We start from the raw sequence: 57,034 nt of genomic DNA, 5'->3' as shown, positions 1-57,034 counted from the left end.
ATCCCGGGCAGCGCGGCCAGGGCGGTGAACACGACGGCGGACGGGGCGTGTGGGCCCGAGGCGGGTGTGTCCGGTCGGCTCGGCGCTGACGTTTGCCGGGCGAGGCTTTTCGATCTTGGTGCTGGTTGCTACGGTTCTTGACAACTCATCAGATTGAAGGAGTCCCTGTGGCAAGTCCCAAGGTCCCGATCGCCGCTGTCGTGGCCGTCACCGCCGTGCTCGCGCTGGGCGGCGGCACGCAGGCCGTCGCCCAGCCCCAGGCCCCGGCGGCTGCCGAGGCCTGCGCGGGGTGGACGAAGGTGGAGGCGGTCTCCTACCTGAGCTACGCCGACGGCAGCTTCCGCCGGGCCCAGGGTACGGTCCGGAGCGTCGCGAAGGACACCTGTTTCATCGAGCTGGACGAGAACAAGTACGCCCCCGGCTGGTACACCGGCTGGGACGGTTACTGGAGCATCGCCAAGGAGAGCGACAAGGGCGCGGTGTACAAGCAGTTCGCCAAGGGGGTGGTCAAGAGGGGCGAGGGCGGCTACGTGGAGTCCTACCTCGTGGACGTGGACCAGCTGCGCGATGTCGCGGAGAACGTGAACTGCGACGCCAGGGTCACCAAGGACCTCGCGGACGCCTGGCGGGCGGACATCCGGGTCTACGGTGAGCCCAACCGCCAGCTGACCGACTGGATCCGGACCTGGAACGAGGTCGGCGGCTTCACCAACCTGGGCACCCGCTGGCGCATGGACCAGTGCGTCAAGTTCACCGGCAGCGCGACCAAGTGGGACGGCCACACCTTCTACGAGACGCCGCAGGGCCAGGGCGGCCACTTCGACTGGGTCCGCGACGACGCCGTCAAGCTCCAGCGCAAGTAGCCCACGTCACCTACCGGTTCCCGGACGCCCCGACCTGCCCCGGAGCGCCCGGAGGGCCCGAGGCGGATGGCGCCACGGTCGTCGGGGCCCGGCCCGCCTTCGGCTACTCCGGGACGAGCACCGCGACTCCGGTCACGCGGCCCGCGGCGAGGTCGCCGAGGGCCGCGTCGGCGTGCCGCAGCCCGTAGCGGCGCACGTGGACCACCGGGCGGGTCCGGGTGGCCTCGGCCAGGTAGGCCCGTCCGTCGGCCCGGGTGTTGGCGGTGACGCTGCGCAGCGTGCGCTCCTGGAACAGGTGCCGCTGGTAGTTCAGTGGCGGGATGTCGCTGAGGTGGATGCCGGCCACCGCGAGCGTGCCGCCCCGGTCCAGCGCCGCGAGGGCGACCGGCACCAGTTCGCCGACCGGGGCGAACAGGACGGCGGCGTCCAGCGGCTCGGGGGGCGGGTCGTACGAGTCGCCGGCGAACTCGGCGCCGAGCTCCAGCGCCAGCCGTCGGGCCTCCGCACCCCGGGTGAACGCGGCCACCCGGGCACCGCGGGCGAGGGCGAGCTGGGCGGTCAGGTGCGCGGACGCGCCGAAGCCGTAGATGCCCAGGAGCCCGCCCGACGGCAGCTCGGCCCGCTCCAGCGCCCGGTAGCCGATGATCCCGGCGCACAGCAGCGGGGCGAGCTCCTCGGCGGGCGGCCCTTCGGGCAGGCGGTAGGCGAAACGGGCGTCCGCGACCACGTGGCGGGCGTAGCCGCCGTGCCGGTCCCAGCCGGTGTAGCGGGAATCCGGGCAGAGGTTCTCCCGCCCGGTCCGGCAGTACCCGCAGCTGCCGCAGGTCCGGGCCAGCCAGGCCACCCCGGCGCGGTCCCCGACGGCGAACTCCTCGACCGCGGGACCGGCCGCCCGCACGAGCCCGACCACCTCGTGCCCCGGCGAGCACCGCGCCATCCGGGGAGCGAGATCCCCCTCCGCCAGGTGCAGGTCCGTACGGCACACCCCGCACGCCTCCACCTCCACCAGGATCTCCTGCGGTCCGGGCGCGGACAGCGGCCGCCGCTCCCACACCAACGGCCCCGGGCGCGCCGGACCCACCGGCCCGGGCTGCGCCACGACCCAGGCCTCGGTCTCTCCCGGTGCTGCGGGTGTGGTGTCCATCGCCGCCTCGTGTGTCGCTGCCCCTGCTCTTCAGGATCATCCCGGCGGGGCCGCCGTGCACACGGGCCCTGCGCCGCCCCGCTTCTGCGCCGCCGCGCCGGACAGTCGTGGAGGACCGCCGTCCGCGCCGTCAGGTGCGTTCGTTCGGCTGTCTCCTGCTCGGTGTGCTGCTCGTCCCCGGATCCGGTGGGGCCGGGGACGTCGAGGCGTCTGCGGATGCGCCGGATGCGCAGGGTGTTGCGGACCGCGTCGACGTCCTCATCGGGGTGGCCAGGAGGATCGTGGCCAGGGTGAGGGCGGCAGCCAGCCAGGTGGTGGTGTGGAAGGCGTCGGTGAAGGCCTGGGCGGTTTCCGGGGAGGCGCCCGCGTCCAGCGGGGACGATGACGTGCCCGGGGGGAGGAGCAGCCGGTAGGCCACCGTGGTGACCGTGCCGAAGACGGCGATGCCCAGGCCGGCGCCGGCCTCGTAGGCGACGGACTCGATGCCCGCCGCCGCGCCCGCCTGGGAGGACGGCGCGGTGGTCATGATCAGGTTCGAGGCGACCATCTGGACCAGGCCGTGGCCGAACCCGATCAGGGCCAGCCCGAGCGGGACCACCGTCCCGGAGGCGGCCAGGACGTATCCGGTCGCCGCGAGCAGCAGGCCGGCGGGCACGCCGGCGCGCGGTTGTCCCAGGCGGGAGAGGAGCAGTCCGCCCACCGGCCCCGCCACCGTCGCGGCCAACGGCATCGGGATCAGGTACAGCGCGGCGGCCTCCGCCGACAGCCCCTTGGCGATCTGCAGGTACTGCACCAGTTGGAGTTCGAAGCCGACCATCACCAGCACCGGCAGCACCGAGGCCACCACTCCGGCGCGCAGTCCGGGCAGCCGGAACAGGGACAGGTCCAGCATCGGGTGCGGCATCCGCTGCTGCCGTCGCACGAACAGCACCAGCGCGGTCAGGCCCGCCGCCGCCGGCAGCACCACCTCCGGGATGCCGACGCCGTCGTGGGTGAAGGCGATGATGGCGTAGGCGCAGCCCAGGAACCCCACCATCGAGAGCAGGGGCGAGGTGGCCTCCCACGGTTGCCGTTCGGACTCGACCTCGTTGCGCAGCAGCAGTGCCACGGCGGGCACGGCCAGTGCCACGATCGGCAGGTTGACCAGGAAGATCGAGCCCCACCAGAAGTGTTGGAGCAGGAAGCCGCCGGCCACCGGCCCCAGCGCCGAGGCGCCGGCGGCGACCGCGCTCCATGCCCCGATGGCCACCGCGTGGTCGCGGCCGTCGCCGAAGGTCTGCCGGATCAGCGCCAGCGTGGCCGGGATGATCATCGACGCGCCGATCGCCAGCAGGGCCCGGGCGCCGATCAGGGCCGGCGGGCCGGGTGCCACCGCGCACAGTGCCGAGGCCGCGCTGAAGACGCCCAGTCCGGCCAGCAGCAGCCGCTTGTGCCCGATCCGGTCGCCCAACGGCCCGCTGACCAGCACCAGTCCGACCATCAGGAGCGAGTAGACGTCGACCGCCCACAGCAGTTCGGTCGGGGAGGCCTGCAGTTCGTGGGCGAGGGTCGGGACGGTGATGGTGAGGATGGTGACGTCCACGGCGGCGGGCAGGAAGCACAGCAGCACCACGGTCAGCACCAGCCAGCGCCGGGCCGTCCCGACCACGGGCAGCGTACTGCTCACCGGCCGAGGTCCAGAGCCGTCCTGGCCCGGTCGATCAGGTCGTGCAGTTCGGCGAGGCTGGGTGCGTAGAACATGCAGCTCAGTCTGCCAGTTTGAAGGTCCGTCAGCTCGGTCGGGACCACACCTCGGTCGGCGTGTCGGGGCGAGGCCACGAGCGGTCCGAGCAGGCGCAGCACCTCCGGCAGGTACAGCCCGGTCGGCAGGCCGTAGAAGTCGTAGTTGCCGACCGCGTGGGTGTCGAGGTAGCCGGGGCCGATGAGGTGCTCGCCGAACTCGTGCACGTGACTCGACCCGGTACGGCGGGCGTTGAGGTCGTGCAGGTAGACGACGCCGTCGCGGGCGATCGCGTCGATGCCGAAGCGCCCGCGGTAGCCGCGCCGTTGCATCTCCTCGGCCAGCCGGAGTCCGCCCTCGGTGAGCGGGCGGTACCACCATGCGCGGCGCAGTTCGCGCGCGGTGACGTTGCCGCGCAGGTGCGTGGCGCCCTCGAACAGCATGTCGGTCGTGTAGCAGAGGTGGGGCGGGGCGTCCGCGGGCACCATGTACTCCACGGACGGGAAGGTGATGTCGCCGTGGAGGAACTCCTCGACGACCACGGCGTCTTCGTCGTAGAACGTGCTTCCGGCCAGGCGTTCGGCGATGTCGTCGTCGCCGGGCCGGAAGATCAGCAGGCCGAGGCTCGCCTCGCCGCGGTCCGCCTTGACGATGCACGGTGTGCCGGTCGCGAGCATGTCCCGGACGGCGGCCGGTACGTCCTGCTTCCCGGCGCAGTGCGTGCCGGGCGGGATGCGGCAGGGGCCGTCGGTCATGCCGAGGTCGGTGGCCAGGTCGCGCAGGCCGGTCTTGGTGTCCAGCAGGTCGCGCAGGGTCTGCTGCGGCGGGCTCTCCGGCAGTTCGGTCACCACGTCGTACCGGCTGCGCAGGGCTTCGGTGAACCGCCACAGGTCGGCGGTGGTGGTGTGCGGGATCAGCCGGAGTCTGCGGCCCGGCCCGGCGTGGGCGGCCACGGCGGCCATCAGTTCGGGATCGGCGAGCATGTCGGCGAACAGCGAGCCGGTGCGGCCCGCCGGGCTGAGGTTCACCACACCGTCGATCTCCAGGAACTTCCGCTGCCAGTCCAGTTCTCCGATCGGCTCGTAGGTGATGAGCATCTTGTCCAGCGGCCCCCAGAACAGCGCCTGGTCCTGCTGGGCGTAGCACTCCGACAGCAGCTCGTCGACGTCGTCGGCGCGGACGGCGAAGTCGCGCAGGGTGTCGACGGCGTTGCTCACGCAGAGGGTGGGTACGGTCATCTCTTCTCCTCGTGCAGCAGTCCGTTGTTCTTCGACACCAGGTCGACCGCGGCCGAGACCACGTGCCAGAAGAGCTCCTTGCCCAGGGCGGCGGTGGAGCCCGAAGTGCTGGACAGGACGCCCTGGTTGGTCGTTCGGCTCACGTCGGCGGGGTGCAGGTAGATCCCCGGTCGGGGTGGGTCGGCGTGGTCGGGCCGTGCGGGCGAGACCAGCTCCGGGCGGAGGTAGAGCATCAGGCTGGTCTCGGTGATCCCCGCGTGCTCGGCGTGCCACCCCGGGAAGAGCGGCACCCTCCCGGCGAGCCAGTCGGTGTCGACCAGGCTCCACCAGCTCAGCGCGACGAACTCCTTGCCCGCGGCCGCCGGCCGTCGGGCGACCTCGTCGAGGGCCTCGAAGAGGAACGGCTCGTTCTCGAAGTGGCCGTTGACGACCAGCAGTCGGCGCCACGGCAGGGCGCACAGCGACTCCAGCGCGTCCTCCAGGAAGGCCAGCAGGGACCGGCCGCGCACGTAGACGGTGCCGGGGAAGGCCAGGCCGCCGCCGCTCTGCGGCAGCGACCGCGCCGCGATGGACTGCGTCGGCAGGGTCAGGGCGTTCAGCTCGTAGGCGATCTGTCGGGCGAACGCTTCGGCGAGCACGGTGTCCACGGACAGCGGCAGGTGCGGACCGTGCTGTTCGGTGGCTCCCACCGGCCACACCACGGTCCGCCCGGCGGTGGCCGCCAGGACGTCGGCGCTGCTCAGGTCGCACAGCTGCGGTCCGGCGCTGCGGGGGGTCATGGCCGCACCTGCCCGGATCGGTTCGCGCCGGTGGCGGGTTCGAGGGCCAGGCCGGTGTTCCCGGCGTCGGTGGTCCCCGCGTCGGTGTTCCCCGTTCCGGTGGTCTCGGCCACGATCCGGGCGAGCGTGGGGTACATGTCGGTGTGCAGCGCGGTGTAGACCTGGGCCACCACCGCGCCGACCGCCAGGTAGTCGTGCACGTCCCGGCCCGACTGCACGCCGCCGGAGGCCAGCACGGGGAGGGTGAACCCGGCTCGGCGCAGTTTCCACAGGGAGGCCAGCACGAGCGGCTTGATGCCCGGTCCGGAGTAGCCGAACACGCCGCCGAGTTGGAGGTCGCCGGTCTCCGGGTGCACGGCGGCGGCGGGCAGGGTGTCGCTGATGGTCACCGCGTCGGCGCCGGCCCGGGCGGCGGCGAAGGCCCGGGCGTGCAGGCCCTCCCCACTGGCCAGCTTGACCGAGAACGGCACCCGCGTCGCGGCGCGGGTGGCCGCGGTGTAGGCGTGCACCCGCTCGGGGGTGTCGTCGAGGCCGTCCTCCTCGTTGAGGCAGGAGATGCCCAGTTCCAGGGCCTGGCAGCCCGTCGCCTCCACGCGGGCCGCCAACTCGGCGAGTTCCGCCGGGCTGTCGGCGTGCAGCGACGCGATGACCGGCAGCCCGTCCCGGGTCAGGTCGCGCAGGATGCGCACCCAGTGCTCGACGGACCGTTTGGAGTAGGTGGTGCTGTTGATCATGCCGGTGGGCAGCCTGACGAGGCGCTCGTCCAGGCCGATCGGCGGGTTGGGGTGGATGGTCTTGGTGACCACCGCGCCCGCGCCGGCGTCCAGCAGCCTGCGGATGTTGCGCTCCTGGTCGGTGAGCAGGCCGGAGCCGACCACGACCGGATTGGCCAGGTGCATTCCCAGCAGGTGGGTCAGGGCCGCCATGTCAGGCCGCCGCCCTGGTCCGGCCCAGGGCCGCGAGCACGCCGTCGACCAGCAGTGCCGGGTCCTTGGCGATCTCCTTGGCGGACAGGAACGTTGCGGCAGCGACCTGGGCGAGTCCCTTGAGCAGGTGGCTGGCCGACTCGGAGAAGGGCTGGTCGGTGATGCCCACGATGGGGCGGCCCAGCGCGCTGGCCCAGCCCAGTTCGATGTGCGTGCCGTCCGTGCGCAGCAGGGTGCCGTCGAGCACCGGCAGGACCGGCACGAACACATCGCATTCGAGCATCCATGCGTAGTCGCGCACGGACACCTCTTCGGGGGTGAACGAAGCGGTGTCGGCGCCGAATCGTTCGGCCACGTGTGCGGACAGCACGGTGGCGCCGGCCTGCCGCGACTGGTCGATGGTCAGTCTCAGGAAGTCGTGGATCGGCGCCGCCATCCCGCCGGGCACCAAGGCGTGCTGGATCGGGCCGCCGACGAACACGGTGACGCCGCGCAGGGCGTCGGGGGTGACTTTCATGGCGTTTCGAAGCTCCTTCGAAGGAGTCTGCCGACGGCCGCGCGAGGAGGCGGACTTCGGTCGGCAGGAAGCAGAAATGGTCAGCGCCATCGGATGGTGCGCTTGCAGTGAACGGGGAGCGAGCCGGGGGTGTGAGGCCTGACGCTGCCGCCGGGGAGCCCGATGGGGTGCGCCGTTCCCACGCTCTGCGTCCATCCAGACAAATGGACGAGCTCAGGCTAGTTCGGGATGATTCACCAGGACAAGAAGCATATGCGCCAGTCGGAGATGCGTCTCAAATCGCACAAAAGGTGCATAGCTGCCGCCTGGTTGTCGATCCCGGCCCGCTCGGGAAGCGCGTTGCGGGCCGATTTTCGCGGGTGTACGGACCACGTGCCCGGAAATGGCCGAATCGCCGTCGAACTAACGTGCAAAAGAATTGTCGAATCCGGTGTTCGAAGGTGCGCGGCGGGTAAATCGTTGACCATTGACAGGCGATAAGGCCTCGGCTAGCTTCGATAAAGCGTGAATGGCCGGCGCCGCCTTGTATTTCGATCGGCGTCGGCCCGCTTTCGGCCCGACCGTTTCCGCGATCTCACTCGCCTTTCCGCACGCCGGACGCCCGGTCGCCGCCTGTTCGAATGAACCCACCCAGAGGGGAAGTTCTGGTGAATCCTTTGCAGACCATCAAGCGAATTCTGCACTCCGAGGTGCTGGTGGAGGTGCCGATCGACCGGATGCGACTCGACGACAGGCTGCGCGAGAATTACGGCATGGACTCGCTCGGTTTCGTGGAACTGCGCGTGCAGTGTGAAGAGGCGTTCGACATCAGCATCCCCGACGAGGCCATCGCGGCGGGGGAGTTGTCCACCCTCGGCGATGTGCTGGCACTGGTCGAGCGGCTGTCGGGGGCCGACCGCCCCCCGGCCACCGCGTGAGCACGGCCCCGGTCACCGCTGACGACCACGCCGGGGACCCGACCGGTGTGCTGTTGCGCGGCACGGACCTGCACCTCAACCACTACGGGGCCACCCGGCTCCCGTTCGCCTGTGTGGGCGGCAGCGGCCTGCACCTCGACGTGGTCGACCTGAGCCCGGAACACCGGGGCAGGCGGCTGCGGTTGCTGGACGCCAGCGGCGGCTACGCCAGCGCCACCCTGGGCGGCGACCACCCCGTCGTACGGGCGGCGCTCGCGCGCAGCACCGGAGTCGGCAACGTCACCGACGAACTGGGCTCGCTGGAACGGGCGGAGCTCCTCGACCGGCTCTTCGGCCCCGGCGGGCTGTGGACCGACCACTTCCCCGCGGGGCGGTACCACGTCAGCGGACGCAACTCCGGCTCGGAGGGCAACGAGTTGGCCCTGCGGCTGGTGCTGGAGTCCCGCTTCGACGGCCGGCGGCTGTCCCACCGCCCGGGCAAGGAGCAGCGCGACACTGTCCTGGCCTTCCACGGCGCCTGGCACGGCTGGACCAGCGGGCTGGTGCAGCTGCTCAACCGCAGGTACTACCGGGCCGGGCTGCCCGGCGCGGACACCACCGGCCCGTACGGCGTCCGGGTCCACCACATCCCGTTCGGCGACCTCGACGCCCTGACGGAGTACTTCGCCGAGTCCGCCGACCGGCTGCTGGCCGTCGTGGTCGAACCGATCCAGGGCGACGCGGGCATCCTCGCGCCTCCGCCCGGATACCTGCGCGAACTCGCGCGACGGTGCACGGCCGACGGCGTGCTGCTGGTGGCCGACGAGGTGCTGACGTTCGCCAAGACCGGCGGCTGGTTCGCCATGCGCGACGCGGACGGACCGGTGCCCACCGACATCACCGTCATCGGCAAGTTTCTGGGCATGGGCACGGTGTCCACCTCGATGGTGATCGCCCGCAAGGAGCTGGCCGTCCGCTCCTCCGGGGCCGTGACCACCTCCGACCTGCGGCCGCCGAACTGCGCGGTGATCCGCGACGGCATCGAGTACATCGAGACCGAAGGGCTGCTGCGACGCTCGGCCGACGTCGGCGTGGACCTGGCCAAGCGTCTCGACGACGCCCTGGTGGGCCGCCACCCGGACGTGTTCACCGAGGTCCGCGGGAGCGGGGTCATGCTCGGCGTGGAGCTGACCGCCGCGGCGGCGGACCGGATCGGCGCGCTGCGCCGGGAGTTGATCGAAGCGGGCGTGTACGCGGAGTTCATGGCGGGCGCGGGCAGACGCTCCGGCGGCCGGCGCTACGTCCACCCCACCCTGCGGATCGTGCTGCCGCTGATCACCACCGGGACGCAGGCCGACGAGATCGTGGACCGGGTGGCGGCAGGCGCCCGGGCCCTGTGGTGAGCGCGGAGTTCCGCACCCGGGTCGAGCACGTCGACACCGACGCGACCGGGATCGTGCACTTCTCCCGCTACACCTCGCTGATGGAGACCGCGGGCACCGAACACCTCGAAGCGCACGGCGCGGGCCTGACCGCTTTCAGCGCGGCCGACGTCGACCTGGTGGTCGCCGACCTGCGGGTGACCTACCTCAACAGCGCCGTGTACCGCGACGTGATCATCGGGGACACCCGGGTCGACCACGTCGGCGCGGCCTGGTTCGCCCTCGCGGTACGTCTGCTGCGGGAGGAGCAGGACGGCACCCGCACCCCGCTGGTGGCCGGCGACCTCGTCTTCGCCGCCGTCGCCCCCGACACCCGGCGCGTGGTGCCCCTACCGGCACCGCTGCGACAGGCCTTGAGAGGAATCGTCCCGGATGCGACACCCGAACGAAACGGCACCCCCGCCCGTCATGGTCCGCGAGGCGCGTCCGCTGGGCACCTCGGCCATCGCGGCCCTGGTGCGCGGACGCCACCCCCGCCTGTTCATCGACCGGGTGCTGGACCATGAGCCCGGCGTGTTCCTGCGCAGCATGTTCGCCGTCTCGGCGGAGATGGGCGCGCTGTCCGGGCACCTGCCCGAGCGCGGCCTGACCCCGGGACTGATCCTGCCCGGCAGCCACACCATGCAGGCCTTCGCCCAGTCCGGCGTCCTGCTCTACCAGTTGAGCAGCGATCCGCTCGCCGACGACGAGGTCACCCTGGTCGGCACGGTCAAGTCCCGGTTCCTGGCTCCGGTCGTGCCCGGTGACCAGGTCGTGCTCGACGTTCGCGCGGACCGGTTGTCCGGCCCCACCTTCGCCTTCTCCGCCGTGGTGACGGTGGAGGGCCGCTCGGTCGCCGGGTTCCGCGGTGCGATGAGCCGGACGAAGGTCGATCCCGCGGCGGCCCGGCCGTGGTGACCCCGGTGATCACCGGGCTCGCCTGGGACACCCCGCTGGGCCGGGACCAGGAGACGGTGTGGGAACGGCTGTGCGCGGGCGACTCGGCGCTGGCGCCCGTCCACTCGCCGCACTCCTTGCGCAACACCGCCGCCGCCGTCGTGGCGTCGCCGCCGTACGCGACCCGGGCGGGCGAGCGCCAGCGCGCGCTCGCCGGGCGGACGCTGTCCGCCGCGTTCGCGGACGCCGGCCTGTCCACCACCGACCCCGAGGTCGGCCTCGTCCTGGGCACCAGCTTCGGCGCCTGCCTGGACGAGGCGGAGCCGACGCTGCACGCCTGGGCCGACGACGCGGCGGCGGGCATCGGACACCCGGGCACCCCGGTCTGCGTCATGACCGCCTGTTCCGCGGGGTCGGACGCGATCGCCGTCGCGCACGCCCTGGTGCGCTCCGGCGAGCGGCGGGTCTGCGTGGCGGGCGGGGTGGACGTGGTCACCGAGGCCAAGCGGCTCGGGCACTCCGCGCTGGGCACGATGAGCCCCACCGGACTGCGGGCCTTCGACCGGGAGCGCGACGGGATGCTGCTCGGCGAGGGCGCGGCCTTCGTGGTGGTCGAACACCCCGACTCCGCCCGGGAGCGCGGCGCCCGGGTGCACGCCCGGCTGCGCGGGGCCGGCGCGGCCAACGACGCCGCCGGGCTCACCGCACCGGACCCGTCCGGGCGCGCCGTGCTGCGCGCCGTCGAACGCTGCCTGGCCTCCGCGGGCCTGGCACCCGCGGACGTCGCGGTGGTCAACGCCCACGGGACCGGCACACCGCTCAACGACGAGGTCGAGGCGCGCAGCCTGCTCGAACTGTTCGGAGCCGACGGCCCGGTGGTGTTCGCCACCAAAGGGGCGTTCGGCCACAGCCTGGGCGCGACCGGGGCCGTCGAGGCCGTGGCGACGGTTCTGGCCCTGCGCCACCGTCAGGCCCCACCGGTCCTCGGGCTGCGCGATCCGGTGGCCCCGCTGCGGCTGGCCGCGGGATCGGCGCGAGCCGTCGGCCCCGGTGCCGGACTGAGCCTGACGCTGGGGTTCGGCGGGTTCAACACGTGCCTGCTGTTCGAAGGGGTGAGGACGTGACACACGTGCCGAGGGGCACCCGGGTGCTGGGTTCGGCGACGGTGGTCGCCGACGACCCGGAGGAGTACGCGGTGAACAAACCGTCCTTCTACGCCGACCCGGCGGCCTGGCTGGTCGCCGAGACCGTGGACCGGGCACTCGCGGACTGCGCCGAACCCGTGCTCGACGACGCCGCCGACACCGGGATCCTGGTCATGAGCGCGACCGGGAGCGAACGGACGATGCGCCGCATCGCCGACTCGGTGCCGAGGTCCCGGGTGTCGCCGCTGCGCTTCGCCGGAGCGAACCCGGGCGTGCTGGCCGGGCTGCCCGCCCTGCGCCACGGGCTGCGCGGGCCGTCCCTGCTGCTGGCGGCGCACCCCGACCGGGCCACCCCCGTCGCGTTCACGGTGCTCGGCGGCTGGCTCGCGGACGGCCACGCCCGGCACGTGCTCCTGGCCGGCCTGCAACCCGCCGCAGGAGGAGGGCAGTTGTGCCGCTGCCTGGTCCTGACCAGCGCCCGGGACGAGCGGTGAACGGCCTCACCCGGTCCGAGGTGGCCGACTTCCTGACCCGGGTCGAGACGATCCCGGCCAGTACGGGCGGCGGCGCCCCGGCCGGGGTGGACGACGTGCTGGCGGACCTGGCCGGGCTGGGCCTGGCACCGGGCGACGCGGTCGTGCTCTGCCTCGCCAACGGAGTCGAACTGCTGCGCGTGCTGCTCTCGTCGCTGCTGCTGGGCCTGGTGCCGCTGGCCGTGCCGCCGAGCACGCCGTGGCAGCGGGTGCGCGCGCTCGCCGGGCACGTCGGGGCCGGCGTCGTGGTGACCACCCGGCTGGCCGGCGCGGGGCCGCAGCTGCCGGTGGGCGGCGCGCTCGCCGTGCCGACCGGGCACCCCGCCACCCCGTACCGGCCGGGCGAGATCCTGCTGTCCACCTCCGGCACCTCCGGGATGTTCAGCGCGTGCGTGCACCGGGTGGCCTCGCTCCTGCACAACGCCCGCCTGCACGCCGGGGCCACCGGCATCACCTCGGCCGACACCCTGCTGGTGAACCTGCCGCTGTACTACTCCTACGCCCTCGTGGCGCAGGCGCTCGCCGCGTACGTGACCAAGGCGCGACTGGTGCTCGACGGGCCGCCGTTCTCGCCGGCCCGGTACCGCGAGGCGGTCGCCGCGCGGGGGGTCACCCACTCGGCGGTGACCCCGACGATCGCCCGCCAACTGCTGGCCGACCCCGCGCTCGTGCCACGCGGCCTGCGGGCCCTGGCGGTCGGCGGGGACCGGCTCGCACCGGCGGAGGTGGCCCGCCTGCTGGCCGCGCGGCCCTCCGCGGAGCTGTACCTGACCTACGGGCTCACCGAGGCCGGACCACGCGTGTCGACCCTGGCCGCGCACGCCGAGCCCGCGCACCGGTACGGTTCGGTCGGCCGCCCGCTGCCGGGAGTGCGCGCGTCGCTGCGCGGGGTGCAGGGCGACGTGGGCGAACTGCTGGTCGAATCCGGCACCGTCCTGCTGCGACGGGTGGGGCAGCACAGCAGCCGAGTCCTGCTCGGGCCGCGGACCATCGCCACCGGGGACGCCTTCTCGATCGACGACGGCTATCTGACCTTCCACGGACGCCTGTCGGACTTCGTGGTCCTGCGCGGCGAGAAGGTCTCGCTGAACACCGTCCGGCAGGCCGCGCACGCCATCCCGGGGGTCGTGCACTGCGTGCCCGAGGTGGTGACCGAGGACGGCACGCAGGTCCTCCACGTCCACCTGTCCGTCACCGGCACCCTCCCCGGCGGCGAGAAGGCACTGCGCCACCTCCTCAACTCCCAGCTGCTGCCCGCCGAACGCCCGCGTGCGGTGTTCGTCTCCACCGCCGACCCGGAGGCCTTCCGCAAATGACCCTCCGCCTCGGCTGGACCGTCCCGACGGCCCTGTCACCCGCCGGACTCCGCGCGTTCGCGGCGACCGCGGAGAGCCTCGGGTACGACCACCTGTCCGTCCCCGAGCACCTGGTGTCCGGCGTCCCCGCCTACGAGAGCCTGACGCTGGTGGCGTTCCTGGCGGCCGTCACCACCCGGATCGAGCTGGCCACCGCGATGACGATCCTGCCGCACCGCCCGGTGGTGCTCGCCGCCAAGCAGGCTGCGCAACTGGCCCACCTCAGCGGCGACCGGCTGCGGCTGGGCGTCGCCATCGGATCAGACCCCGCCGAGTCCGCCGCCCTCGGCGTCGCCCCGGGCACCCGTGCGGCACTGTTCGAGGAACAGGTCCACGCGCTGCGCCTGCTGTGGACGCGGCCGGACGCGGACTTCGCCGGCGAGCACGTCGCGTTCTCCGGCGTCACCCTCACCCCCCGGCCGCGTCCCGTACCCCTGTGGATGGGCGGCGGCACCCTGCGCACCGGAGGAAGACCGGGCTCACTGCGCCGGATCGCCACCCTCGCCGACGGCTTCACCATGTCCGGCCTGCTCGCCAACCGGGTCAACCGCGGCGCCGCGCTCGTCGCCGAACTGCGGACGGCGGTGACCGACGCCGGCCGCGACTGGAGCGCCTTCGGCATCGAGGCCCGCCTGCGCCCCGACCCCGGCCGGCCGGACACCTGGCGCTCCCTCGCCGACGCCTGGCGGTCCGCCGGCGCCACCCACCTCACCGTCACCACCGACGACCTCTCCCTGCTGGCCCCCCTGCACGCGGCGCTGACCGGGTAGCGCGCCGGCTCGCGGACCTGCCGAGTCGTCGCCGCCGTCGACCGGCTCGCTCTCCAGGCGGGCGAGGGTGGCTGCCGCGGCGGGGGTGGTCGGGGTGTAGACGACGATGAACTCGTGGGCGTCGTCGGCCATCTGGAAGGCGTCCCAGGACAGCTCGACCGTTCCGGCGCGGGTGCGCAGGCGCGTGATGTCGTGGGTGAGTTCCATGATCGAGTGCCGGTCCCACAGGTCCGCGAACTCGGGGCTCTCCTGGCGGAGCCGGGCGATCTGCCGGGCGAACTCCGGGTCGTGCGGGCGCGCGGCGGCCTCGGTGCGCAGGTAGGCGACCGTCTCGCGGGCCTTGGTCGGCCAGTCCACGTAGATGTCGCGCGCCCTGGGGTCGGTGAAGACGAGCCGGCCGAGCGTGCGCCGGGCTTCGGGGACGTCGGCGAAGTCGAGGAAGGCGTGGGCGGCGAGGTGGTTCCAGGCGAGGATGGCGCCGCAGTGGCCGACCAGGTAGGCGGGGGTGCAGCGCATCGAGTCGAGGAAGAGCTGGACGCTGGGGCGCACCGGGCCCCGGCGACCGGCCGCCTGCCGGGGCGGCGTGGCCGGGCGGGCGAGCGTGCGCAGGTAGCGGTGCTCGTTGGCGGTCAGGCGCAGCGCGACGGCGACCGCGTCGATGACGGCGTCCGAGACCCGGGAGGCCTGGCCGCGCTCCAGGCGGACGTACTGGTCGACGCTGACGTTCGCCAGCGCGGCGACCTCCTCCCGGCGCAGGCCCTCGACCCGGCGGACGCCTCGCCAGGGGGGTACGCCGACGTCCTGGGGGCGCAGTCGCGTGCGACGGGAGACGAGGAACTCGCGTATCGCGGCCTTGGTGTCCACGCATGCATCGTGCGCGATCCCCGTGCCGTCGCACAGACACCAACCGGCCATGTTCCTTCACGCCTCCTGCACACGGCAACGGCCGGACCCAGGGCAAGTCTTGCCCTCCCCAGGCGCACTGACTGAGCGTCATGCTCATTCCACCCGCACCGCCAGGGCGGGTCCCGTCAACGGAAGGGATCACGAACCATGACTGAGAGCGCCTGGGTCAAGCCGGAGATGAGGTCCGACGAGTTCGAGGCCGGCATGAGCTGTTCCTGCAGCTGCGGCGCCTTCTCCGGCGCCGGCAGCGGCCACGGGATCGAGGACCCCGCGGGCGAGTGACGGCCCTGCCGAGATCGGCACCGCTCATCACGTAGCCGGTCGGTGCCCGGCCTCCGGGCCGGGCACCCACCCCTGACGGCCGAGGTGGAGAATGAAACTGCTCGAACTCTGGGACGACCTGGTGGTTCCCGACGACCTGGTCTACTTCACGAACGGCGGGGACCGTCTGGTCACCAATCCGGAGCTGGCGGCCTGGTGCCTGATGACCGCCCCGGAAACCGACGTGATCCGCGCGCTCGCCGCCCCGGGCCGCCCGAGGGGCGCGCTGCCCGCGGACGCGGGCACCGCCGAACGCGCGCTGGCGAAGGCGGTCCTGAACTGGCTGGTCTACCTGCCCGGCCGGCGCCCCGTGGTCCGGGCCCCGGAGCCACGGCTGTCGATGGTCTACTACGCGATCACGGACGGCTGCAACCTGCGCTGCCCCTACTGCTACGCCTCCTCGGAGAAGGCCCTGCCCGGCGAGCTCAACACCGCCGAGTCGCTCGACCTCGTCGACCAGGCCGCCGACCTGGGGGCCCGGGTCATCGTCTTCACCGGCGGTGAACCCATGCTCCGCAAGGACCTGTTCACCGTCGCCGGGCACGCCCGGGAACGCGGGCTCGCCGCCAACATCATCACCAACGGCACCACCATCCGTCGGCTCGACACCGCGCAGCGGATGGCCGAGGTCTTCAACCAGGTCACGGTCAGCCTGGACGGCGGCACCGTCGAGACGCACGAACGGACCCGCGGCAAGGGCACCTTCGCCCGGACGGCCCAGGGCCTGCGCCTGCTGAACCAGGCGGGCGTCACCCCGGTCATCAACCACGTGGTGACCCCCGAGAACGTCGACGTCCTCGACCGGCTGGCCGAGTTCGTCGCCGACCTCGACATCTCCCGGGTCCGGATGATGAACCACACCGACCTGGGCCGCGGCGCGACCGACGGCTTCGACTACGGCTGGGCGGACTACCAGAAGGTACTGGACTTCTGCTGGACCCACCCGCTGGCCGGCAAGCTCCTGCCGGAGGGCCCGAAAGCGAGCAAACCCTGCTCGGTGAAGGGCAATTGCGGCATGGGCGGCAACGAGGTCTACGTCAACTCGCTCGGCACGGTCTACCCCTGCAAGCTGGTCACCGAACAGGTCCACATCGCCGGCAACGTCCGCCGCCAGCCGCTGGCGGAGATCTTCGCCGCCCCGGTCCTCGCCGACCTGCGGACCAACAACGTCTTCACCGGGGAGAACCTCCAGGACTGCCGCCACTGCTACATCCGCGGTGCCTGCGGCGGCGGCTGCCGGGCCTACCACCTGGCCGAGACCGGCGACGTGCACCGCAACGGCCGCCACCTCTGCCGCATCCTGCGCCAGTCGATGATCGCCAGTCTGTGGAGCGTGAACGGCGTCCCGGGAGCCCGGCTCAAGGCCGGACGGGACGAGCTGTTCCGCCCGCTGCTCGTCCGGGACGACTCCCTCCACCCGGTGTACGAGGACTGGAAGGCCCCGGAACGCCGCCTGCTGCCGCTCGCCGACCGAGAGGACCGCCGATGCACTACCTGATCGACTCCGAGGTGGTCTGGACCCCGTCCCTGGACGAGGTGCGGATCTACTCCGCCCGCAGCGGGGAGTTCCGCACCCTCAACCACACCGCCGCCGAGATCTGGCTGGAACTGGCCGAGAACCGCTCCGTCCCGGACGTGGTCGCCGAACTCGCCCGGCGCCACGGCGCCGAGAGCCCCGCGCAGCGGGCACTGATCGCCAAGGACGTCCAGGAGTTCGTGGCACGGCTGCTGGCACAGGACCTGCTGGTGGCGGCGGACCAGGGTGACGCCCGTGTCTGAGGAACCGTCGCAGATCCGACTGCTGCGCAGCGCCCTCGCCGCCGTGGGGCGGGCGAGGCTGAGGACCACCGGGCGGAGCATGCTGCCCACGATCGAGCCCGGGACCGTGATCACGGTCCTGGCCCGGCCCTTCGACGACGTGGAACCGGGGGACGTGGCGGTCGTCCTGCTCGACCGCAAGGTGATCGTGCACCGCGTGGTCGACCGGGCGGGCAGCCGGCTGCTCACCCGGCTGCTCACTCGGGGGGACAACCTCCCGCTGGTCGACCCGGTGGTCGGCCCCGGGGAGTACCTCGGGGTCGTACCCGCGTACCGCCGAGAGGTCACGCTCCCCGGCCTGGACCTGGCACGGCTCGCCGCCCACCCCGACCGGGGGGCGGGCCGGACCCGGATCTGGCTCCCCGGCCCGGCCCCGGCCTACGCGTGGTGGCACCCGGCGATGCGCCGCGGCGACACGCCCGGCCTGTCGAGGGGCGAGGCCCGACCGGTGATCAGCGTCTCCCCGTACGGCGCGCTCCCGGCGACCGCCCTCGACGAACTGCTCGCCGCCGCCGGTCGGCGCGACGTCGACATCCTGATCGGCCGGGCCGCCGGTCTCGCCCCGGACGGCCCGACGACCGGGCCCTCGGACGATCGGGCGACGCGGTCCTCGGACGGCTGCGGCGGACGGCCGCCGCTGCGGCCCGGGACGGCGGACTTCCACGTCGGCCACGGCACCCTGCTGGACCCGCCGCGACTGGCCGACACCGTCGAGTTCGTCCGCGCACGCGTCGAAGCCGTCCGGGGCGCTCTCCCCGTTCGGGGTGCTGTCCCCGCCCGGGGCGTTCTTCCCGTCCGGCCGGACCAGGCCCCGGGCCGGCCGGACCTCGCGGGGTGGCTCGGATGACGACCCCGCTGCACGTGGAGAACCTGGTCAAGCGCTACACCGGCATGACCCGCAACGCCGTCGACGGCATCTCCTTCGACCTCGGCGACGGCGCCGTCGTCGGACTGCTCGGGCCGAACGGCGCGGGGAAGACCACGCTCACCAAGCTGATCTGCGGCGTCACCGCGCCCACCACGGGCCGGGTCACCGTGTTCGGCGAGGAGCCGACGGCCGGCAGCGAGGTGAAGCACCAGCTCGGCGTCGTCCACCAGTCGGCGCCCTTCGACATGATGCTCTCCCTCCTGGACAACCTGCGCATCGCCGCCGCCTTCAAGGGCCTGCGCTGGCACGAAGTCCGCCCGACGGTCGACGAGTTGTTGGACACGCTCGGCCTCGGCTCGGCCACCGGCCAGCTGGTGTTCACCCTCTCCGGCGGCGAGCGGCGCCGCCTCCAGATCGTCCGGGCGCTGCTCGGCCGCCCCCGGCTGCTGCTGCTCGACGAGCCCTCCGCCGGCATGGACGTGAGCGGCCGCCGGAGGATGTGGGAGCTGCTGCGGGACCTGCGCCACCGGTACGGCACCACCATGCTGTGGACCAGCCACTACGTCGAGGAACTGGAACGCAACTGCGGCCGGGTGCTGATCGTCAACCGGGGCCGGCTGCTCCAGGACGGCACCCCGCGCGAACTCGCCGAACGCTTCGGCCCGCAGGTCGCACGCGTCCGGCCGGCCGACCCGGCGCAGCCCGAGCCGTTCGCCGACCTGGCCCGCTCGGCCGGGTTGCAGGCCGTCGTCACGGACGGACTGGTGCAGCTGTCCGGGCGCGACGTGCGCACCCGGCTGCCAGCCCTTCTCACCCGCCTGCGCTCCGACGGCCCGGACGCGGCGTCCGTGGAGTACCTCCCGCCGTCGCTGGAAGACGCGTTCATCGACCTCGTGGAGAGCCAACCGTGACCACTGCGACCGCCGACTCCGCCGGCACTGCTGACTCCGCCGACTCCTCCGCCCCCGCCGACACCGCCGGTACCGCGCCCGCCCCGCCCACCGCCCCGCGCGGGCGGTGGCGGCAGGACGCCGTCGCCACCCTGTACCGCGAGTACTGCCTGCTCACCCGCAACCGGACCAACCTCCTGCTGGCGATCACCCCGAGCGCGGTCTACCTGCTGCTGTTCGCCACCTCGCTCTCCCACCTGGTGGGCGACGTCCGGTACCACGGACGCGCCGTCGGCTACGCCGAGTTCACCGTGCCCGCGCTGATGCTCTCCTCCATGCTGGCGGCGGCCACCGCGGCGGGCACCTCGCTGTTCCAGGAGCGGCTCGGCCAGATGGAGCTCGAACTCTGGTCGTACCCGCTACGGCGCAGCAGCTACGTCCTGGGCAAGCTGGCGGCCGGCGCGGGGCTCGTCCTGGCGCAGACCCTGGTGGCACTCGCCATCGCGCTCGCCGTGTTCGACTTCCGCTGGCCGGCGGGGCACTGGGCCGCCCTGATCGCCTCGACGGTGCTGGCCTCCTTCGCCTGCAACGGCCTCTACCTGCTGCTGGCCACGCTGTTCACCGACTTCCAGCGCTTCACGGTGACGGTCAACGTCCTGGCCCCGGTCCTGCTGTTCGCCGCCCCGTCCTTCTACCCGGTGGAGCAGATGGCCCCGGTGCTGCGCCTGCTGTCCTGGGCGGATCCGGTCACCTACGTGGTCCGCTGCCTACGGGACTCCGCCCTGCTGGGCTTCGACGCGGCCTGGCCGCAGATGCTGCTCCTGGCCGGCATCGCCGCCGTCACCAGCGCGCTGACCGCCCGCTCCCTGTTGACGCGCGCCGCGAAGCTGTGACGGACCGTCCGGCGCCCCGTTGCCGGACGGGGCGTACGCTCAGTCGCCGAGGATCCGCTCCCACAGCAGCCCGTCCCGCCAACTGCCGTCGAGGAAGATCGAGGAGTGCGCGACGCCGTACGGACTGAACCCGTGGCGGCGCAGCACCCGGTGCGACGCCACGTTCTCCAGGCTGGTGGACGCCTCGGCGCGGTGCAGCCCGAGTTCGTCCGTCATCACCCGGAGCGCGAGTTCGACGGCTCGCCCGGCGTGCCCCTGGTTCTGGGCGACACTGGCGATCCAGTACCCGAGGGAGCCGCGGCGCAGGTGCGGCTGCGGCAGGATGCCCGCGACGGTGATCTGCCCGACCACCTGGTCGTCGGCGAGCACGACGCCCGGCCAGACCGTGCCGGCCCGGTACCCGGCCAGCAGCCCGTCGATCCGCTCCGCCTGACCCTCCGGAGTGAAGAACTCGGCCGGCTGGGCCGGTTCCCACGGCCGGAAGGCCTCGACGTCCCGCACCCGGTGCGCGGCTATCGGGGCGGCGTCGGCGGTCTCGATCAGACGGATACCGGTACGGCTGCGCATGGGCTGGTCCTCGTCTCGGTGGTCGGATGAGGCGATGTCCACCAACTCGGGTGCGAACATTTTTTGTCAGACCGTCAGGCTAGGGTGCCGGGCATGGTGATCACAGTGCAGAACACCGGCCCGGCATCCGGCCGACATCCCGTGACCGAAAGCCGCCTGCCGTACTCTGCGCAGTGATCGACAAGTACTCACACGCGAGATCTAGGGGCGAGAACATGTCACGGACCGAACTCCACCGACGACGTGCCGTCATCGGGCTCATCACCGGTGCGACGCTGATATCCCTCGCCGGATGCGGATCGTCGAGCCCGGCCAAGAGCGCCACCGCGCCCGGGGCCGCGGTCTCGACGTCCGCGGGTGCGGCGCCGGCCGACGCGGCAGCGCCCCCGGTGGCGGGCGCCCCCACCGGCGCGCCGGGGACGGCCGGCAAGGGCAGCGCCGACGTGGCCTTCAGCGGCGTGGAGTCCGGCTCCATCAAGGCCGCCGACAGCACCTGCACCGTCATCAAGGGCGAGCTGGAGTCCTTCCAGGCGCCGTCGGACCAGAACGCCGGCGGCCCGAGCGTCGCCGGCGTCCAGTCGGGCACCGGCTGGATGATGCCGGTCAGCACCGCCGCCCACGTCGGCGGCTATGTGAAGAACAACGCGACCGGCGTCAAGGCGACGAAGACCGGCGACACCTGGACGGTCACGCTGACGAACACGGAGGTGGCCGCCACCTACGACCTCGGTCAAACGGTCACGCTCAACGGAACGATCACCTGCGGCCAGGTCATCAGCGCCGGCTGACCGGCCGAAGAGCGGGACCTCGTGCCGATGCCGGAGGGAGCCACCAGAACCAGAGGCTCCCCCGGCTGTAGCGCGACCGAGGGTGTGGGCGCATCCCCGGATGCGCCCGCCGGACGACTCCTCACGTACCTCTATGGTGTCCTAAGGTGCAGATTTCGTAAGCCTGTTGAAGGATGGACGGGTCCTCATCCGGAGTGATGCTCCCCAGGTGGCGGCGCTGACAGGCTGACTCGTGGCGAACTCCTGTTCGCCCGAGTGAAGGGAAGCTCCATGTCTCGTCGTCTGACCAGTGCCCTGATCGCAGCCTTCTGTCTGGCGGTGTCCGCGGCACCCGCCTCCGCCGCTGCGGCGGGAGCCGAGGACTCCGCAGCTTCGTCGGCCCGCCTGCGTGGCGGTCCGCTGCAACTCGCCCTCAACGGGCTGACCGACGCCAAGGCGGTGTCCGCGATCGCCGAGGTGCGTGACGGCGACCAGCGGTGGCGCGGCGCCACGGGGGTGACCGACCTGGTCGGTCAGGAGCCCGTCCGTGGTGACGGCCGGTTCCGGATCGGCAGCGTCACCAAGACCTTCGTCGCCACCACGGTGCTGCAACTGGTCGGTGAGCACCGCCTCGGCCTGGAGGACTCGGTGTCGGGCCACCTGCCGGGGCTGGTCCCCAACGGGCAGAACATCACCGTCCGCCAGCTGCTCAACCAGCGCACGGGCCTGTTCGACGCCACCAACTCGGGCACCGACGTCTTCCCCAACCTCAACGACCCGGCCGTCTTCCGTTCGTGGCTGGCCCAGGGCGGGTTGAACCGTACGTTCACCGCGCGCCAGCTGGTGACCGCATCCGTCTCCCACGCGCCGAACTTCGAGCCCGGCACCCAATGGGGCTACTCCAACACCAACTTCAACATCCTCGGCCTGATCATCGAGCAGGTCACCGGGCACCCCTACGGACAGGAGGTCGGCCAGCGCATCCTGCGACCGCTCGGGATGACGAAGACCACGGTCCCCGGCCGTTCCACCACGATCCCCGGCCCGCACGCCCACAGCTACTGGACCACCGTGGACGGCGCCGGCACCGGGAACGTCAAGAAGACCGACTTCGACGTCACGGATCAGAACCCGTCCTGGGCGGGCGCCGCCGGAGAGATCATCTCCACCACCGATGACCTGGTCCGGTTCGAGCAGGCCGTGCTGAAGGGGAAGTTGCTGCGTCCGGCGGAGCAGCGCGAGATGACCACGATGCTCCAGACCGTGCCGGGCTCGCACGACGTCGACTACGGGATGGGGTTGGCGCAGGCGACGCTCTCCTGCACCACCGTGCTGGGCCACAACGGCGGCACCTTCGGCTTCTCCACCCAGCTGTGGGGCAACGCCGACCGCCAGGTCGCGCTCTCCTACACCCCGCGGGGCGATGACGCCGAGCAGACGGCGCAGAACGAGGCGAGCATCAAGTTCCTCGACACCGTCTTCTGCGGCGCCCGCTGAACGTCCGCCGGGGGCGGCCGAGCGCTATGGCCTTTTCCTGATTACACGTCAATTATCGCTATGGTCAGCAGATTTGAATGGCGCGTGCGCCGGTAGCATGCGCTGACGGATGGTCGTTCTGAACGGAGGAAGAGATGGACTGGTCGGCGGACGAACGGCTGGGGCGTCGCCACCTGCTCGCTCGAGCCGGTGCGGTGGCGGTCGGCGGTGCGGTCGCCGGCCTGTCCGGAGGGCCCGCCGAGGCGGCGGGCCCCCAGGGCCCGGGCCCGGCGGGAGAGGGGCCGGCGGGAGGTGGCGGCGGGCCGGAGGGCCGGCCGTTCGGACCGGTCACGGTCCGCCCCGATGACTCCCGCTACGACAGCCTGCTGCGGGGCGACAACTACCGTTTCGTCGGCCGGCCGGAGGAGATCCGCCTGGCCGGCTCCACCGAGCAGGTGGTGCGGGCCGTCGCCGACGCCGTCCGCTCCGGGCGCCGGATCGCCGTGCGCAGCGGCGGCCACTGTTTCGAGAACTTCACCGGCGATCCGGCGGTGCAGCTCCTGCTGGACCTCTCTCCGATGGACGCCGTCGGCTTCGACCCCGCGATGGGTGCCTTCGCGGTGCAGCCGGGGGCGACCCTCGGGCGCGTGTACCGGACCTTGTTCAAGGGCTGGGGCGTGACGATCCCGGCCGGCGGCTGCCCCGAGGTGGGCGCGGGCGGGCATCTGGCCGGCGGCGGGTACGGTCCGCTGTCCCGCGCCTACGGCTCGGTCGTGGACTACCTGTACGCCGTCGAGGTGGTGGTGGCCGACCGGGACGGGACCGTCCGGGCGGTGGTCGCCACCCGGGACCATGGCGATCCGAACCACGAGCTGTGGTGGGCCCATACCGGCGGCGGTGGTGGCAACTTCGGCGTCGTGACCCGCTACTGGCTCCGCTCCCACGACACCCCCGGCCACGACACCCTCGGCCCCGGCACCCCCGGCCCCGGCACCCGCCCCCACGGCGACCCCGCGGCACTCCTGCCGCGCGCCCCGGGCGAGCTTCGGAGGTGCCTGGTCGCCTGGACCTGGGACGAGAGGATGACGGAACGGGCGTTCACCACCCTGCTGCGCAACTACGGCGTCTGGCACGAGCGCAACAGCGAACCGGGCACCCCCGCGGCGAACCTGTACGCGGTCCTCATCGCCGGACACCGCAAGTCCGGCACCCTTGAGCTGGTCGTGCAGATCGACGCGGCCGTTCCGGGTTCCGACGAGGTGCTCACCGACTTCGTGCGCGCGGTGACCGCCGATGTCGGTGCCACCGAACCCGCCGTCCTCCGGGGCATCATGCCCTGGCTGCCCACCAGCACCTGGCCGGGGACGGGCGAGGCCGGCAACTCGATCACCCGACGCTACAAGGACAAGGCCGGCTACCTGCGCCGCTCCCTCACCGATACCCAACTCGCCACCGCCTACCGGCACCTGACGAACGGCGCGGGCGGTACGGAGTGCGGCCTGCTCCTCGTGGGCTACGGCGGCCAGGTCAACGCGGTGCCCCCGTACGCCACCGCCGTCGCCCAGCGCGACTCGGTGATGAAGGCGGTCTACTACACCGTCTGGGCCGACGAGTCGGACGACGCGGCCCACCTGGCCTGGGTCCGCGACTTCTACCGTGAGGTGTACCGCGACACCGGAGGCGTCCCCGTCCCCGGCGAGGTCAGTGACGGCTCCTACATCAACTACGCGGACACCGACCTCGCCGACCCGGAGTGGAACACCTCCGGCACCCCGTGGCACACCCTGTACTACAAAGACAACTACCCCCGCCTGCAGCGGATCAAGGCCCGCTGGGACCCGCGCAACATCTTCCGGCACTCCCTCGCCATCGAACCGCCCGACCGGAGGCCGTGACGAAGGCCCCGGGGAGGCGCGCCGGGGGTTCACTCCCACGAGTGATTGTGACGCTGTGCGCATTGCCGGACACTCAAAGTATTCGGGGAGCTCATGGGAGCTCTCCCGGCGCGAGGGGAGCCGTCATGGCCGCAGCCGAATCTTCCTCCATCGAGGTGCCGCGGATCGAGAGCAGTTCGCAGCCCGCCGAACGCGACCAGGGCCTCGCGGCGATCGGCGGCAACGTCGGCGCCGTGTGGCGGGGGTGGTGGACGTGGACCCCGGGGAACGGGACGTTCAACCTCCAGATCGCCTGGAACGTCATCGGGATCGACTCGACGGTCGTCATCACGGCCTCCGAGATCGACAGCAACGGCAACCGCTTCGTCGGCGCGGCGCCCTTCCAGGTGTCGAGCATCGCCCCCGGCAACGGCGTGGTGACGTTCAAGATCAACATCGGCTGGGGCAGTGCGCTGCCGATGCGCACCGACGTGCTGGTCTTCAACTGAGCACACCTCTCCCGAACACACCTCCCCGGCCGCGCAGGCCGGGAGCCGTACCGATCCGGTGACGACCGGCATGGCCCGCCCCGTGGCGGTTCCGGGTTCGCCCGAACCGCCACGGGGCGGCGCCCGTTCTCCAGTCGATCACCCTGGTGGCGCGCTTACCCGGGGCGCAGGGCCTCGTCACGGCCCCGGGAGCCCGGGCGGGCCGTCAGTCCTCCGGCGCGGGTGGCAGGTGGAAGCCGACCTCGGCGCCGCCGGAGGGGGTGGCGGTGGCGAAGACGGTGCCGTGGTCGGCGGCGACGAGGTCGTGGACGATGGCCAGGCCCAGCCCCGAGCCCGGGGTCGACTGGGTGCCGGCGGCGCGGTAGAAGCGCTCGAAGACGGCCTGCCGGTCGCCGGGGGCGATGCCGGGCCCGTGGTCGCGCACGGCCAGCCGGGTGCCGGTGACGTGGACCTCCACCGGGGTGCCGTCCGGGCTGAACTTGACGGCGTTGCCGACCAGGTTGTCCACGCAGCGCTGCAGCGCGCGCGGGCGGGCCCGCACCGGCGCGGGCCGTTCGGCGGTGACGGTGATCTCGCGGCCGGTGCGGCGCCGGAAGCGCCGGGCGCTGTCCTCGGCGGCGGCCGTCAGGTCCACCGGCTCCGGGTCCTCCACGGTCTGCTGGTCGGTGGCCAACTCGACGAGCTCGCGCACGAGTTCGTCGAGTGCGACGGTTTCGGTGACCAGGGTGGCGAGGATCTGCTCCTCGTCCGCGGGGGCGAGCCGGCCGCGGGCGCGCTGGAGGAGTTCGGCGCAGCCGCGTACCGAGGTCAGCGGGGTGCGCAGCTCGTGGCTGGCGTCCTGGACCAGGCGCTGCTGCTGGTCGCGGGAGCGGCGCAGGGCGCCGACCATCGCCTCGAAGGCGCGGGTGAGGCGGCCGACCTCGTCGCGTCCGGCGGCGGGCAGCGGGGTGGCCAGGTCGCGGGTGGTGGTGATGTGTTCGGCGGCGCGGGCCAGGCGTCGCACCGGGCGCAGGATCCGGCCGAGGACGAGCCAGCTGAGCAGCGCGGAGGCGGCCGCGGCCGCGGCGCTGGTCCAGGTGATGCGGCGCAGGAACGCGTCGTCGACGTTCTGCGCCCCGGCGTAGGTCTGGCCGATCATCACCGCGCCCTGTCCGTCGGGGCGGGCCTTGGTGAGGATGCCGTAGGGGGTGCCGTCGACGGTGGCGTCCTCCTGGTGGGCGCCCTGTGCGGTACGGGCCACCTCCCGGGCCCGGTCCGAGACCGGCAGCGCCGGGCCGTCCGGGGCCCCCAGGGGCCGGGTGGTGCCGTCGGGCAGCAGCAGCTGTTCGACGGTGTCGGGCCGTGCGGGCGGGGGGCGGTCGAGGTCCAGGGCGGCGAGCACGGTGTGGGCCCGGTCCTCCAGGCTCCGGTCGAGCTGGTCGGCGACCAGGGTGCTGACGCCGTGGTAGGCGGCGGTGACGGGCACGGCGATGGCCAGCAGGACGGAGGCGAGGACCACGAGGCCGATCCTGGTGCGCAGCATCAGGCGGTCCTGGCGGTGTAGCCGACGTTGCGCACGGTGTGGATCAGCCGCGCCGCGCCGCCGTCCTCGGTCTTGCGGCGCAGGTAGCCGATGTAGACGTCGAGGGAGCGCGAGTCGGTGTCGAAGTCGTAGCCCCAGATGCGTTCGTAGATCTGGTGGCGGGTCAGGACGGTGCCCTGGTTGCGCAGGAGCAGTTCCAGCAGGTCGAACTCGGTCTTGGTCAGGTCGAGCCGGCGCCCGCCGCGGTGGGCCTGACGGGCGCCGGGGTCCAGGGCGAGGTCGTCGAGGCCGAGTTCGGCGCTCTCGCCGCCGAGCGGCTCGGTGCGGCGCAGCAGGGCGCGTATGCGGGCGAGGAGTTCCTCGGTGGCGAAGGGCTTGGCCAGGTAGTCGTCGGCGCCGGCGTCGAGCCCGGCGACCCGGTCGCCGAGCTGGTGGCGGGCGGTGAGGACCAGGACGGGCAGGCGGTCGCCGCGCCGGCGCAGCATCCGGCACAGCGCGAGGCCGTCGAGGCGGGGCATGACCACGTCCACCACGGCGAGGTCGGGGCGCCGGTGCTCCAGGAGCTCCAGGGCCTCCTGTCCGTCGGCGGTGGTGAGTACCCGGTAGCCCTCGAAGCGGAGCAGGTGGTCGAGGGTGCTGCGGACGCCGGGGTCGTCCTCGACGACCAGGACGGTGCGCCGGGCGGCGGTGGGATCTGTCATGGTGTCATTTTCGCTGGTGGCGGGCGTGGTCATGCCGGTCGGGGGCAGTCGAGGGCGGTAGGTCAGCGGGTCAGCGGGGGACCGGGACGACGGGGACCGGGGGGATGTGCGCGAGGCAGGAGGTGTCGCCGACCGTGCCGGTGCGGATGAAGTGGGTGGAGATGTCCACCGCGCAGCCGGTGGACTCCATCTCCGGGATGTGCCCGCTGTTGGGCACGGAGACGAAGGCGCTGCGGCGGAACTGGGCTGCGGAGAGGCGGGAGTTGGCCTCGGGGGTGTTGGTGTCGAGGTCTCCGGAGAGCACCAGGACGGGCACGTCGGGCACGTTCTTCAGGTCGGTCGGCTGCGGGGCGGCGGTGCCGCGGCGCGGCCAGGACAGGCAGTTGTCGCCGCCGTCGGTCTGTCCCTCGGTCCAGCCCTTGACGCTGAACGCCCCGAAGTCGGCCGGGTTTGCGGCGGCCAGGGCGGCCCGGTACTGGCGGCGGCGCTCGGCGGGCGGGGCGGCCGGGTCCCAGGCGCGGGCGTAGTCGTTGCAGGTGACGGCGAGGAAGGAGGCCTGGTCCTCGGTGCCGGTGTGCTCGACCTCGGCGCGGACCAGGGCGGTCAGCGGTGCGTCGTCGCCCGCGGCGAGGGCGTGCAGGGCGGCCGGCAGCGCGCCGAGCAGGCCGGGCTCCTCGGGGTGCAGGCCGATGCCCCGGGTGGCGGGCTCGTACATCAGGTCGGCGAGCTTGTCCTCGCTGAAGACCACGGTGCGCGGCCTGCCGCCGAGGGAGGCGGTGAGCACCAGCGGGCGGGTGCGCAGCCGCTCGGTGGTGGCGGCGAGGTCGCGGACGGCGCCGTCCGGGTCGCAGGCCCCGCTGCGCTCGCAGATCCGGCGCAGCGTCAGGGAGACCTGCTGGGCGCCGGGCCGGGCCAGGGAGTCGAAGGCGAGCGGGTAGGCGCCGGAGAGCACCATCGACTCGACCCGCTGGGGGTGGCGGTCGGCGTAGACCGGCATCAGGTAGGTGCCGTACGACAGGCCGTACAGGACGAGCTTGGGGGCGCCCAGGCGCGCGCGGGCGGCATCGAGGTCGTCGGCGGTGGCGGCGCTGGTGTAGCCGCGGGCGCGCGGGCCGAGTTCCCCGGCGCAGTCGGCGACGAGCTGGCGCTGGGCGGGGCGCGGGGCGAAGCGGTAGTCGGCCTCGGTGACGTCGCAGGGGAGCCGGCCGGAGCGGCCGGTGCCGCGCGGGTCCAGCAGGAGCAGGTCGTAGTCGTCCAGCACCCCCTGGAGTGCCCCGGCCACCTGGTCGGCGCGGTCGATGAGGGTTTCGCCGGGGCCGCCGGGGTTGAGCGCGATGGTGCCCCGGGCGGGGCCGGGGCGGCTGTGGCGCACCACCGCGTAGCTCACGCCGATGCCGCCCAGGTGCGGCTCGTCCGCGACCAGCGGGCGGCGCATGGTGGTGCAGTCGACCTGGTGCCCGGGGACGGTCGGGCACCACGTGGGCCGGCCCGCCGCTCCGGTGGGGGCGGCCTGCGCGGGCGAGGCGGTGGTGACCGGCAGTACCGCCGCCAGCACCGCCAGCGCGGCGGCGGCCAGCCTGCCCCGGCGGGCCGGCTTCTTCGCCCGGCCCGCGGTCGCGTCCGTCGCCGTGCCGGCCGTCTCCGCCGCCGTGCTCGCCGCCATGCTCGTCGCCGTGTTCGTCGTCATCGTGGTGCCCTCCGTACGTCCTGCGGTCGGTGTGGGCACGACCCTGCCGGGTGCCGGTCAGCGGTTCGGCAGAGCGACGGCAAAGGCGTGTAAGAACTCCGGCCCGGTCCCGGGTGTGAGAACCGTGTATGGCCCCAAGATCCTTTCCTTGATGGAAACTTGACGAACACGAGTCGTCCCCAAGGCTTCTCTCTGTTCGAAAAATCGGTCTAACTAATAGCACCGAACGGGGCAGGGCCAGCACGCGGCAAGCGGCTGAAGCCCGCGGACGCCGGTGCCTTCCCGCCGTCGGGAAAGCCGCTCACCTTGCCCGACCACGGCATCGCCATGCCCGCGTCGGCGAACCGTCAGGTCGCGCAAGGAAAGAACTCGTGGTGTTCACGTGGGGGAGAGGGGCAAGTCAAGGATGACGAAGTCCGCAGGAGCGCGCAGATTCGCGCAGGTGGTGGCGCTGGTCACGGTCGTGGCAACCGCCGCGGCCTGCACCGGCGGTGGTGGGGGCGGCGGCAGCGGCAACCCGGGGCCGGCCGGAGCGGCGGTGCAGGGGGGTGTGGTGCGGGTCGCCGAGGCGCCCTCCACCTTCCCGGACGCCATCTGGCCGTTCGACTCCCCGTCCCAGGTCAGCACGGTGAACACCAGCCAGTTCCAGCAGCTGTTCTACCGCCCCCTGTACTACTGGGGCCTGAACGACAAGGTCACCCTCGACCCGGAGGTGTCCCTCGGCGAGGCGCCCACCTGGAGCGCGGACGGCAAGACCGTCACCGTCCAGGCCAAGCCGTGGAAGTGGTCCAACGGCGAGGACGTCAACGCCCAGGACGTGCTGTTCTGGATCAACATGGCCAAGGCCGAGTCGTCCAACAGCGGCTACTACACCCCGCCGAACCCGGCGATCGGCGCCAAGTACTTCCCGGACAACGTCGATTCGGCGACCGCCTCGGGACAGACCCTGACGCTGACCCTCAACACCCCGGTCAACCAGACCTGGTTCACCGACGACGAGCTCAGCCAGATCACCCCGATGCCGCTCGCCTGGGACCTCACCGGCCAGGGGCAGAAGGGCAGTTGCGCGAGCGACGTGTTCGGTTCGGACGCCGCCGCGAAGGACTGCGCGGCCGACTACGCCTACCTCAGCGCGCAGTCGACCAAGGGCGGCGACTTCGCGGGCAGCCCGCTGTGGTCGGTGGTCGACGGCCCGTGGAAGCTCAAGAACTACAACGGCACCTCCGGCGCCTACGGGATCGTGCCGAACACCGCCTACTCGGGCCCGCAGAAACCGCACCTCGACGAGGTGGACTTCGTCCCCTACACCTCGGCCACCACGGAGTACGCGGACCTGAAGGCCGGCAGCGGCGGCGCCAACGCCATCGACGTCGGCTACCTGCCGGCCGAGAACTCCCCGACCTTCAACGCCAAGAACCCGGACGCGGGCAACCCGCTGAGCAACGCGGGCTACTACATCCCGGCCCCGACCTACCTGGACGAGATCTCGTACTACCAGATCAACTTCGCCAACCCGGCCGTGGGACCGCTGTTCAAGCAGCCCTACTTCACCAAGGCCGTCCAGGACACCGTGGACCAGCAGGGCATCATCAACGGCATCTGGAAGGGCTGGGGCTACCCGACCACCGGCGCCGTGCCCAGCCTCCCGGCCGGCAACCCGCTCTCCCCCAAGAGCCAGTCCGAGCGGGCGACCTACGACCCGGCGGCCGCCAAACAGCTGCTGAACAGCCACGGCTGGAACACCGACAGCGTCCCGGCCACCTGCACCGACCCGGGCACCGGCCCGAACCAGTGCGGCGCCGGCATCGCGGCGGGCACCAAGGCCGCGTTCACGCTCGACTACCCCTCCGGCCAGGCCGCGCTGGACACCATGGCGGCGGACATGCGCTCGGACGCGGCCAAGGCGGGCATCGGCATCACCATGGTCAGCCAGACCCAGAACACCATCGGCAACGAGGGCGTGGCCTGCAGCGACGCACAGCCGGCCGGCTGCCAGTGGCAGGGCCTGCTCTACGGCGGCTGGGTCTACGCCCCCGACTACTACCCGACCGGCGACGCGCTGTTCGCCACCGGAGCCGGGCCGAACGTCTGGAGCTTCTCCGACCCGAAGCTGGACCAGCTGATCGTCAAGACCACCACCGGCAGCGACGTCAACGACCTGTACGCCTACGAGGACTACATCGCGGGCGTCCAGCCGGTCATCTACACCCCCAACACACTCGCGATCAGCGAGGTCACCAAGAAGCTGCACCTCGACGCCGGTGACCCCTTCCAGGGCTACGAGCCGGAGTACTGGTACTACACGAAATGACGGCCATCCGTGACGGCGTCACCGCTGCCCCCCTCGGGGGGCGGCGGTGACGGCCTACCTCATCCGACGGCTGTTCCAGGCCCTCCTGACGGTGCTGATGGTCACCGTCATCTCCTTCGGCCTGATGCAGCTCATGCCGGGCGGCCCGGTCCGAGCGATCCTCGGCTCCCACGCCACCCCGGCCAACATCGCCCACCTGACCCAGCAGATGGGTCTGGACCGCCCCGTCTACGTGCAGTACTGGACCTGGCTGGACGGCCTGCTGCACGGCAACCTGGGCTTCGACTACATCCAGCAGCGCCCGATCTCCGACCTGCTGTTCAACGCCCTCGGCGCCTCCGCCTACATCGTCGGCGCCTCGCTGCTGCTCGCACTGCTGATCGCGGTGCCGGCGGGCCTGCTCCAGGCCACCCGCCGCAACAGCGTGCTGGACCACGCCTTCACGGTGTTCTCCTTCGTCGCCTACGGCGTGCCGACGTTCTTCATCGGCTTCCTGATCCAGCAGTGGTTCGAGGACGACCTGCACTGGGTCTCGGTGCAGGACCAGGTGGCCACCTTCGGCGACGCGCTCACCCACCCCGGGGCCGTCTGCCTGCCCGTCCTGACCCTGACCGTCACCACCGTGGCCGGCTACAGCCGCTACATGCGCTCCGGGGTCCTGGACCAGATCACCCAGGACTACGTGCGGTCCGCCCAGGCCAAGGGCGCCTCCCGGCGCCGCACCCTGTACGGCCACGTGCTGCGCAACGCCCTGATCCCGATGGTCACCCTGGTCGGCCTCTCGCTGCCCGCGCTGGTCGGCGGCGCGCTGATCGTCGAGTACGTCTTCAACATCCAGGGCATCGGCCTGCTGACCACCCGTGCCGCGCTGCAGAACGACTACGGCATCACCCTGGCGGCCACCCTGCTCACCGCGGTGACCACCGTGATCGGCTCGCTGCTGGCCGACCTCGGCTACGCCGTGCTGGACCCACGAGTGAGGCTCACCTGATGGCCCTGACACACGATTCGGCGGAAGGCTGGCCCGCCTCCGCCCCGGGCGGGGAGCCGGCCGGGCGGCCCCGCTCGATGCTGCGGCGCGGCGCGGAGGTCTTCGCCGAGAACAGGCTGGCCCTGGTCGCCGTCGCCGTCCTGGTCGCGATCATCGCCTTCTGCTTCCTCGGCCCGCTGTTCTACCACGCCGACACCTCGGTGGTGAACCTCTCCGCCGTCACCCTGCCGCCGGGCGCCGGGCACCCGCTCGGCACGGACAACGACGGCATCGACGAGCTCGGCAAGGTGATGGTCGGCGGGCAGACCAGCCTGGAGATCGGCCTCGCCGCCGGCCTGATCGCCGCCGTCCTCGGCGCGCTCTACGGCGCGGTCGCGGGCTACCTGGGCGGCTGGATCGACGCGCTGATGATGCGGGTGATCGACTCCTTCATGTCCTTCCCGCTGATCTTCCTGCTGATCTACCTCAGCAGCGTCTACGGGAAGAGCAAGGCCATGCTGATCCTGGAGGTCGGCCTGACCTCCTGGTTCGGCATCACCCGCCTGGTCCGCGGCGAGGCCCTGGCCATCAAGGTCCGCGAGTACGTCGCCGCGTCCCGGATGATGGGCGCGGGCGGGCGGCGGATCGTGCTCAAGCACATCCTGCCCAACACCATCGGCACGACGATCGTCAACACCACGTTCTCGATCGCCGACGCGGTCTTCGCCCTGTCCACGCTCAGCTACATCGGCCTGGGACTCCAGGCCCCCAACAACGACCTGGGCGGCATGCTCGACGTCGGCACCACCTTCGCCGGCCAGGGCTGCTGGTGGATGATCTATCCGCCCGCCGCCGTGATCATCCTGATCATCCTGTGCTTCAACGTGATCGGCGACGCCCTGCGCGACGCCTTCGAAACCCGGCTGCAGAAGCGGTGAACCCGACGGAGGATCAGCAGTGGCGCTCCTCGAAGTGACCGGCCTGCGCACCGAGATCCGGCTGAAGCGCTCGGTGGTGCACGCCCTGGACGGCGTCGACCTCGCGGTGGACGTCGGCGAGACCCTCGGCATCGTCGGCGAGTCGGGCTGCGGCAAGACCATGACCGCCATGTCGATCATGCAGCTGCTGCCGAACGGCGGCAGCGTCGTCGACGGCCGGGTCCGGCTCGACGGCCGCGACCTGCTCGCGCTCGGCCCCGAGAAGATGGACCGGGTGCGCGGCAACGACATCGGGATGATCTTCCAGGACCCGACCACCTCGCTCAACCCGACGATGACCATCGGCCGGCAGATCTCCGAGTCCGTGCGCATCCACCGCCGGGCCTCCCGGAAGGAGGCGCACGAGCGCGCCGTCGAGGTGCTGTCCCTGGTGGGGATGCCCAGCCCGGCCCAGCGGGCCCTGGTCTACCCGCACGAACTGTCCGGCGGGATGCGCCAACGGGCCATGATCGCCATGGCCCTGGCCAACGAGCCAAAACTGCTCATCGCCGACGAGCCGACCACCGCCCTCGATGTCACCGTCCAGAAGCAGATCCTCGAACTCATCGACCACCTCAAGCAGCAGCTCGGCATGGCCGTCATCCTCGTCACCCACGACCTCGGCGTCATCGCCGGACGGGCCGACCGGATCGCCGTCATGTACGCCGGGAAGGTCGTCGAGACCACCAGGACCGAGGAGCTCTACACCAACCCCCGCCACCCGTACACCGAGGCACTGTTCGAATCGCTGCCGGAACGTTTCGCCGAGTCCGGCGGCCGGCTCTACTCGATCCCCGGCCTGCCGCCGGACCTGACCACCCCGCCGCCCGGCTGCCGCTTCGCCGCACGCTGCCGCTACGCCACCGAGCAGTGCCACGCGCAGGAGCCGCCGCTGTCCGGGGAGACCCCGGAACACCGCTACGCCTGCTACTTCCCGGTCGGCGAGGCCGAGCCGGGCGGCCGCCCCACCGCCGCGGCACCGCCGCAGCCGGAGACGGCGGCACGGGCCCAGGCGGCGGTACGGGCCCCCGCGGCGCCCGGGGACGCACCGGCCGAGCCGCTGCTGCGCATCGACAACCTGGTCAAGGAGTACGCGGTGACCAGCGGCCTGATCCTGCGCCGGGCCGTCGGCGCGGTCAGCGCCGTGGCCGACATCTCCCTGACGGTCCGCCGGGGAGAGACGCTCGGCCTGGTCGGCGAGTCCGGCTGCGGCAAGACCACCGTCGGCAAGCTCATCGTCGGCCTGGAGCGGCCCACCAGCGGCAGCCTGGTGTTCGAGGGCCGGGACCTGGCCCTGGTGCCACGGGCCGAGCGGCGCCGACTGCGCCGGGACGTCCAGCTCATGTTCCAGGACTCCTACGCGGCGATGAACCCCCGGATGCCCGTCCAATCGATCATGCGCGAGCCGCTGGACATCCACCGGGTCGACGGCCAGGCCGAGCGCGACCGGCGGATCCGGCAGATCTTCGACCTGGTCGGCCTGCCGCTCACCGCCCTGGACCGCTACCCGCACGAGTTCTCCGGCGGCCAGCGCCAGCGCATCGGACTGGCCCGCGCACTGGCCCTGCGCCCCAAGCTCATCGTCGCGGACGAGCCCGTCTCGGCCTTGGACGTCTCGATCCAGTCGCAGGTCCTCAACCTGATGAGCGACCTTCAGGGCGAACTCGGACTGTCGTACCTGTTCATCTCGCACGACCTGTCCGTGGTCCGGTACCTCTCCGACCGGATCGGCGTGATGTACCTGGGCAAACTGGTCGAGATCGGCCCAGCCCCGTCGGTGTACGCCCGCCCGGTGCACCACTACACCCGCGGCCTGCTGGACACCATCCCGGTGGCCGACCCGGTAGTGGAGAAGGCCAAGAGCAGCCGGGGCGTCGCCGGGGAACTCCCGTCCGCGATCGACCCGCCGTCCGGCTGCCGCTTCCGCACCCGCTGCGCGGCGGCGCAGCAGATCTGCGCGGAGGTCGAGCCACCGCTGACCGCCTTCGGCCCCGACGACCACCTGGCCGCCTGCCACTTCCCCCTGCGGCCCGCCCCCGATCCCCTCGGCCCGCAGGCCGGCTGACGGGGCTTCGCCCGCCGACGCCTCGCCCGACGCCCGGGAGCGGGATCGGGGCCGGAAGCCCGGGCCCGGGCTGCTCATCCGTTCGGGTGAGGCGAGGTTGGACGGGAGCCGGGGGTGGCAGAACGGCGGGCATGACGACTTCCTCCACCAGGCGCCGTCGGGGCCGCCCCGGCAAGCCGACCTTCGCACCCCTGCCCGCCCGCCAGGCCGCCGGTCCCGCGGTGCCGTCCGCGCCGCGCCGACCTGCCACCGCGTGCTGCCGGACCTGGAACAGCGAGCGCAGGCTGCCCGGCGGTCAGGTGGTCCGGACGACCTGGCACCAGCCCGCCTGCCCGGCCCGGGCCGACCGGTGACCGCGCTCCAGGCACCGGACTGCCTGTCCCGGTTCGGACGGGCGGCTGCCCCGGGGCGGGGATGCTCCCGGGGCAGCCGCGGTGCGGATGCGGGTGGGGTCAGCCCTGCCCGGGGACGCTGATGCCGGTCTCGGTGGCGGTGCCCGCGACGCCGCCCGCGCCGACCGCGACGGCGCCGGTGAGGAAGGTGGAGCCACACGGGCCGAACTGGGCGTCGGTGACCTGGAGGGCACTGCCGTTCGGGCCGACGGCGAACACGCCGCTGTCGAAGTTGACGGAGGGGATGTTGTCGGGCGTGGCGGCGGAGGCGGTGGACGCCGCGCCGATGACGAGCGGGAGGCTGAGGACGGAGACGGCCAGGATGCGGTGCGCGGTACGCATGGGTGGAACCCTTCGAGGTGCGAATGGTGAGGGTGGATCGGACGGCCGTGGTGCGGCGGCCCGTCACCATCCACACACGGCCGTGTGCCCATCGCTACCGGGGGAGGCTGTTCGTACCACCGGTTCACCCGGCCCTCGGCCCGCCCTACCTGCCTGCCCCGACCGCCCCGCCCGCAGGGCCTGACCCCGTCAGGCGAGGTTCTGTTCCAGGGCCGCGAGGTAGCGCTTCATCGCGTGGTCGCGCACACCGGCCGTGGCCGGAGCGAACGCGTCGGCGGTCAGGCCCTTGGCACGGTCGGCGAGCCCGGCGACCAGGCCCATGGAGTCGTGGAGCCGGCCCGAGGAGTCGATGTACTTCAGCGCCTCGACGTGGGTGAACGCCGGCTCCGGCGGCAGTTGGGGCACGATGTCGTTGTTGTTGACGAACCGGTACAGGCGCCCCTTGAACCCCTCGTTGCAGGCGGCGGCGAGCAGCCGGTCACAGGTACGGGGCTGCCCGAACGTGATGATGCCGTCGGCCTGGAGGCGCGGGTCCTCCAGGTACAACCGGGCGCCGGCCAGCATCGCCAGGGCTCCGCCGAGGCTGTGGCCGGTGAACCACACGGTCTGGCCGTTGGTGCGCAGCTGGGCGTGGGCGTCCAGGACGTCCGGGAAGACCGACTCCAGGGCCTCGGCGAAGCCGTAGTGGACGTAGCCGGTGCGGGCGGGGCCGGGCCAGGGCGGCGTGGAGGAGTCGGAGAGCCAGTCGCGGATCTCGGCCGGCTGGGTGCCGCGGAACGCCGTGACGATCATGTGGTCGCTGGCCATGGTGTAGGCCTGGGTGTCCTCCAGCGGGAAGGGCGGAGTGAACCGGGTCTGGTGGTGACGCACCCGGTCGAAGCCCCAGTCGCGGGCCTGCTGTTCGACGGCTGCCTCGTCCTGGTAGGCGAGTTCGGACGCCTTCGCCAGCCAGTAGGCGTGCGGAACGCTGTAGCTCTTCGCCTGGTGGTCGAAGGTGGTGGGCACGGGCACGGCGATCTCTCCTCCGGGACGGCCGGCGGACGGGGGAACGCACCGCCGGCGCGGACATCAGACCCGTCGTACCAGAGCCCGGACCGCCGCCCCGAGCGGGCCGCGCCCGGATGTCACCCCGACAGACGAGCAGGCGCACGGGGCGTACCGACGGGGGTGGCCGTGACACCGGGTAGGCGGTCGACGGTGGGTCGAGGGTGATGAGCTCGGTGACGGTGGACGCCTTGACTGCCCGGCTCCGAAGCGGAGATCCTCCCCAGGGCATCGGCCAGGCCGAGGCTGGACAGGGGAGTCGGAAGGCGAGGGAGCGGGAGACATGGCGGCCATCGAAGTGCCGGGCCCCGAGGCGGACTGGGAGACGGCTCCGGAGTACCAGGGCGGCAAGCGCAACCCCGCTCTCCAGCACAGCGCGTGGGAGATCGCGGGCGGCTCGTACCGCATCGTCGCCGGTCTGCAGCCGCCGCTCGGCGCGCTCGCGGCGCGTCTGCGGCTGGTCGTGGAGCGGACTTGGGAGGACCTCGGTTGCGTGGACGTGGCCATGTTCCGTATCGACCGGACCGACTTCGCGCTGAGCCAGTTCGAGGGCGGGACTCCCCAGTACACGACGGTGTGGTTGGACCGGGCCTCACACGACGTGGAAGCGGCGATCAACACCCTGCTCGGCGGCCTCGGCATCGGACGCGAGGCACTGGCGTTCACCGGCACCACGGACACCGGCTTCGAGCACCTCAACGGCTGGACCGGGGCGTAGCTCAGGCCACGTCGACCCGGCGTCCCTGCGGTCCCGGTTCGGCCGCGGCCCAGGCCGTGCCCGGCCCGTCAGGGGAGCGGCTACGGGTGGTAGAGGGCGTGGGCGCGCGTCAGGTCGGCAGGCCCGTTCCGGCCGATGTGGAGGAAGTGGTTCACCTGCCAAGCCTGGGTGCTGCGCGCTTGCCGGTTGGTCGTGGTCACCCATGGCGGGTAGACGCGGAACCCCCGTTTCCCGCCGGAGCCGTTGCGGGAGACGATGTCGCGCTCGCACAACACGTCGCGTGGGAGGACGAACTGCCCGAAGCCGTTGTCGTCTCGGCAGCTGATGACGAGGAGGTCCACCCCGTCGTCGGTGTCGAAGGGGCGGATCGGTCCCTCCTCGGAGCGCAACCACACGGTGACGAACTGGCCCACCTTCGTCGGGGTGGTCTTGGCCGCGCGGAACCGGACCGAGCGGCCGTCGATCGTGAACCGGCAAGCCGCGTATCCGGCGCTCTCCGGTTCGGCCACCGGGGGCGAACAGGCGAAACCACTCGGGTCGTACACCAGTGCCTTCGCCGCCAGCAGGTCACCGTGAACCCCTGCCCACGGTTGGTTCGTCAACATCCCGTCATCCTGCCATCGAGACGGCCGCTCCTTGAGCCAGAGGTTCCCTCCTCGCACAGGCCCGCGATCGGCGGGCCTGTGCGCCCAAACGAAGTTCCTAAGAGGGTGTTCGATACCGATTTAGGCTGCCGCGAGAGGTTTCGGGCGGAGGTATTGCCCGATTTTGTCGGGGCTGGCGGTCAGGCGGTTGGTCATGGAGTTGACCATGGCCCAGTGGATCATCGAGCGTGACCGGTCCGGCAGTTCCTCGTAGTCGCGGTGGAGCCGCCGGTACCGGGACATGATCCCGAATGTCTGCTCGACCCGCCAGCGGATCGGCTGGACGACGAAGCCCTTCTGCTCCTTGTCGCGGGCGACCACCTCGACGTCGATGGACAGGTCGGCACCGTGCCTGACGACGGCGTTGTTGTAGCCGGCGTCCACCCACACTTTGGTCACGGTGGGCCACTGGGCGGCGAGGGCGTCCAGGACCTGCTTACCGCCCGCGGAGTCCTGTACGCCCGCAGCGGTGACGATCAGGACCAGGATCAGGCCAAGGGTGTCGGTGGCGATGTGGCGCTTGCGGCCCTTGACCCGTTTCCCGCCGTCGTAGCCCTGGCTGTCGGCCGGGGCGTTCGGTGAGGCCTTCACGGACTGGGAGTCGATGACCGCGGCGCTCGGCAGGATCCGGCGGCCCTTCTTCGCCCGCAGCTGGTCACGCAGCGTGTCGTGGATCCGCTCGGTGGTGCCGTCGCGTTCCCACTCCTTGAAGTAGCCGTAGACGGTGGTGTGGGGCGGGAAGTCGTGCGGCAGGTAGCGCCAGGCGATACCGGTGCGTGCGACGTAGAGGATCGCGTTCACCACCTCACGCAGCGCTGTCGTGGGCTCACGCCCTTCGGCGCGGGTGCGTCGCCACTCCACCAGTACTGGCTCGATGAGCTCCCACTGATCGTCCTTCAGGTCCGATGGATACCTGCGTCGTTCCGTCACGTTTGATGAATATCGCGGACACGGACCCGGCCGCCACGAGATCCTGAAAACGAGTCCGTGCCGCAAGAACCAAAGCCGGACAGTTGGGGGGAATCCCCTATCGAACACCCTCTAAGAGGACATCTCATTTGGGGGGCCTAACCCGCAGACTCTCCGAATGAGATGTCCTCTTACGACTTGGGGAGCGATACAGGCGGGCCCTCGGCCGTGACGTGAAGGCGGCCGTGTCATGCTGCTGTTCCTCCAGCACGCCACCCGGTGACAGACGCGGCCCGAAAACTCCCTGGACCGTCCGACCCGTCTCGGCCATGATCCTCACGTGGCCACCTACCTCGAGTCCGAGCGCCTGACCCTCCGCCCCTTCGCCGCCGCCGACGCGGACCTGCTGATCGAGCTGGACAGCGACCCGGCGGTGATGCGCTACCTGACCGGTGGCGCTCCAACCCCGCCAGAGGAGGTCCGCGGCCGCGCCATCCCCAGCATCCTCGCCGGCTACGAGCGTTGGAATCATGACCTCGGCCTGTTCGCCGCGCACGAGAAGGACGGCGGCGCGTTCGTCGGCTGGTTCTGCCTGCGTCCGCTGCGCAGCGGCCCGCGTGAGGAGGCCGAACTCGGCTATCGCCTGCGCCAGGCGGCCTGGGGCCGGGGCTACGCCACCGAAGTCTCGCAGGCGCTGCTGGCGAAAGGGTTCGCCGAGCTCGGCATCCGCATGGTCTGGGCCGAGACGATGACCGTGAACCGCCCTTCGCGTAACGTCATGGAGAAGCTCGGGATGACGCTCGCGGAGAACATCCCCACGCCGGACGACATGATGGCGGTCGAGGGTTCCGAGCACGGGGGTGTGCGGTACGAGATCACGAAGGAGCAGTGGGAGCGGCGGCAGGCGTAGGCGGCGTGAGGCGTGGCGCCCGTGGATGTGAAGTCATCGGCCCGCGCGGCCTTGTCTCATCACGCCATATCGGGCATATCCCGGCAGCATCTTGCCGAACTCGTCGCTGAGCTCGTCCCTGCCTGGGAGGCGTAGCAGGAGTCTGCGCTGCGGGAGAACTATCGCTACTCCACCAACCACCAGGTCGTCATCGACGCCGACCGGCGGCTGGCCGTAATCGTCGGACGCCCTGTCCCCGGCAACCGCAACGGCTGCAAGGCCTGGGCCGAATCAGGCGCCGCCGCCATCGGCAAGACCACCACTATTGCCGACGGCGGCTACCCGGGCACCGGTCTGGTCATCCCGCATCGCCGCCCGGTCGGCGGCGATCTGAGCGACTGGAAACGCGAGCACAACCGCTCCCGCAAGCAGGTCCGCGCCCGCGTGGAGCACGTCTTCGCGCGCATGAAGACATGGAAGATCCTGCGCGACTGCCGCCTCAAGGGCGATGGCGTCCACCACGCCATGCTCGGCATCGCCCGCCTGCACAACCTCATGGCGGTCGCGTAGCGAGCGAGCCCCGCGGGGGCGGTCAGCCCACATCACACCCTTCGGAGATCGTTACGGGACAAGCCTTAGCTTGACTCTGTCGGGGATCTTGGTGTTCGGCTGTCGGTGATCATTGTGGTGCGCCAGTCTCGCGGGTGTACAACGCCCGCGAGATTCCCAAGGAGTGCAGATGTCGATCCGTCCCCGTCCGGGTGACGAGGTCCCGGAGTTGACGGCACGGATGGCGCGGGCCAGCAACCCGGGTGGCACGACGGCAATGTGGGTGCGGGACCGGCTCGACGGCTTGTGGCGGGACGAGGACTTCGCCGACTGGTACCCGCGCGACGGGCGCCCGGGGCTCTCGCCCGCCCAGTTGGCCACGGTGAGCGTGCTGCAGTTCCTGCTGGGCCTGTCCGACCGTGATGCCGCCGAGGCTGTACGCTGCCGGATCGACTTCAAGTACGCGCTCGGCCTGGAACTCGACGACACCGGCTTCCATCACAGCGTGCTCGGTGACTTCCGCGACCGCGTGCTGGCGGACGGCCGCACCGACCGCCTCCTCGATCTCGCCCTGGCCCGATTGAAGGAGGCCGGGCTGGTCCGGGAGCGCACCACCCAGCGCACCGACTCCACCCACGTCCTGGCCAGCATCCGGGACTTTACCCGTCTCGAACTGGTCACCGAGGCCGTGCGCGCGGCCCTGGAAGAACTCGCCCGCACCGCCGACCACACGCTGGACGGCCTGGTCGAGGAGGACTGGGGCCGCCGCTACGGCCGACCGGTGCGCCTGGGCAAGAACCCCACCCGGCCCAAGACCAGGATCGCCACCACCGGTGAAGACGCCCGCCGCCTGCTCGAACACCTCAGCCGGCACCATCCCGGCCTGCTCAGCCGCCCCCAAGTCCAGGTCCTGCGACAGGTCCTGGTGCAGAACTACTACTGGGATCCCGCCGGCCGCCTGCGCTGGCGCGACGACGCCGACGGCCCGGGCCTACCGCCCTCGGCTGACCGGATCGTCTCGCCCTACGATCCGACCGCCCGCTATGCACGCCGCGGGCAGGTCACCCGCTGGACGGGGTTCCTCGCCCATGTGACCGAGACCTGCTCCGACGACGGCCCCAACGTGATCACGGACGTGGCCACCATGTCGGCCACCAGCGCCGACACCGAGGTCCTGCCCGGCATCCACACCCGGCTGGAACGCCGGAGCCTGCGGCCCGACCAGCACCTGGTCGACGGCGGCTACACCTCCCTGCCCCACCTGGAACAGGCGGAACGCGAACACCGGATCACCCTCGTCGGACCGCTGCCGGGCAACCCCACCCGACAGCACCGCCGGGGCGAGGGCTTCGCCCGCGACGACTTCCGCATCGACTTCGACCGCCGGGAAGTCACCTGCCCGCAAGGGCAGACCAGCGCCGGCTGGCACGGCCCCTACCCGACCTCCTCGCCGACCGCCGCCCCGCTGATCGTGGCCCGCTTCACCAAGAGTCAGTGCCGGCCCTGCCCGGCACGCGCCAAGTGCACCACCTCCCGCGATGCCGCGCGCACCGTGGGCTTCCCCCCGCGCGAGCTTCTCGAACTCCAGCAGCGCAACCGCGCCGAACAGCAGGACCCGGCCTGGCACAAGCGCTACGCGGTCCGCTCCGGCATCGAGGGCACCATCTGCGAATTCGCCCACGGCCACGGTATGCGCCGATGTCGCTACCGCGGACAGGCCAAGGCCCACCTGCAACACGTCCTCACTGCCATCGCCGTCAACATCGAGCGACTCAGCCGGCAGCCTCCTGGCGAAAGCGCGCCTCTACGACGACCGACAGCCTTCCAGAACCACCTCGACCAGCAGCACATCCCGCGCCTACGTTCCTGGCGTGCTGTCAGCTGATACGGCAGCGAACAAGATCCCCGACAGAGTCAAGTTAGCTAAGGTCTGTCGTCAGGCTCCCGGCGTCGGTGCGCAGGCGGGAGTCTGACGATGGGCCCCCGCATCCCGACAGAACGGCCGACCCGCCGGGCCCACACGGGCCCCGGCCCTTTCCCGAGGGGATCAGATGAAAGCCGTCCGCTGGGTGATGACCGGGCTCGCCGTCCTCGCGGCGCTGGCGATCGCGACCGTTGTGGTGATCGCCCACCGCGACCGGGTCGAGACCGAGGAGCGCCGGGTACGGGCGGCGGCCGGGGCGGAGGCGAGCGCCCGGACGTACGCGGCCAGGCTCGCCCCGGCCTTCGAATCCGGGCCGCAGACCGTCGATTCGCTGGAGGCGCTCGCCAAGGGCACGGCGGTGCACGTCGTCACCGCGGCCAGGAAGGAAGCCTCAGTCCAGGTCGGTGTGATGGCGGACGTGCTGTACCCGGGCGGGTGGAGCTCCGCCCAGGCGACGGTCTGTCTGCTGGCCGAGCTCTCCCGCAACGGCGGCCCGGTCACGGCGCAGGTGTCCGTCGTCCCGTGCTTGCGGATCCCCGCCGTCACGACCCGCGCCGAGACCTTCAGCGTGGGCTGAACCCGCCGCCGCGACTGCGGAAAAGCGCGAAAGCAGGGCCTCCTGGATCGCTCGTCGGCGTAGACGCCTTCCGAGCTGCCACGAGACCCTGCTGCCGTGCCCGCTACCGACTGCGATCACCCGATCGAGACTCCCGCTCGATCGGCAGGCTCCTTGATCGGTACGACAACGGCTACTTGCACAGGGACCCTTGTACGCCCGGGCCCTTCACCGCTCGCCCGAGGTCGTGGGTGTGCGGTTACTGGTACTGCGTGGTGACGCTGACGCCGGTGAAGTCCTGCTGGGCGGCGAGGCTGAAGTAGACCCAGCCGGACGGCGGGTCGTTGATGGTCAGGGTCTCGTTGTTGCCGGCGCCGGTGGACTTCGCCTGGTAGCTGCTGGTGGTGGCCCAGTTGCTGCCGCCGTAGTACAGGTCGGCGTTGCCGGTGCCGCCGCTGCTGGTGATGGTCAGCTGCTTGACACCGGCCGGCAGGTACAGGAAGTGGTAGCTGTAGTTGCCGGTGGTGGCCGCGAGGTTGTCGCGGCGGCAGTTCTTGTCGAACTGGCGCGGGTCGGCGATGGTGCACAGCGGTGCGGCTGGGGCCGGGGCCTCCGGCAGGGGGCCGCAGTCGTCGGTCGCGCAGGTGGTCTTCAGCCAGGTGGCGAAGCCGGCGTCGTAGCTGGTGCCGATGGTCTGCTTCAGGAAGGTGCGGGCACCGTTCCAGTCGCCGGCGCGGTACTTGGTGAGCACGGTCTCGATGTCCGCGCGGTGCTCCTGGAGCATGTAGCGGACCGCCAGCCAGCCCCACCGGTAGACCCGGTTCGAGTTGACGTCGGGGTCCGCCTCCTGGCCGTAGACGGTGTCGAACAGCTCGCTGAGCTTGTAGGTGTTCTTACCGGCCTCGTTGATCGCGGCGGTATTGCGCTCGTTGCGGTAGCCGTACGAGATGTTCTCGGCGATGCCTTCGACCCACCAGATGGTCGGGGTGGTCTGGCTGGCCTCGAAGTCGCCGTACATGTTGTAGCGGCCGTCGAGGTAGTGGGTGTACTCGTGGTTGAGGTTCCAGATCTGGAAGTCGGGGCGCAGCCAGCTGGCCTCGTGGGCGATGAAGCGGGCCTGGTTGCCGGGCTTGGCCGGGTCGCCCTCCTCGTACATGCCGCCGTTGTCCACGTCGATGTCGTAGAAGGCCCAGGCGTACAGCGAGTACTGGGTGTAGTCGTCGAAGACGACGACCTCCAGGTTGGTGTTCACGTCACCGGGGATCGCGCCCTTGTCGCCGATCACCTTGTGGAAGTAGGCGTCCTGGTTGATCAGGCTGGTGCAGGTGGTGGTCAGCTGCCCGGGGGACATGTCCTGGGCGCGGATCTTCAGCTCCGGGTTGCAGGTCCGCTGGATCGGCAGGATCACCGGGAGCAGACGGTCGCTCAGGTCGCAGATGGCGTAGGCCGCGCAGTTGCCCTTGTCGAACTGGCGGGTGGCCCAGCCCAGGTTCATGGTGATCGGGGCGGTGGGGCCGACGTTCGGGTAGCGGTTGATCAGGTCCTTGAGCAGCGGCCGCAGCCGGTCCTTGAGCTCGGGCACGTCGAGGGCGTAGCCGAGGTAGCGGCCGATGTTGCTGACGATGTCCAGGCGGTTCAGCTGGGAGTCGTTGCGGGTGATGAAGCCGGCCCAGGTGTCGAGGATGCCCGGGTCGGCCTTGAGGGCGGCTTTCCAGCCCTGGCTGTCGGTCTTGGAGTCGAAGCCGTCCTTGATGACCCACTCGAAGTGGTCCAGGGAGAGGGTCATCGACTGGGGCCAGGTGCTGTTGTAGTTGCCGAGCACCCACTTGAGAACGCCGGCGTACCGGCCGAGCGTGTGGGTCTGGCCGATCACCGTGACGACCTCGTTGAGGGTGTCGCCGTTGGCGTCGGTGACGTCCTTGCTGTGCGGGGCGGCGAAGAAGGCGTCCAGCGCGCCGCGGGCCGCGGTGTCCAGGGTGGCGCCGTAGCTGCCGACCTCGTTCGGGCGGGTCTCCTGCACGTAGTAGCCGGCGCGCAGGAACATCACCAGCTGCCCGATGGACGTGCTGTTGTCGCCGGGGTAGGTGGCGGAGGTGTCGCGCAGTGCGTTGGCGACGGTCACCATCTGGGACTCGCGAAAGGCCTTCCCGGCGTCGGCGCCGGTGAGGTTGAACAGCGGGTAGGCGCAGGGGACGTTCGGCAGTGCCTTGAGCTGCTGGACCAACGCGCTGCCCGTGGCGTTGATCACTCCGGACAGGTTCGGGCAGGGCTCCCCGGCGGTGGCCGAGAACTGCTTGGCCGCCTTGGCGGGTTCGCTGACCGGGGCGCCCGGCGCGGTGGCCTCCTCGGCGTGGTCCTGGGCGAAGAGCTTGAAGGAGCTGTTGTTCCTGGCGTCGGGTGACTTGGGGACCGGGATCGACCGCGGCGCCTGGGTGGCGGGTCCGGCGGTGTTCGCGGCGGCCGGGGTCGTGGCGCCGACGGGGGCGGCCTGGCTCTGCGGCGCGAACAGGCCGAGCGCGATGAAGAGGGCCGCGCCGAGCGCGGGGAGTCTGCGCGCGTTGACCTTTGGTATCCGGGAGAGACGCATCTGTGGGGGCCTCCGGGGCCGTTGTGACCGCGTGTTGGGGCACGCGACCGCTCGATGTGTGACATGTAAAATGTCACGTGTCGCGTAGCGCCGGGAAGGTCCAGGACCGGATTGCCGTCCACCGCAACCGAAACGTTGTCAGATCGCTCGGCTCTGGACCTGTTTGTGGCGAAAGCGTCATCCGCCCTGTTCAGGCCGCGTGCTGGCACTCGCGGAGCAAGGGGCTACGGGCGGGGGTCCGGCGCGGCCTTGGGGGAGCGGTCCGTGCGGTCGAGGTCGACGAGCAGGCGTTCGACATCGGTCATCAGTGACCCGTACACGTGCCAGGCGCCCGGCTCGGTCAGCGTGCCGCGCTCGATCTCGCCGGTCATCATCCCGTGCCAGGTCGTGGCCTCCTCGATGGCCCGGCGCAGCCGCTCCCGGGGCCCGTCCCCCTCCGGGCCGACGGGGATCCCGGAACCGGTGAACGATCCCACCGCTCGCCCTGCGGCCTCCAGGATGGCCGCGTACCGGTCGAGGAAGAGCTGGCCCAGGCGGTGGCCGGTATGCCGGTCGTCGACGGTGTCGGCCAGCGTCCGGGCGATTCCGCGAACCTGGAAGGAGATCCGGTGCAGGGCGCGCAGTGCCTCGTCGTGGGCCGACGGCGCCCGCCTGCCGCGCACGACGCACCGCGTGTTCCACCGCAGGCTCTCCTGGCCTCGGCGCACGTCCTCCTGCGCCTCCACCGCCAACTCCTCCAGATGCCGGCCCCGTTCCAGCCACTCCTGTGCCCGGTCGGCGTGTCGGCGCTCCCTCAGCCCGCTGCCCATGTCGCCCAGCAGCTCGCCCATGGCCGCGGCGAGGCCGCGTACCGAGGCGTCGGAGGCCCCCAGGTGCACCGGAGGCAGGATGAGGGCGTTCACCGCGATCCCCACCGCGGCGCCGGTCAGCGTCGCCAGGGTCAGTGCGACCAGGTGGCCCGTGGGCACGGCCGTCGCCGCCGCCAGGGTGAGCACCGCGGTCGAGGCGATCTGCAGCCGACCTTCGGAGCCCCGGCGGCCGCTGGCGACCAGCGCGATCGCCGGGAGGGCCGCGACGCTTCCCGCGGCCGAGCCGAGCAGCCACACCACGGCCACGGCCAGCGACAGGCCCGCCGCCCGGGCGGCCACGCTGCGCAGCGCCTGGGTCACCGACCGGTAGATGGTCGGGGCGTTGACCATGGCGAGCGCGGTGGCCGCGGCGAGGTACTGCTGCTGGCCGGGGAGCCACCATGAGACGGCCTCCCAGGCCAGGACGGCCGCGATCAGGCTCTTGGCGCTCCGGGCGGGCGCCGAGGCCATCCGGCCCGGGGGTGTCGGCCGGGAGGTGCGCGGCAGCCGTAGGGCTCGGCCTGCCGTCTCCCGCCACCGCGCGGCGGTGAGGGGCAGTCGCACGAAGGCGTGGGCTGTCATGGCTCTGCTCCTGCTCCGTCTGTTGCGGCGGGGTGGCCCGCGCCGGGGTTCGGCGTGTTCGCGAGGGGGTGCGGTCGTGGTCGCGGGCCCGGAACCGGTCGACTGGTCGACCGGTGGAGAGCCGGGCGGACGGCGTCGGGGGCCCGCGTCCGGCGGGCCCCGACGAGCCTCAGGCGGCTCCGGGCAGCAGCCGCGACAGTTCGGCGTCCAGGTCGCATCCGTCGGTCTCCCGGCCGGCGGGCACCAGCCGGTACGTCCGCTCCAGCCAGCCGGCCACCTCCGCGAGCGGGGCCCTGAGCCAGGCGGTCCCGTCCGGGGAGGACAGGGCCAGGTTCAGTACCGCCTCGGGCCCGGCGCCACCCGGCCACACCTGTACGTCCCCCTGCCCGCTCGGCCTGAGCAGGCCCTGTGCCAGCAGGTCGCGGGCGAAGACCCACGGGACCAGGTCGTCCGCGTCGGTGCGAAAGTGCGCGTGCACGGCGAGCGGGTCGTACGAGCGGTACGACAGGCGGGTTCGCAGCGAGACGGCTTCTCCCGACGCGAGCACGAGCTCCATGTCAAGCGTTTGATCTACACGGCCGGTCACGGCTCTCCTACCTGGTCGGTTCTGGCCCGCGCGGGCGGGTGGCTCGTCGCGGCCGTCGTCCGGCCGGGCGCCGTCGGCCCCCGCTGTGGTGGGGCATGAGACGACGCTACCTCCAGATATGTTGAAAGTTGTACTTCACTGGTGTGGGGTGCGTCATGCCGGCCGAAGCGGCGGAAGGGGAATAGCGGCGAGCCGGGCACCCCCTCGTCCCTGCCGGAGGGCATTCGGCCCGGCCCCCGCTCGCGCGGGGTGTCCGTCCGGCCGGAACGCGGTCCCTTCGGGGGTGGCCCCCGGCGGCCGCCGGCGGCGAGTCGAACGTCCGCACCAAGCCGGCCGCCGTAGGGCTTGGCTGACAATTCCGCCGCGCGCCGATGCGACGCGGATTGTCAGCCAAGCCCTAGCTTCCGCAGGTCAGGTCCTTGGCGGGCAGCCGGCCGGTGGTCAGGTAGCGGTCGACGTCGGCGCTCGCGCAGGACGGGCCGGCCACCACCACGCCGTGGCCCTCGCCGCCGGCCACCGTGATCATCCGTGCACCGTGCAGCGCCCGCCGCATGCCCTGCGCCATGGCCAGCGTCGCCTGCGGGTCCCACTGGTTCTGCACGATCAGCGCGTTGACGTCGTTGTTCACCACGGTGGCCGGCTCGCCGGGCGCCCGCTTCCAGAACGCGCACGGCTGGATGTTGGCGCCCAGGTCGCCGGCCAGCGGGTACCGGGCCTTGTCCCGGATCGCGTCCCGGCGGTACTGCTCGGGGTCGCGCGGCCAGTCGCGGGTGTCGCCGCAGAAGACGGCCCACACGACGGCGGCCCGGTTGTTCTCCGGGTCGACCGCGTCGGCGGCCCGCGCGCCCGCGCCCTCGTCGGCGGCCCGCGCCGGGGCGGCGTCGGACACCGCCGCCCCGGTCGCCCCGGTCGCCCCGGCCGAAGCGGGCGAAGCGGGCGAAGCGGTCGGCCCGCCCGCGGCTGCGGCCTTGAGCGCGACGATCCAGGGCGTGACGGCCTCGACGCGGGCGAACTCGGCGTACCTGGACCGGATGGCGTCGCCGCTGAGCGCCCCGCCCTCCGCCGGGACGGGCGTGCGGTCGGCGCGGGCGATCAGGTCCCAGTACGCCTTGCGGACCTCCGCGGCAGTCGCGCCCAGCCCGTACGTGCTGTTGCGGGCGGCGGCCCACTCGGTCCACCGGGTGAAGGCGAGTTCGGCCCCCGCCGACCACCCCCGGAACATCCCCCGCCACGCGAGCGCCGGGTCGAGCGCGCTGTCGAGCACGAACCGGTCCGCACGCCGGGGGAACATCTGCGTGTAGACGGCGCCCAGGTAAGTGCCGTACGAGTACCCGAAGTAGGAGATCTTCTGTTCCCCCAGCACCGCCCGGACGACGTCCATGTCCCGGGCCGTGTTGCGGGTGGTGATGTGCGCCAACGTGTCACCCGCCTTGGCCCAGCACTTGTCGGCCACCGTCCGGGCCCTGGCCACGTCCTCGGCGAACTTCCCTGCCGCGTAGGGGTGTTGGAAGACCTGCTCGTCGGGCGTCAGACCGCAGCTGATCGGCGAGCTCTGCCCGACCCCGCGCGGGTCGAAGCCGACCAGGTCGAACTGCTCCCGCACCTGCGCCGACAGCAGCGGCTGGATCTCCACGGGCAGGCCCAGCCCCGGGAAACCCGGGCCACCGGGGTTCATCAGCAGCACGCCGTGCCGCTGCTTCGCGCTGCCCGCCTTGATCCGCGATATCGCGAGGTCGATCCTCCGGCCCCCGGGGTTGCCGTAGTCCAGAGGCACCTTGACCTTCGCGCACTCGAACTCCGCCGGCCCGTCCGCGTCGCAGCGCTCCCAGCGGAGTCGCTGCTGTGCGTACTGCCGGAGCGGGTCCCCGCCCGCCGCGAACGCCGTCACCGGGGCGAGCGCCGCGATCACGGTCGTCACCGCGCCGACCGTCAGCAGGGAAATCGTTCGTCCGTCTCGCAGCGCCATGCCCGTCCTCTGTGCAGAATCGGTGTCTCGGATCGCCTTACTGACTTCGGCGTTTCAGGGTGATGGTGGTGGCAGGTCCAGGGAGAGGCCGGTCCCGGCGAGGAAGCCGTCGAGGATGTCGGGGCGGTACTGGAGCCGTTTGAGCCGGTTGCGGACGAGGGCTTCGAGACGGTCCACGGCGACCGAGGAGAGGTTGGCCAGGCTGTGCTTGACGTGCGCCCAGAGCCACTCCACGGGGTTCAGGTCCGGCGCGTAGGCGGGCAGGATGTATACGGTCAGCCAGTTCCTGGCGGCGACCAACTCGCGCATCACGTGGGAGACATGGGTGTTCAGCCGATCCCAGACCAGCACGATCGGCGCCTTCACCAGATGGTGGATTCCGTCGATCAGGCCGATGTAGTCGCGCTCGGACAGGCTCCGCCGCTCGCCCTTGCGACCGGTGTGCCGCCGGATGCGGTGGGACAGCCTGGTCCGGGAACCCGGCCGCACGGCGATCAGCCCAGCGACCGAGACACGTCCGGAGCGGCTGCCGGAGACCTTCACGACAGGGGTGATGCCCCGCCGTCCCCAGGTGCGTCCACGGGGCGGCCTGCGCGTGAAGCCGGCCTCGTCTTCGAAGCAGACCCACCCGTCGCAGTCCGCCCGGGCTCTTTTACCTCCGCCCAGGTCACCTCCGTCCACGCGGTCACGGCCTGCTCGTCACGTTCCGCGGCCCGTCTCGCGGGCATCTGCGGAGTGAAGCCGAGTCTGTGCATCAGCCGTGTAGCGCCCGAGACGCTGTACGAGACGTGAAACGTCCGCCCGATCAGCGTGGCCACCCGCGAAGCAGTCCACACCTGGTCCTCCACCCAGCCGTGTGCGGCCGGGCCCTGGTCCAGATACGCGGCGAGCTTCTCCAGGCATCGCGGGGACAGGCGGCACCGTGACCCACCCGGGCCGCGTGATGCCAGCGCCTCGACCCCGCCGTCGCGCCACAACTGGTGCCACTGGTAGGCCGACTTCACACTCACCCGTAGGCGCCGGGCCACCTCTGCCGGCTTGACCTCCTGCTCGAACAGCTCGGCCGCCTGCATCCGCACCGTCTCCCGGCGCAGCCGTCCTGAGGCGGTCAGCCCGCCCCCATCCGCGTATCTCACACACCATCGGATACAGCCACCACACCGAACTCGTCAGGCAAACCAGGACAGTTCACCCTGGCGCGCCGAAGTCAGTAAGTCTCCGTTCGGACACGTCCGTCCCCAGTACGGCGCAGGGATGGGTTCATGATCAGACCTGCGGCGTACGGGGGACGGGCTGACGCAGGGCCAGGGTCTTACCTCCCGCCAGCCGCCCATCAGGGTCGACGGCCCGTCAACCGCCCGCCGGTGCCCGCACCCGCCGGTCTGCGCGAGCCCTCCATGGGAACGGCTCCTCAGGGGCGATATCAGGGGTGATATCAGGGGCAGCCCGGAGGTGCCGATCCCGCGTGGCGCCGTAGCGTCGGCGCGGCGGGTGGCCGATGCCCCCGACCGGCCCCCACGGAGAAGGCGAGCACGTGTTCCGGAGCAAGGTTCCAGCAGCGGCCCCGTGGTCCCCGTGTCCTCCCGGCGAGGGGCGCGCCCCGGGCCGGTCGTCCATCGGTGCGGCGGGTGTGAGCGGCATCGGCGTCGTCAGCCGCAAGCCCGGCGGGAGCGGGACGAAGCCGTGCTGAAGATCGCCGCAGCCACCCTGCGCCACCGCCTGGCGGGCTTCGCGGGCGCCTTCCTCGCCCTCACGCTCGGCACCACGATGATCGGCATGATGGCGCTGACCCTCGCCGCCACCTTCGGCACACCGCACCCGGGTCCGCAGCGCTTCAAGGAGGCCCCGGCCGTCCTGGCACCGCAGGGCTTCGACGGACGCCCGATGAAGGCCCCCGCCGTCCTGCCGCCCGACCTCGTCGCGAAGGCAGCCGCGACCGGGCACGTCACGCCCGACCGCAGCTTCCCCGTGCAACTCGCCGCCGGTTCAGGGGAGATGACGGGCCACCCCTGGTCCTCAGCCGCCTTCGCGGGCTACCGCCTGGCGGCCGGGCGCGCGCCGCAGGCCGCGGACGAGGTCGTCGTCGGCGGCGGCTCCCGGGAACTGATCGGACGCCAGACCGGCGTCACGACGGGCGACGGCACCGGCCACTACCGGGTGGTCGGCGTCACCGACGCGCTCTGGTTCGAGAACGCGGTCTTCTTCAGCGCCGCCGAGGCACAGCGCCTGTCACCCGGCGTGAACGCGCTCGTCACCGAGCAGGACGCAGGGCAACTGGCCTCGCTCGCGGGCGACCAGGCCGTGGCCCTCACCGGCGACGGCCTGACCCGGCTGGACCCCGACTCCACCGGCGGCGCCCAGGCACTGGCCAACGCCCAGGCCATGGCGGGCAGTACGACCGGACTCGCCGTGTGCGTCGCGGTGTTCGTCGTCACCGCGACCTTCGCCTTCGCCGCCGAACAGCGCCGCCGCGAACTGGCACTGCTGCGCCTGGTGGGCGCGGCGCCCGGGCAGGTGCGGCGCATGGTGCTCTGGGAGGCCCTGCTGATCGGCCTGGCCGCGGCAGTCGCCGGCTGCCTGCTCGCGCCGCTGTGCACCGTGCCGCTGCGTTCCTGGATGCTCGACCACCACGTGGCCCCGTCGTGGTTCACCGTCCCCGTCACCGTCCTGCCGCTGCTGGTCGCCGCCGTCATCGGCGTCGTCGCCGCGCTGGCCGGCTCGGCCGTGACCCTGGTGCGCGTCTCGCTGATCCGCCCGATCGAGGTGCTGCGCGAGAGTGTGCTGGAGCGCCGCGCGATGACGCCGCTCCGCTGGCTGCTGGGCGTCGGGATGCTGGCCGGCGCCGTCGTCGCGGGGGCCGCCATCTCCCGCACCGAGCCGTACCTCGCGGCCAGCGCCCGCAAGTACGAGGTGGTGCCGGTGCTCTACGTCGGCGCGGTCACCCTGCTGGCCCCGGCCCTGCTGCGCCCGGTGACGAGGCTGCTGCTCCGCCCGCTGCGCGGCTGCGCCACGGCCGGCCCGCTGCTGGTGCGGCAGAACATCCTCACCTCCCGGCGTCGTACGGCCGCCACCGTGGCGCCGATCGTGGTGGCCGTCGGGCTGGTCGCCGCGATGCTGACGATGCAGGAGTCCGGCGACGCGGCGCTGCTGGCCCGGCAGCAGCAGGAGATCCGCGCGGCGGACGTGGTCGTGCCCGGCGGCTCGGGGATCGACGGTCCGACGCTCGCCCGCCTGGCGGCCGTGCCCGGGATCAGGGCCACCCCGGTCATCTCGATGAACCTCCGGATCGGTACCGCCGCCGGTGAGCAGATCGACTCGCTGAGCGCGAAGGCTGTCCCGGCGGCGGCGCTGGGTGCCACCGTCACGCCGCCGGTGCTCTCCGGCTCCCTCGCCTCGCTGCCGGAGGACTTCCTGGTCATCGACGAGCACGCGGCCGAGTCCGACGGCCTGGCGGTCGGCGACCGCGTGGTCATGCTGCTGCCGACCGGAGCGAGGGTTCCGGCCGTCGTCGCGGCGGTCGTCGCGCGCGGCCTGAACGGGGACGACACGTACCTGTCCTCGGCGCTGACCGGCGCGCTGACGCCGAGCCGGGTCTACCTCGACTCCTCGGCGGGCGCCGGCGCGGCGCTCGACCCGCAGCAGACGGCCGCGGTGAACCGGGCGCTGGCGGGCTCCGGCGCGCACGTGGTCACGTACGCCGCCTACCTTGAGGCCGAGCGCGCGCATGCCGCGCAGCAGACGGACAACGCCGCGGTGGTCATCCTGGGGATCGCGCTGGTCTACGCGCTGATCGCGGTCGCCAACACCCTGATCATGGCGATGGCGACCCGCCGGCGGGAGTTCGCCCTGCTCGCTCTCGTCGGCGCGGTGCGCGGGCAGATCGTGAGGGTGGCCGCAGCCGAGTCGGCCGTGGCGGTGGTCGTCGCCACCGTGCTCGCCGCCGTGGCGACCGCGCTCGCCGCGCTGACCCAGCACGTCTCGCTGGGCAGGCTCGTGGCCGACGCGCCGACGGTGGTCCCGTGGGCGCGGATCGGGGCGACCGTCGCGCTCTGCGCCCTCGTCACCCTGGCCACCGCGGCGGGTGCGGCCGTGCGGGCGACCCGCCGGCGGGCGGTGGAGAGCGCGGGCGTCCACGAGTGAGAAGTCGCTCGGCAGGGGCCGGGACCTTCGGGTGAACACCACCGGGTCGACGCCCTGTCAACGCGTCCGTCGACGGGAGCGTTGACGCCGCGTCTACCGGGGCCCGGTGGCATGACCGCAGGCCGGTTCCAGGGGGGAGCCGCCCGAGAGGAGAACCCCGAGATGATCACCCGTCGTGCGGCCGCCGCCGTCGTCCTGTCCGCCACGACCGTCGTGTCCGGGACGGCCTTCGGCGCCGGGACCGCCAGCGCGGCCGAGTCGCTCCCGTCCAGCGGCGCCGACTACCGCATCTCCAGCTACGCGGGCGGCGCCCTCCAGTGGGACAGCCGCAACAACGCCTCCAACGTGGTGGTCCGCGACTGGAACGAGTCCTCCGCCCAGCAGGTCTGGACGGTCAGGGACGAGGGCAACGGCGCCTGGTCGGTCAAGGTGCCCGGCACCAACAACGCCGTCGACCGGGACCGGGGCAAGAACACCGTCGGTTCCTGGAACTACGTCGGCGCGGACAACCAGAAGTGGTGGCTGGAGAACACCTCGATGGGCAACGGCCGGGCCTGGCTGCTGCACAGCGTCTCGGACAGCAACCTCTGCCTGGCCCGTGGCGAGGACCTGAACGCCAAGGTGGCCGCCTGCAACGCGGGGGACCGGGCGCAGTCCTGGAACCTCGACCGCAACGGCGCCACCACCCCGCCGACCGCCGGCCGTCCGACCATCGACCTCGACTACTCGCAGGCCCCGGACCTCGGGCCGTGGCTGGAGCAGCAGAAGAAGACCGTCGCGGACTACTACCCGACGATCTCCAACCTGATCACCAAGGGGGCCTTCGCCGCCCCCAGCTACTTCAAGATCATCTTCGACCCGAAGCTGACCGACAACCCCGCGTTCACCACGGTGAACCCCAGCAACGGCGTCAAGGAGGTCCACGTCAACATCGGCTACACCCGCGGCAACAAGGGTGACACCGGCTTCCTGGTGCACGAGGCCGTGCACGTCGCGGTCTGGGACAGCCCGTTCTCCGGCAAGTGGTGGCTGGGCGAGGGCCTGGCGGACTGGGTGCGCGACTACAACTTCCAGCCGGGCACCGGCGCCCAGCACTTCGGCCCGGGCACCAACTACGACAGCGGATACCAGGCCACCGCCCGGTTCATCGACTACGTGTCGAAGGCCTACAACAAGCCCGACCTGGCACACCTGCTGAACACCACGAACTACAACGACCAGATCTGGGTCCAGCTCACCGGCAAGAGCGCCCAGCAGCTCTGGAACGAGATGCCCAAGTAACCCGCGCCCCCACACCCCACCCGCCGGCCCGGCACCCACGAGGTGCCGGGCCGGCCGTTCTCGCAGCTCAGGGGGCGGGACCGGCCCGGCCGACTCGCCGTCCTGACTACCTCTCGACCCGGCGCGGACTCAGGTCGACCAGGACGGCACCGGCGACGCGCTCGTCCGGCGCGACGCCGGCTTCTCGGCGCCGGATCATGTCGAGCACCCGGCCCGGCAACCGGCCCGCCGGCGCGTCGACAAGATCCTGCATCCCGCGGTACAGCGGACCCTCCAGGACCGCCTGCACACGTGTGTCGGCCTCAGCCTCCCTCGCCGCCAGTTCCTCGGGTGTGAGACGAACCGAATCGAGGGTGCTGTGGTGGAGCTGCGGTGGAGGTCCGCCTTCGGTAGGGTCGTCCTCCTCCAGCCCGGCCCCGTGGCCGGTCACGGGGGCTCCGGCTTCCGTATCCACCGGCCCTGCGGAGGGCCCAGCGGTCGGCGTCGGCTGGTGGCCGACCCCCTGTCCGGTCCCGGTGCGGATGGCTTCCTTCAACGCGTCGAGCCCACGCCGGTGGAGCCGTTGCACCTCCCGGTAGGCCGTCTCAAGGTCCGAGTGCTGTCGTCGCTCGCCGCACAGGACCCAGTGCCACGGCATGCTCGCGTCCCGAACCTTGGCCGAGGAGTTCCCCCGGCCCTCCAGGACGGCTCGGACGGTCAGCGCGGACACGATGGTGCAGCCCATGTGGCCGGTCAGGCCGGCGCCATGGGCGCACGCCTCCGTCGTGCCCTCAGCGAACGTCGGAACCCAGTTCCGGTGGTTGTAGAGCACGTAGGCCGAGACACAGCCGGCTGTCACCGCATCCCGCACGAGCAGCTCACTCTGCCGCTCACGTGCGCGAGTCCTGTGCTCCAGCCGGTAGCCTCCGCCCCGCATCGCTCGCTTGGCCTGGACCCGCATACCGAATCCCTCGCCGTTCGCATGGAACCACCACTCCCAGTCCGCTCCGTTGCGCGTCTCCTCAAGTTGGGTGAACTCCACGATCGACACCCGGTCGCTGTGAAGTCGGCGGAGGTCCTGGAGGTTCAGGCTCGTATAGGTCTCCTCGCGTGGAACCCGGTCTTCGGGCACGTCGTAGTGATCAAGAGAGAGGCGTTCGAATGTCCGGGTCGCGCACGCCCGGAGGGTTCGGCACATCGAATTCGCCGAGGGCACCGTACGGTGACCAGCGGCGCCGTGGCTGACCTGCTGGGCCCCGCAGTTCCCGCAGTAGTTGTCGAACTCGGCCGTCTCGTGATCGCAGATGCCGCACGTCGGCACGTCCCACCCCCCTGAAGATCCTCACAGGTCAACGCTAGTACCAGGCGCTGACACCAAGGGCGGCGGGCTGCCAAGGTGCCTCCTCCGGCGCCTGCCCGTCAGGGGGTGCCGGAAGATCACCCGTTCGAGTGAAGATCGAGATCGGGGTCCCGCGTTCTGATCGTTCGTCACCGATGATGCGTTCGAGAGCTTGCGGGGAGGGCCGGGCAGGAGCGGCCCGTCGGGAGGCAGCACCGCCGCGTCCTCGCGGCAGCCTCCGCGGCCGTGCCCGGCGCGGCCGCATTCCCGCATGACAGCACACCTGATGAGGAGATGAAGTGCAGGAGAAGCGGCTCAAGTCCTGGGGCAACAACCGCGCAGGCCAGCTCGGCGACGGCACCTGGACGGACTTCCGTACGACGGCCACCACCGTGCTGGGGCTGACGAGCGCCGAGGTGGTGAAGATCGCCGC

51 protein-coding genes and 3 pseudogenes (1 of these 54 only partly in view) are annotated in these 57,034 nt (G+C 71.9%); 32 read left to right on the top strand and 22 right to left on the bottom strand.

All coding sequences use genetic code 11. The features are described from left to right. The first annotated feature begins 167 nt into the window (after nucleotides 1–167). The gene (locus tag OG556_RS35730; protein ID WP_331743702.1) at nucleotides 168–863 is read left to right on the top strand and encodes a hypothetical protein; all 696 of its coding nucleotides are present in this window, start codon (nucleotides 168–170) and stop codon (nucleotides 861–863) included. Nucleotides 864–966: 103 nt separating this feature from the next. On the opposite strand, the gene OG556_RS35725 is transcribed toward OG556_RS35730, so the two are convergent. From OG556_RS35725 to OG556_RS35700, 6 genes are all read right to left on the bottom strand, one after another. Then, complete coding sequence (locus OG556_RS35725; protein WP_331743700.1) at nucleotides 967–2,007, bottom strand: zinc-dependent alcohol dehydrogenase family protein; 1,041 nt, start codon at nucleotides 2,005–2,007, stop codon at nucleotides 967–969. 130 nt (nucleotides 2,008–2,137) lie between these two features. Next, nucleotides 2,138–3,673 carry an MFS transporter gene (locus OG556_RS35720; RefSeq protein ID WP_331743697.1) on the bottom strand — a complete coding sequence of 512 codons (1,536 nt, stop codon included), beginning with the start codon at nucleotides 3,671–3,673 and terminating at the stop codon, nucleotides 2,138–2,140. Next, on the bottom strand, nucleotides 3,670–4,965 hold the full coding sequence (locus OG556_RS35715; RefSeq protein ID WP_331743694.1) for a hypothetical protein: 1,296 nt from the start codon (nucleotides 4,963–4,965) through the stop codon (nucleotides 3,670–3,672). Before OG556_RS35715 ends, OG556_RS35720 begins: the two co-directional genes overlap by 4 nt. Continuing rightward, complete coding sequence (locus OG556_RS35710) at nucleotides 4,962–5,744, bottom strand: creatininase family protein (RefSeq protein WP_331743691.1); 783 nt, start codon at nucleotides 5,742–5,744, stop codon at nucleotides 4,962–4,964. The genes OG556_RS35715 and OG556_RS35710 overlap by 4 nt, the downstream gene beginning before the upstream one ends. Further along, entirely contained in the window at nucleotides 5,741–6,670 is a 930-nt protein-coding gene (locus OG556_RS35705; RefSeq protein ID WP_331743689.1) for a dihydroorotate dehydrogenase, read from the bottom strand. Before OG556_RS35705 ends, OG556_RS35710 begins: the two co-directional genes overlap by 4 nt. Before the next feature lies 1 nt (nucleotide 6,671). Continuing rightward, entirely contained in the window at nucleotides 6,672–7,187 is a 516-nt protein-coding gene (locus tag OG556_RS35700) for a hypothetical protein (RefSeq protein WP_331743686.1), read from the bottom strand. Between the two features lie 647 nt (nucleotides 7,188–7,834). Here OG556_RS35700 and OG556_RS35695 point away from each other — a divergent pair. From OG556_RS35695 to OG556_RS35660, 8 genes are read left to right on the top strand one after another with little or no spacing between them, the layout of a single operon-like run. Further along, nucleotides 7,835–8,104, top strand: coding sequence for an acyl carrier protein (locus OG556_RS35695; protein ID WP_244293790.1), 270 nt, complete (start codon nucleotides 7,835–7,837; stop codon nucleotides 8,102–8,104). Then, nucleotides 8,101–9,486, top strand: coding sequence for an aminotransferase class III-fold pyridoxal phosphate-dependent enzyme (locus OG556_RS35690; protein WP_331743680.1), 1,386 nt, complete (start codon nucleotides 8,101–8,103; stop codon nucleotides 9,484–9,486). Before OG556_RS35695 ends, OG556_RS35690 begins: the two co-directional genes overlap by 4 nt. Further along, nucleotides 9,483–10,031, top strand: coding sequence for a thioesterase family protein (locus OG556_RS35685; protein ID WP_331743677.1), 549 nt, complete (start codon nucleotides 9,483–9,485; stop codon nucleotides 10,029–10,031). The genes OG556_RS35690 and OG556_RS35685 overlap by 4 nt, the downstream gene beginning before the upstream one ends. After that, complete coding sequence (locus OG556_RS35680) at nucleotides 10,018–10,422, top strand: 3-hydroxyacyl-ACP dehydratase FabZ family protein (protein WP_371523196.1); 405 nt, start codon at nucleotides 10,018–10,020, stop codon at nucleotides 10,420–10,422. Before OG556_RS35685 ends, OG556_RS35680 begins: the two co-directional genes overlap by 14 nt. 5 nt (nucleotides 10,423–10,427) lie before the next feature. Then, nucleotides 10,428–11,525, top strand: a complete 1,098-nt coding sequence (locus tag OG556_RS35675) for a beta-ketoacyl synthase N-terminal-like domain-containing protein (protein ID WP_331743671.1) — start codon at nucleotides 10,428–10,430, stop codon at nucleotides 11,523–11,525. Then, on the top strand, nucleotides 11,522–12,040 hold the full coding sequence (locus tag OG556_RS35670; protein WP_331743668.1) for a polyketide synthase: 519 nt from the start codon (nucleotides 11,522–11,524) through the stop codon (nucleotides 12,038–12,040). The genes OG556_RS35675 and OG556_RS35670 overlap by 4 nt, the downstream gene beginning before the upstream one ends. Beyond that, nucleotides 12,037–13,395: a class I adenylate-forming enzyme family protein gene (locus tag OG556_RS35665; RefSeq protein ID WP_331743665.1), complete on the top strand. Its 1,359-nt coding sequence runs from the start codon at nucleotides 12,037–12,039 to the stop codon at nucleotides 13,393–13,395. The genes OG556_RS35670 and OG556_RS35665 overlap by 4 nt, the downstream gene beginning before the upstream one ends. Continuing rightward, complete coding sequence (locus OG556_RS35660; protein WP_331743662.1) at nucleotides 13,392–14,204, top strand: TIGR03619 family F420-dependent LLM class oxidoreductase; 813 nt, start codon at nucleotides 13,392–13,394, stop codon at nucleotides 14,202–14,204. Before OG556_RS35665 ends, OG556_RS35660 begins: the two co-directional genes overlap by 4 nt. A 66-nt stretch (nucleotides 14,205–14,270) precedes the next feature. Here OG556_RS35660 and OG556_RS35655 read toward each other — a convergent pair. Then, a pseudogene (locus OG556_RS35655) lies at nucleotides 14,271–15,119 on the bottom strand (helix-turn-helix domain-containing protein); the annotation flags it as partial. 138 nt (nucleotides 15,120–15,257) lie between these two features. Between OG556_RS35655 and stsA the strand changes: the two are divergent. From stsA to OG556_RS35625, 6 genes are all read left to right on the top strand, one after another. Continuing rightward, nucleotides 15,258–15,392 (top strand): StsA family sactipeptide RiPP, encoded by a 135-nt coding sequence (gene stsA / locus OG556_RS35650; RefSeq protein WP_331743659.1) that lies wholly within the window; start codon nucleotides 15,258–15,260, stop codon nucleotides 15,390–15,392. Between the two features lie 91 nt (nucleotides 15,393–15,483). Then, nucleotides 15,484–16,929 carry a StsB family radical SAM/SPASM domain sactipeptide maturase gene (stsB, locus tag OG556_RS35645; RefSeq protein ID WP_331743656.1) on the top strand — a complete coding sequence of 482 codons (1,446 nt, stop codon included), beginning with the start codon at nucleotides 15,484–15,486 and terminating at the stop codon, nucleotides 16,927–16,929. Continuing rightward, nucleotides 16,917–17,210 (top strand): PqqD family protein, encoded by a 294-nt coding sequence (locus tag OG556_RS35640; RefSeq protein WP_331743653.1) that lies wholly within the window; start codon nucleotides 16,917–16,919, stop codon nucleotides 17,208–17,210. Before stsB ends, OG556_RS35640 begins: the two co-directional genes overlap by 13 nt. Then, nucleotides 17,203–18,096, top strand: a complete 894-nt coding sequence (locus OG556_RS35635) for a S24 family peptidase (protein WP_331743650.1) — start codon at nucleotides 17,203–17,205, stop codon at nucleotides 18,094–18,096. Before OG556_RS35640 ends, OG556_RS35635 begins: the two co-directional genes overlap by 8 nt. Beyond that, complete coding sequence (locus OG556_RS35630) at nucleotides 18,093–19,028, top strand: ABC transporter ATP-binding protein (RefSeq protein ID WP_331743647.1); 936 nt, start codon at nucleotides 18,093–18,095, stop codon at nucleotides 19,026–19,028. The genes OG556_RS35635 and OG556_RS35630 overlap by 4 nt, the downstream gene beginning before the upstream one ends. After that, a complete protein-coding gene (locus tag OG556_RS35625; RefSeq protein ID WP_331743644.1) occupies nucleotides 19,025–19,900 on the top strand; it encodes an ABC transporter permease in 876 nt (291 codons plus the stop codon). The genes OG556_RS35630 and OG556_RS35625 overlap by 4 nt, the downstream gene beginning before the upstream one ends. 39 nt (nucleotides 19,901–19,939) lie before the next feature. Here the strand turns inward: OG556_RS35625 and OG556_RS35620 are convergent, their stop codons facing one another. After that, nucleotides 19,940–20,467: a GNAT family protein gene (locus tag OG556_RS35620; RefSeq protein ID WP_331743641.1), complete on the bottom strand. Its 528-nt coding sequence runs from the start codon at nucleotides 20,465–20,467 to the stop codon at nucleotides 19,940–19,942. A gap of 215 nt (nucleotides 20,468–20,682) precedes the next feature. Between OG556_RS35620 and OG556_RS35615 the strand changes: the two genes are divergently transcribed. From OG556_RS35615 to OG556_RS35600, 4 genes are all read left to right on the top strand, one after another. Continuing rightward, entirely contained in the window at nucleotides 20,683–21,255 is a 573-nt protein-coding gene (locus OG556_RS35615) for a hypothetical protein (protein ID WP_331743638.1), read from the top strand. 270 nt (nucleotides 21,256–21,525) lie between these two features. Then, complete coding sequence (locus OG556_RS35610; RefSeq protein WP_331743635.1) at nucleotides 21,526–22,731, top strand: serine hydrolase domain-containing protein; 1,206 nt, start codon at nucleotides 21,526–21,528, stop codon at nucleotides 22,729–22,731. Nucleotides 22,732–22,865: 134 nt separating this feature from the next. Then, complete coding sequence (locus tag OG556_RS35605) at nucleotides 22,866–24,605, top strand: FAD-binding protein (RefSeq protein WP_331743632.1); 1,740 nt, start codon at nucleotides 22,866–22,868, stop codon at nucleotides 24,603–24,605. A 125-nt stretch (nucleotides 24,606–24,730) separates the two neighbouring features. Then, nucleotides 24,731–25,093 carry a hypothetical protein gene (locus tag OG556_RS35600; protein ID WP_331743629.1) on the top strand — a complete coding sequence of 121 codons (363 nt, stop codon included), beginning with the start codon at nucleotides 24,731–24,733 and terminating at the stop codon, nucleotides 25,091–25,093. Nucleotides 25,094–25,298: 205 nt separating this feature from the next. Here the strand turns inward: OG556_RS35600 and OG556_RS35595 are convergent, their stop codons facing one another. The 3 genes from OG556_RS35595 to OG556_RS35585 form a co-directional block, all read right to left on the bottom strand. Further along, nucleotides 25,299–26,615, bottom strand: a complete 1,317-nt coding sequence (locus OG556_RS35595; protein ID WP_331743627.1) for a HAMP domain-containing sensor histidine kinase — start codon at nucleotides 26,613–26,615, stop codon at nucleotides 25,299–25,301. Further along, nucleotides 26,615–27,316 (bottom strand): response regulator transcription factor, encoded by a 702-nt coding sequence (locus tag OG556_RS35590; RefSeq protein ID WP_331743624.1) that lies wholly within the window; start codon nucleotides 27,314–27,316, stop codon nucleotides 26,615–26,617. The genes OG556_RS35595 and OG556_RS35590 overlap by 1 nt, the downstream gene beginning before the upstream one ends. 70 nt (nucleotides 27,317–27,386) lie before the next feature. Beyond that, nucleotides 27,387–29,003, bottom strand: a complete 1,617-nt coding sequence (locus OG556_RS35585; RefSeq protein WP_331743621.1) for an alpha/beta hydrolase — start codon at nucleotides 29,001–29,003, stop codon at nucleotides 27,387–27,389. Nucleotides 29,004–29,409: 406 nt separating this feature from the next. Between OG556_RS35585 and OG556_RS35580 the strand changes: the two genes are divergently transcribed. From OG556_RS35580 to OG556_RS35560, 5 genes are all read left to right on the top strand, one after another. After that, nucleotides 29,410–31,314, top strand: a complete 1,905-nt coding sequence (locus OG556_RS35580; protein WP_331743618.1) for an ABC transporter substrate-binding protein — start codon at nucleotides 29,410–29,412, stop codon at nucleotides 31,312–31,314. A 46-nt stretch (nucleotides 31,315–31,360) separates the two neighbouring features. Then, nucleotides 31,361–32,305: an ABC transporter permease gene (locus OG556_RS35575; protein ID WP_331743615.1), complete on the top strand. Its 945-nt coding sequence runs from the start codon at nucleotides 31,361–31,363 to the stop codon at nucleotides 32,303–32,305. 77 nt (nucleotides 32,306–32,382) lie between these two features. Next, nucleotides 32,383–33,222 (top strand): ABC transporter permease, encoded by an 840-nt coding sequence (locus tag OG556_RS35570; RefSeq protein ID WP_331745393.1) that lies wholly within the window; start codon nucleotides 32,383–32,385, stop codon nucleotides 33,220–33,222. A 19-nt stretch (nucleotides 33,223–33,241) separates the two neighbouring features. Continuing rightward, a complete protein-coding gene (locus OG556_RS35565; RefSeq protein WP_331743612.1) occupies nucleotides 33,242–35,326 on the top strand; it encodes an ABC transporter ATP-binding protein in 2,085 nt (694 codons plus the stop codon). A gap of 131 nt (nucleotides 35,327–35,457) precedes the next feature. Then, nucleotides 35,458–35,679, top strand: coding sequence for a hypothetical protein (locus OG556_RS35560; protein WP_331743609.1), 222 nt, complete (start codon nucleotides 35,458–35,460; stop codon nucleotides 35,677–35,679). Nucleotides 35,680–35,778: 99 nt separating this feature from the next. Here OG556_RS35560 and OG556_RS35555 read toward each other — a convergent pair whose 3' ends face one another. Both OG556_RS35555 and OG556_RS35550 read right to left on the bottom strand, forming a co-directional pair. Next, nucleotides 35,779–36,060: a hypothetical protein gene (locus OG556_RS35555; RefSeq protein ID WP_331743606.1), complete on the bottom strand. Its 282-nt coding sequence runs from the start codon at nucleotides 36,058–36,060 to the stop codon at nucleotides 35,779–35,781. 189 nt (nucleotides 36,061–36,249) lie between these two features. After that, a complete protein-coding gene (locus OG556_RS35550; RefSeq protein WP_331743603.1) occupies nucleotides 36,250–37,071 on the bottom strand; it encodes a lipase family protein in 822 nt (273 codons plus the stop codon). Between the two features lie 316 nt (nucleotides 37,072–37,387). Here OG556_RS35550 and OG556_RS35545 point away from each other — a divergent pair, with 316 nt between their 5' ends. Continuing rightward, complete coding sequence (locus tag OG556_RS35545; RefSeq protein WP_331743602.1) at nucleotides 37,388–37,822, top strand: hypothetical protein; 435 nt, start codon at nucleotides 37,388–37,390, stop codon at nucleotides 37,820–37,822. Between the two features lie 80 nt (nucleotides 37,823–37,902). Here OG556_RS35545 and OG556_RS35540 read toward each other — a convergent pair whose 3' ends face one another. Continuing rightward, complete coding sequence (locus OG556_RS35540) at nucleotides 37,903–38,427, bottom strand: MepB family protein (protein ID WP_331743600.1); 525 nt, start codon at nucleotides 38,425–38,427, stop codon at nucleotides 37,903–37,905. Between the two features lie 120 nt (nucleotides 38,428–38,547). Beyond that, nucleotides 38,548–39,396: an IS5 family transposase gene (locus OG556_RS35535; protein WP_331743597.1), complete on the bottom strand. Its 849-nt coding sequence runs from the start codon at nucleotides 39,394–39,396 to the stop codon at nucleotides 38,548–38,550. A 319-nt stretch (nucleotides 39,397–39,715) separates the two neighbouring features. Here OG556_RS35535 and OG556_RS35530 point away from each other — a divergent pair, with 319 nt between their 5' ends. The 4 genes and pseudogenes from OG556_RS35530 to OG556_RS35515 all read left to right on the top strand — a co-directional run bounded on the left by OG556_RS35530 (nucleotide 39,716) and on the right by OG556_RS35515 (nucleotide 43,314). Further along, nucleotides 39,716–40,285, top strand: coding sequence for a GNAT family N-acetyltransferase (locus tag OG556_RS35530; RefSeq protein ID WP_331743595.1), 570 nt, complete (start codon nucleotides 39,716–39,718; stop codon nucleotides 40,283–40,285). 153 nt (nucleotides 40,286–40,438) lie between these two features. Continuing rightward, a pseudogene (locus OG556_RS35525) lies at nucleotides 40,439–40,834 on the top strand (transposase); the annotation flags it as partial. Between the two features lie 169 nt (nucleotides 40,835–41,003). Further along, nucleotides 41,004–42,698 carry an IS1182 family transposase gene (locus OG556_RS35520; RefSeq protein WP_331743593.1) on the top strand — a complete coding sequence of 565 codons (1,695 nt, stop codon included), beginning with the start codon at nucleotides 41,004–41,006 and terminating at the stop codon, nucleotides 42,696–42,698. Nucleotides 42,699–42,864: 166 nt separating this feature from the next. Next, on the top strand, nucleotides 42,865–43,314 hold the full coding sequence (locus tag OG556_RS35515) for a hypothetical protein (protein WP_331743592.1): 450 nt from the start codon (nucleotides 42,865–42,867) through the stop codon (nucleotides 43,312–43,314). A gap of 238 nt (nucleotides 43,315–43,552) precedes the next feature. On the opposite strand, the gene OG556_RS35510 is transcribed toward OG556_RS35515, so the two are convergent. The 6 genes and pseudogenes from OG556_RS35510 to OG556_RS35485 form a co-directional block, all read right to left on the bottom strand. Further along, a complete protein-coding gene (locus OG556_RS35510) occupies nucleotides 43,553–45,880 on the bottom strand; it encodes a collagenase (RefSeq protein ID WP_331743590.1) in 2,328 nt (775 codons plus the stop codon). Between the two features lie 224 nt (nucleotides 45,881–46,104). Next, the gene (locus OG556_RS35505) at nucleotides 46,105–47,310 is read right to left on the bottom strand and encodes a hypothetical protein (protein WP_331743588.1); all 1,206 of its coding nucleotides are present in this window, start codon (nucleotides 47,308–47,310) and stop codon (nucleotides 46,105–46,107) included. A 169-nt stretch (nucleotides 47,311–47,479) separates the two neighbouring features. Continuing rightward, nucleotides 47,480–47,866, bottom strand: a complete 387-nt coding sequence (locus tag OG556_RS35500) for an SsgA family sporulation/cell division regulator (protein WP_331743586.1) — start codon at nucleotides 47,864–47,866, stop codon at nucleotides 47,480–47,482. A 427-nt stretch (nucleotides 47,867–48,293) separates the two neighbouring features. Then, nucleotides 48,294–49,814 (bottom strand): alpha/beta hydrolase, encoded by a 1,521-nt coding sequence (locus OG556_RS35495; RefSeq protein ID WP_371523087.1) that lies wholly within the window; start codon nucleotides 49,812–49,814, stop codon nucleotides 48,294–48,296. A 102-nt stretch (nucleotides 49,815–49,916) separates the two neighbouring features. Next, the gene (locus OG556_RS35490; RefSeq protein ID WP_371522728.1) at nucleotides 49,917–50,528 is read right to left on the bottom strand and encodes a transposase; all 612 of its coding nucleotides are present in this window, start codon (nucleotides 50,526–50,528) and stop codon (nucleotides 49,917–49,919) included. Beyond that, nucleotides 50,423–50,974, bottom strand: a pseudogene (locus OG556_RS35485) (winged helix-turn-helix domain-containing protein); the annotation flags it as partial. The pseudogene OG556_RS35485 and the gene OG556_RS35490, both read right to left, overlap by 106 nt. Nucleotides 50,975–51,545: 571 nt before the next feature. On the opposite strand from OG556_RS35485, the gene OG556_RS35480 reads away from it, so the two are divergent. Together OG556_RS35480 and OG556_RS35475 are read left to right on the top strand one after the other, a co-directional pair. Further along, the gene (locus OG556_RS35480) at nucleotides 51,546–54,002 is read left to right on the top strand and encodes an FtsX-like permease family protein (protein WP_331743580.1); all 2,457 of its coding nucleotides are present in this window, start codon (nucleotides 51,546–51,548) and stop codon (nucleotides 54,000–54,002) included. 162 nt (nucleotides 54,003–54,164) lie between these two features. Beyond that, nucleotides 54,165–55,283 carry a basic secretory protein-like protein gene (locus tag OG556_RS35475; RefSeq protein ID WP_331743577.1) on the top strand — a complete coding sequence of 373 codons (1,119 nt, stop codon included), beginning with the start codon at nucleotides 54,165–54,167 and terminating at the stop codon, nucleotides 55,281–55,283. 106 nt (nucleotides 55,284–55,389) lie between these two features. On the opposite strand, the gene OG556_RS35470 is transcribed toward OG556_RS35475, so the two are convergent. Next, complete coding sequence (locus OG556_RS35470; protein ID WP_331743574.1) at nucleotides 55,390–56,583, bottom strand: DUF6615 family protein; 1,194 nt, start codon at nucleotides 56,581–56,583, stop codon at nucleotides 55,390–55,392. Nucleotides 56,584–56,900: 317 nt separating this feature from the next. Here OG556_RS35470 and OG556_RS35465 point away from each other — a divergent pair, with 317 nt between their 5' ends. Next, nucleotides 56,901–57,034, top strand: the 5' end (the start) of a protein-coding gene (locus OG556_RS35465) for a hypothetical protein (protein WP_331743572.1). 991 nt of this gene lie beyond the right edge of the window; 134 of the gene's 1,125 nt are visible here — the first part of the coding sequence; it begins with the start codon at nucleotides 56,901–56,903; its stop codon lies off the right edge, out of view.

The organism is Kitasatospora sp. NBC_01300 (assembly GCF_041435235.1).
In the GTDB taxonomy this organism is placed as follows: domain Bacteria; phylum Actinomycetota; class Actinomycetes; order Streptomycetales; family Streptomycetaceae; genus Kitasatospora.
The sequence above is the reverse complement of the archived record's forward strand: the minus strand, read 5'-3'. Positions and strand labels throughout refer to the sequence as shown.

Coding starts and splice junctions, on each gene's coding strand:
- OG556_RS35640 (WP_331743653.1), top strand. CDS start 16,917: ATGCACTACCTGATCGACTCCGAGGTGGTCTGGACCCCGTCCCTGGAC.
- OG556_RS35475 (WP_331743577.1), top strand. CDS start 54,165: ATGATCACCCGTCGTGCGGCCGCCGCCGTCGTCCTGTCCGCCACGACC.
- stsA (WP_331743659.1), top strand. CDS start 15,258: ATGACTGAGAGCGCCTGGGTCAAGCCGGAGATGAGGTCCGACGAGTTC.
- OG556_RS35705 (WP_331743689.1), bottom strand. CDS start 6,670: ATGGCGGCCCTGACCCACCTGCTGGGAATGCACCTGGCCAATCCGGTC.
- OG556_RS35710 (WP_331743691.1), bottom strand. CDS start 5,744: ATGACCCCCCGCAGCGCCGGACCGCAGCTGTGCGACCTGAGCAGCGCC.
- OG556_RS35725 (WP_331743700.1), bottom strand. CDS start 2,007: ATGGACACCACACCCGCAGCACCGGGAGAGACCGAGGCCTGGGTCGTG.
- OG556_RS35515 (WP_331743592.1), top strand. CDS start 42,865: ATGAAAGCCGTCCGCTGGGTGATGACCGGGCTCGCCGTCCTCGCGGCG.
- OG556_RS35520 (WP_331743593.1), top strand. CDS start 41,004: ATGTCGATCCGTCCCCGTCCGGGTGACGAGGTCCCGGAGTTGACGGCA.
- OG556_RS35570 (WP_331745393.1), top strand. CDS start 32,383: ATGCTGCGGCGCGGCGCGGAGGTCTTCGCCGAGAACAGGCTGGCCCTG.
- OG556_RS35540 (WP_331743600.1), bottom strand. CDS start 38,427: ATGTTGACGAACCAACCGTGGGCAGGGGTTCACGGTGACCTGCTGGCG.
- stsB (WP_331743656.1), top strand. CDS start 15,484: ATGAAACTGCTCGAACTCTGGGACGACCTGGTGGTTCCCGACGACCTG.
- OG556_RS35590 (WP_331743624.1), bottom strand. CDS start 27,316: ATGACAGATCCCACCGCCGCCCGGCGCACCGTCCTGGTCGTCGAGGAC.
- OG556_RS35585 (WP_331743621.1), bottom strand. CDS start 29,003: ATGACGACGAACACGGCGACGAGCATGGCGGCGAGCACGGCGGCGGAG.
- OG556_RS35715 (WP_331743694.1), bottom strand. CDS start 4,965: ATGACCGTACCCACCCTCTGCGTGAGCAACGCCGTCGACACCCTGCGC.
- OG556_RS35660 (WP_331743662.1), top strand. CDS start 13,392: ATGACCCTCCGCCTCGGCTGGACCGTCCCGACGGCCCTGTCACCCGCC.
- OG556_RS35595 (WP_331743627.1), bottom strand. CDS start 26,615: ATGCTGCGCACCAGGATCGGCCTCGTGGTCCTCGCCTCCGTCCTGCTG.
- OG556_RS35560 (WP_331743609.1), top strand. CDS start 35,458: ATGACGACTTCCTCCACCAGGCGCCGTCGGGGCCGCCCCGGCAAGCCG.
- OG556_RS35700 (WP_331743686.1), bottom strand. CDS start 7,187: ATGAAAGTCACCCCCGACGCCCTGCGCGGCGTCACCGTGTTCGTCGGC.
- OG556_RS35610 (WP_331743635.1), top strand. CDS start 21,526: ATGTCTCGTCGTCTGACCAGTGCCCTGATCGCAGCCTTCTGTCTGGCG.
- OG556_RS35580 (WP_331743618.1), top strand. CDS start 29,410: ATGACGAAGTCCGCAGGAGCGCGCAGATTCGCGCAGGTGGTGGCGCTG.
- OG556_RS35555 (WP_331743606.1), bottom strand. CDS start 36,060: ATGCGTACCGCGCACCGCATCCTGGCCGTCTCCGTCCTCAGCCTCCCG.
- OG556_RS35615 (WP_331743638.1), top strand. CDS start 20,683: ATGTCACGGACCGAACTCCACCGACGACGTGCCGTCATCGGGCTCATC.
- OG556_RS35505 (WP_331743588.1), bottom strand. CDS start 47,310: ATGACAGCCCACGCCTTCGTGCGACTGCCCCTCACCGCCGCGCGGTGG.
- OG556_RS35545 (WP_331743602.1), top strand. CDS start 37,388: ATGGCGGCCATCGAAGTGCCGGGCCCCGAGGCGGACTGGGAGACGGCT.
- OG556_RS35600 (WP_331743629.1), top strand. CDS start 24,731: ATGGCCGCAGCCGAATCTTCCTCCATCGAGGTGCCGCGGATCGAGAGC.
- OG556_RS35630 (WP_331743647.1), top strand. CDS start 18,093: ATGACGACCCCGCTGCACGTGGAGAACCTGGTCAAGCGCTACACCGGC.
- OG556_RS35510 (WP_331743590.1), bottom strand. CDS start 45,880: ATGCGTCTCTCCCGGATACCAAAGGTCAACGCGCGCAGACTCCCCGCG.
- OG556_RS35500 (WP_331743586.1), bottom strand. CDS start 47,866: ATGGAGCTCGTGCTCGCGTCGGGAGAAGCCGTCTCGCTGCGAACCCGC.
- OG556_RS35605 (WP_331743632.1), top strand. CDS start 22,866: ATGGACTGGTCGGCGGACGAACGGCTGGGGCGTCGCCACCTGCTCGCT.
- OG556_RS35620 (WP_331743641.1), bottom strand. CDS start 20,467: ATGCGCAGCCGTACCGGTATCCGTCTGATCGAGACCGCCGACGCCGCC.